Source organism: Bacillus sp. MBGLi79 (assembly GCF_002953915.1).
The window spans coordinates 2,438,059-2,494,534 of record NZ_CP026521.1; the positions used below are offsets into that span (position 1 = coordinate 2,438,059).

63 protein-coding genes and 3 pseudogenes (1 of these 66 cut by a window edge) are annotated in these 56,476 nt (G+C 42.9%); 19 read left to right on the forward strand and 47 right to left on the reverse strand.

Annotated elements, in window-relative coordinates; all coding sequences use genetic code 11:
* Positions 1-162: 162 nt before the first annotated feature.
* Positions 163-366 carry a DUF6501 family protein gene (locus C1T29_RS12045; protein WP_003231245.1) on the reverse strand — a complete coding sequence of 68 codons (204 nt, stop codon included), beginning with the start codon at positions 364-366 and terminating at the stop codon, positions 163-165.
* 229 nt (positions 367-595) lie between these two features.
* Here C1T29_RS12045 and dhaS point away from each other — a divergent pair, with 229 nt between their 5' ends.
* From dhaS to C1T29_RS12060, 3 genes are all read left to right on the forward strand, one after another.
* Positions 596-2,083, forward strand: coding sequence for an aldehyde dehydrogenase DhaS (dhaS, locus tag C1T29_RS12050; RefSeq protein WP_071582002.1), 1,488 nt, complete (start codon positions 596-598; stop codon positions 2,081-2,083).
* 100 nt (positions 2,084-2,183) lie between these two features.
* Positions 2,184-4,082, forward strand: a complete 1,899-nt coding sequence (gene sqhC, locus C1T29_RS12055) for a sporulenol synthase (protein ID WP_103749662.1) — start codon at positions 2,184-2,186, stop codon at positions 4,080-4,082.
* Positions 4,072-4,917: a superoxide dismutase gene (locus C1T29_RS12060; protein ID WP_014664269.1), complete on the forward strand. Its 846-nt coding sequence runs from the start codon at positions 4,072-4,074 to the stop codon at positions 4,915-4,917. Before sqhC ends, C1T29_RS12060 begins: the two co-directional genes overlap by 11 nt.
* A 33-nt stretch (positions 4,918-4,950) precedes the next feature.
* Here the strand turns inward: C1T29_RS12060 and C1T29_RS12065 are convergent, their stop codons facing one another.
* Positions 4,951-6,288 (reverse strand): sodium-dependent transporter, encoded by a 1,338-nt coding sequence (locus C1T29_RS12065; protein ID WP_041521362.1) that lies wholly within the window; start codon positions 6,286-6,288, stop codon positions 4,951-4,953.
* Positions 6,289-6,507: 219 nt separating this feature from the next.
* Between C1T29_RS12065 and C1T29_RS12070 the strand changes: the two genes are divergently transcribed.
* Complete coding sequence (locus C1T29_RS12070) at positions 6,508-7,473, forward strand: bile acid:sodium symporter family transporter (RefSeq protein ID WP_040082892.1); 966 nt, start codon at positions 6,508-6,510, stop codon at positions 7,471-7,473.
* Between the two features lie 48 nt (positions 7,474-7,521).
* Here C1T29_RS12070 and odhB read toward each other — a convergent pair whose 3' ends face one another.
* The 8 genes from odhB to cdaS form a co-directional block, all read right to left on the reverse strand.
* Positions 7,522-8,775 (reverse strand): 2-oxoglutarate dehydrogenase complex dihydrolipoyllysine-residue succinyltransferase, encoded by a 1,254-nt coding sequence (gene odhB / locus C1T29_RS12075; RefSeq protein ID WP_069149725.1) that lies wholly within the window; start codon positions 8,773-8,775, stop codon positions 7,522-7,524.
* Positions 8,776-8,790: 15 nt separating this feature from the next.
* On the reverse strand, positions 8,791-11,625 hold the full coding sequence (gene sucA / locus C1T29_RS12080) for a 2-oxoglutarate dehydrogenase E1 component (protein ID WP_103749661.1): 2,835 nt from the start codon (positions 11,623-11,625) through the stop codon (positions 8,791-8,793).
* Between the two features lie 228 nt (positions 11,626-11,853).
* Complete coding sequence (locus C1T29_RS12085) at positions 11,854-13,770, reverse strand: vWA domain-containing protein (protein ID WP_103749660.1); 1,917 nt, start codon at positions 13,768-13,770, stop codon at positions 11,854-11,856.
* Positions 13,771-13,780: 10 nt separating this feature from the next.
* A complete protein-coding gene (locus C1T29_RS12090; RefSeq protein ID WP_103749659.1) occupies positions 13,781-14,695 on the reverse strand; it encodes an AAA family ATPase in 915 nt (304 codons plus the stop codon).
* Positions 14,696-14,758: 63 nt separating this feature from the next.
* Positions 14,759-15,349 (reverse strand): superoxide dismutase family protein, encoded by a 591-nt coding sequence (locus C1T29_RS12095; RefSeq protein WP_095431577.1) that lies wholly within the window; start codon positions 15,347-15,349, stop codon positions 14,759-14,761.
* Between the two features lie 93 nt (positions 15,350-15,442).
* On the reverse strand, positions 15,443-16,690 hold the full coding sequence (gene cwlS / locus C1T29_RS12100) for a D-gamma-glutamyl-meso-diaminopimelic acid endopeptidase CwlS (protein WP_103749658.1): 1,248 nt from the start codon (positions 16,688-16,690) through the stop codon (positions 15,443-15,445).
* 379 nt (positions 16,691-17,069) lie between these two features.
* Positions 17,070-18,287, reverse strand: coding sequence for a macrolide family glycosyltransferase (locus C1T29_RS12105; protein WP_095431575.1), 1,218 nt, complete (start codon positions 18,285-18,287; stop codon positions 17,070-17,072).
* 235 nt (positions 18,288-18,522) lie between these two features.
* Positions 18,523-19,146 (reverse strand): cyclic di-AMP synthase CdaS, encoded by a 624-nt coding sequence (gene cdaS / locus C1T29_RS12110; protein WP_103749696.1) that lies wholly within the window; start codon positions 19,144-19,146, stop codon positions 18,523-18,525.
* A 265-nt stretch (positions 19,147-19,411) separates the two neighbouring features.
* Here cdaS and C1T29_RS12115 point away from each other — a divergent pair, with 265 nt between their 5' ends.
* Entirely contained in the window at positions 19,412-20,770 is a 1,359-nt protein-coding gene (locus tag C1T29_RS12115; protein WP_103749657.1) for an MATE family efflux transporter, read from the forward strand.
* A gap of 14 nt (positions 20,771-20,784) precedes the next feature.
* On the forward strand, positions 20,785-21,633 hold the full coding sequence (gene rsbRC / locus C1T29_RS12120; RefSeq protein ID WP_069839287.1) for an RsbT co-antagonist RsbRC: 849 nt from the start codon (positions 20,785-20,787) through the stop codon (positions 21,631-21,633).
* Between the two features lie 25 nt (positions 21,634-21,658).
* Here rsbRC and bshB2 read toward each other — a convergent pair whose 3' ends face one another.
* The 4 genes from bshB2 to rarD all read right to left on the reverse strand — a co-directional run bounded on the left by bshB2 (position 21,659) and on the right by rarD (position 23,940).
* On the reverse strand, positions 21,659-22,324 hold the full coding sequence (bshB2, locus tag C1T29_RS12125; RefSeq protein WP_040082883.1) for a bacillithiol biosynthesis deacetylase BshB2: 666 nt from the start codon (positions 22,322-22,324) through the stop codon (positions 21,659-21,661).
* A gap of 18 nt (positions 22,325-22,342) precedes the next feature.
* A complete protein-coding gene (locus C1T29_RS12130; protein WP_003231213.1) occupies positions 22,343-22,693 on the reverse strand; it encodes a YojF family protein in 351 nt (116 codons plus the stop codon).
* Positions 22,690-22,968: a hypothetical protein gene (locus tag C1T29_RS12135; protein WP_040082881.1), complete on the reverse strand. Its 279-nt coding sequence runs from the start codon at positions 22,966-22,968 to the stop codon at positions 22,690-22,692. The genes C1T29_RS12130 and C1T29_RS12135 overlap by 4 nt, the downstream gene beginning before the upstream one ends.
* A gap of 75 nt (positions 22,969-23,043) precedes the next feature.
* Entirely contained in the window at positions 23,044-23,940 is an 897-nt protein-coding gene (gene rarD / locus C1T29_RS12140) for an EamA family transporter RarD (protein ID WP_103749656.1), read from the reverse strand.
* 98 nt (positions 23,941-24,038) lie between these two features.
* Between rarD and gerT the strand changes: the two genes are divergently transcribed.
* On the forward strand, positions 24,039-24,512 hold the full coding sequence (gene gerT / locus C1T29_RS12145; RefSeq protein WP_103749655.1) for an Hsp20/alpha crystallin family protein: 474 nt from the start codon (positions 24,039-24,041) through the stop codon (positions 24,510-24,512).
* Between the two features lie 31 nt (positions 24,513-24,543).
* Here the strand turns inward: gerT and C1T29_RS12150 are convergent, their stop codons facing one another.
* Both C1T29_RS12150 and C1T29_RS12155 read right to left on the reverse strand, forming a co-directional pair.
* Entirely contained in the window at positions 24,544-24,780 is a 237-nt protein-coding gene (locus tag C1T29_RS12150; protein WP_103749654.1) for a hypothetical protein, read from the reverse strand.
* An 86-nt stretch (positions 24,781-24,866) separates the two neighbouring features.
* Positions 24,867-25,037, reverse strand: a pseudogene (locus C1T29_RS12155) (gluconate permease); the annotation flags it as partial.
* A gap of 485 nt (positions 25,038-25,522) precedes the next feature.
* Between C1T29_RS12155 and C1T29_RS12160 the strand changes: the two are divergent.
* Positions 25,523-25,912, forward strand: coding sequence for a tautomerase family protein (locus C1T29_RS12160; protein WP_040082874.1), 390 nt, complete (start codon positions 25,523-25,525; stop codon positions 25,910-25,912).
* A gap of 365 nt (positions 25,913-26,277) precedes the next feature.
* Here the strand turns inward: C1T29_RS12160 and yodB are convergent, their stop codons facing one another.
* On the reverse strand, positions 26,278-26,616 hold the full coding sequence (yodB, locus tag C1T29_RS12165) for a transcriptional regulator YodB (protein WP_014664291.1): 339 nt from the start codon (positions 26,614-26,616) through the stop codon (positions 26,278-26,280).
* A 129-nt stretch (positions 26,617-26,745) separates the two neighbouring features.
* Between yodB and C1T29_RS12170 the strand changes: the two genes are divergently transcribed.
* Positions 26,746-27,354, forward strand: coding sequence for a nitroreductase family protein (locus C1T29_RS12170; protein WP_014664292.1), 609 nt, complete (start codon positions 26,746-26,748; stop codon positions 27,352-27,354).
* A 43-nt stretch (positions 27,355-27,397) separates the two neighbouring features.
* On the opposite strand, the gene C1T29_RS12175 is transcribed toward C1T29_RS12170, so the two are convergent.
* Together C1T29_RS12175 and C1T29_RS12180 are read right to left on the reverse strand one after the other, a co-directional pair.
* Positions 27,398-28,000 (reverse strand): alpha/beta hydrolase, encoded by a 603-nt coding sequence (locus C1T29_RS12175; protein ID WP_103749653.1) that lies wholly within the window; start codon positions 27,998-28,000, stop codon positions 27,398-27,400.
* A gap of 14 nt (positions 28,001-28,014) precedes the next feature.
* Entirely contained in the window at positions 28,015-28,926 is a 912-nt protein-coding gene (locus tag C1T29_RS12180; RefSeq protein ID WP_103749652.1) for a ring-cleaving dioxygenase, read from the reverse strand.
* A 183-nt stretch (positions 28,927-29,109) separates the two neighbouring features.
* Between C1T29_RS12180 and C1T29_RS12185 the strand changes: the two genes are divergently transcribed.
* Entirely contained in the window at positions 29,110-29,310 is a 201-nt protein-coding gene (locus C1T29_RS12185; protein ID WP_014477095.1) for a DUF3311 domain-containing protein, read from the forward strand.
* Complete coding sequence (locus C1T29_RS12190) at positions 29,310-30,800, forward strand: sodium:solute symporter family protein (RefSeq protein ID WP_103749651.1); 1,491 nt, start codon at positions 29,310-29,312, stop codon at positions 30,798-30,800. Before C1T29_RS12185 ends, C1T29_RS12190 begins: the two co-directional genes overlap by 1 nt.
* Before the next feature lie 34 nt (positions 30,801-30,834).
* Here C1T29_RS12190 and ctpA read toward each other — a convergent pair whose 3' ends face one another.
* On the reverse strand, positions 30,835-32,235 hold the full coding sequence (gene ctpA / locus C1T29_RS12195; RefSeq protein WP_103749650.1) for a carboxy-terminal processing protease CtpA: 1,401 nt from the start codon (positions 32,233-32,235) through the stop codon (positions 30,835-30,837).
* Positions 32,236-32,387: 152 nt separating this feature from the next.
* Between ctpA and C1T29_RS12200 the strand changes: the two genes are divergently transcribed.
* Positions 32,388-33,089 (forward strand): class I SAM-dependent methyltransferase, encoded by a 702-nt coding sequence (locus C1T29_RS12200; protein WP_014664296.1) that lies wholly within the window; start codon positions 32,388-32,390, stop codon positions 33,087-33,089.
* 86 nt (positions 33,090-33,175) lie between these two features.
* A complete protein-coding gene (locus tag C1T29_RS12205) occupies positions 33,176-33,427 on the forward strand; it encodes a hypothetical protein (RefSeq protein ID WP_095431568.1) in 252 nt (83 codons plus the stop codon).
* 80 nt (positions 33,428-33,507) lie between these two features.
* Here C1T29_RS12205 and ldcB read toward each other — a convergent pair whose 3' ends face one another.
* Positions 33,508-34,329 (reverse strand): LD-carboxypeptidase LdcB, encoded by an 822-nt coding sequence (ldcB, locus tag C1T29_RS12210; RefSeq protein WP_103749649.1) that lies wholly within the window; start codon positions 34,327-34,329, stop codon positions 33,508-33,510.
* Between the two features lie 82 nt (positions 34,330-34,411).
* Positions 34,412-35,113 carry a purine-nucleoside phosphorylase gene (gene deoD / locus C1T29_RS12215; protein WP_003241589.1) on the reverse strand — a complete coding sequence of 234 codons (702 nt, stop codon included), beginning with the start codon at positions 35,111-35,113 and terminating at the stop codon, positions 34,412-34,414.
* A 201-nt stretch (positions 35,114-35,314) separates the two neighbouring features.
* Here deoD and C1T29_RS12220 point away from each other — a divergent pair, with 201 nt between their 5' ends.
* On the forward strand, positions 35,315-35,440 hold the full coding sequence (locus tag C1T29_RS12220) for a hypothetical protein (RefSeq protein WP_103749648.1): 126 nt from the start codon (positions 35,315-35,317) through the stop codon (positions 35,438-35,440).
* A 38-nt stretch (positions 35,441-35,478) separates the two neighbouring features.
* Here the strand turns inward: C1T29_RS12220 and yodL are convergent, their stop codons facing one another.
* The 3 genes from yodL to C1T29_RS12235 all read right to left on the reverse strand — a co-directional run bounded on the left by yodL (position 35,479) and on the right by C1T29_RS12235 (position 36,720).
* Positions 35,479-35,793, reverse strand: a complete 315-nt coding sequence (gene yodL / locus C1T29_RS12225) for a shape determination protein YodL (protein WP_103749647.1) — start codon at positions 35,791-35,793, stop codon at positions 35,479-35,481.
* A gap of 60 nt (positions 35,794-35,853) precedes the next feature.
* Positions 35,854-36,465 (reverse strand): phosphatidylglycerophosphatase PgpB, encoded by a 612-nt coding sequence (gene pgpB, locus C1T29_RS12230; protein WP_103749646.1) that lies wholly within the window; start codon positions 36,463-36,465, stop codon positions 35,854-35,856.
* Between the two features lie 78 nt (positions 36,466-36,543).
* On the reverse strand, positions 36,544-36,720 hold the full coding sequence (locus C1T29_RS12235; protein ID WP_003231166.1) for a YozD family protein: 177 nt from the start codon (positions 36,718-36,720) through the stop codon (positions 36,544-36,546).
* Between the two features lie 118 nt (positions 36,721-36,838).
* On the opposite strand from C1T29_RS12235, the gene C1T29_RS12240 reads away from it, so the two are divergent.
* A complete protein-coding gene (locus C1T29_RS12240; protein ID WP_014664301.1) occupies positions 36,839-36,982 on the forward strand; it encodes a hypothetical protein in 144 nt (47 codons plus the stop codon).
* Here C1T29_RS12240 and C1T29_RS12245 read toward each other — a convergent pair.
* The 14 genes and pseudogenes from C1T29_RS12245 to cgeC form a co-directional block, all read right to left on the reverse strand.
* Complete coding sequence (locus C1T29_RS12245) at positions 36,979-37,659, reverse strand: hypothetical protein (RefSeq protein WP_095431564.1); 681 nt, start codon at positions 37,657-37,659, stop codon at positions 36,979-36,981. The two genes, C1T29_RS12240 and C1T29_RS12245, sit on opposite strands and share 4 nt — an antisense overlap.
* Before the next feature lie 150 nt (positions 37,660-37,809).
* Positions 37,810-38,034 carry a YozE family protein gene (locus C1T29_RS12250; RefSeq protein WP_003241575.1) on the reverse strand — a complete coding sequence of 75 codons (225 nt, stop codon included), beginning with the start codon at positions 38,032-38,034 and terminating at the stop codon, positions 37,810-37,812.
* Between the two features lie 86 nt (positions 38,035-38,120).
* On the reverse strand, positions 38,121-38,399 hold the full coding sequence (locus C1T29_RS12255) for a YokU family protein (protein ID WP_040082864.1): 279 nt from the start codon (positions 38,397-38,399) through the stop codon (positions 38,121-38,123).
* Positions 38,396-39,811 (reverse strand): lysine 2,3-aminomutase, encoded by a 1,416-nt coding sequence (gene ablA, locus C1T29_RS12260; protein WP_014664304.1) that lies wholly within the window; start codon positions 39,809-39,811, stop codon positions 38,396-38,398. Before ablA ends, C1T29_RS12255 begins: the two co-directional genes overlap by 4 nt.
* A 28-nt stretch (positions 39,812-39,839) precedes the next feature.
* Entirely contained in the window at positions 39,840-40,667 is an 828-nt protein-coding gene (gene ablB / locus C1T29_RS12265) for a putative beta-lysine N-acetyltransferase (protein ID WP_103749645.1), read from the reverse strand.
* On the reverse strand, positions 40,645-41,955 hold the full coding sequence (locus C1T29_RS12270; RefSeq protein ID WP_095431563.1) for a peptidase: 1,311 nt from the start codon (positions 41,953-41,955) through the stop codon (positions 40,645-40,647). The genes ablB and C1T29_RS12270 overlap by 23 nt, the downstream gene beginning before the upstream one ends.
* 8 nt (positions 41,956-41,963) lie before the next feature.
* A complete protein-coding gene (locus C1T29_RS12275) occupies positions 41,964-42,617 on the reverse strand; it encodes a 3-oxoacid CoA-transferase subunit B (protein WP_071582195.1) in 654 nt (217 codons plus the stop codon).
* Positions 42,602-43,291, reverse strand: coding sequence for a CoA transferase subunit A (locus C1T29_RS12280; protein WP_095431561.1), 690 nt, complete (start codon positions 43,289-43,291; stop codon positions 42,602-42,604). The genes C1T29_RS12275 and C1T29_RS12280 overlap by 16 nt, the downstream gene beginning before the upstream one ends.
* Positions 43,292-43,297: 6 nt before the next feature.
* On the reverse strand, positions 43,298-44,632 hold the full coding sequence (locus C1T29_RS12285; protein WP_095431560.1) for an aspartate aminotransferase family protein: 1,335 nt from the start codon (positions 44,630-44,632) through the stop codon (positions 43,298-43,300).
* A pseudogene (locus C1T29_RS12290) lies at positions 44,613-44,752 on the reverse strand (hypothetical protein). Before C1T29_RS12290 ends, C1T29_RS12285 begins: the two are co-directional and overlap by 20 nt.
* A 7-nt stretch (positions 44,753-44,759) precedes the next feature.
* On the reverse strand, positions 44,760-44,993 hold the full coding sequence (locus C1T29_RS24985; protein ID WP_124043681.1) for a YjcZ family sporulation protein: 234 nt from the start codon (positions 44,991-44,993) through the stop codon (positions 44,760-44,762).
* Positions 44,953-45,732: a spore maturation N-acetyltransferase CgeE gene (cgeE, locus tag C1T29_RS12300; RefSeq protein ID WP_095431559.1), complete on the reverse strand. Its 780-nt coding sequence runs from the start codon at positions 45,730-45,732 to the stop codon at positions 44,953-44,955. The genes C1T29_RS24985 and cgeE overlap by 41 nt, the downstream gene beginning before the upstream one ends.
* 13 nt (positions 45,733-45,745) lie before the next feature.
* Positions 45,746-47,041, reverse strand: a complete 1,296-nt coding sequence (gene cgeD, locus C1T29_RS12305) for a spore maturation glycosyltransferase CgeD (protein ID WP_095431558.1) — start codon at positions 47,039-47,041, stop codon at positions 45,746-45,748.
* A 63-nt stretch (positions 47,042-47,104) separates the two neighbouring features.
* Positions 47,105-47,410: a spore maturation protein CgeC gene (gene cgeC / locus C1T29_RS12310; protein WP_014664314.1), complete on the reverse strand. Its 306-nt coding sequence runs from the start codon at positions 47,408-47,410 to the stop codon at positions 47,105-47,107.
* 205 nt (positions 47,411-47,615) lie between these two features.
* Between cgeC and cgeA the strand changes: the two genes are divergently transcribed.
* The gene (gene cgeA / locus C1T29_RS12315) at positions 47,616-48,017 is read left to right on the forward strand and encodes a spore crust protein CgeA (protein ID WP_040082853.1); all 402 of its coding nucleotides are present in this window, start codon (positions 47,616-47,618) and stop codon (positions 48,015-48,017) included.
* 6 nt (positions 48,018-48,023) lie between these two features.
* Complete coding sequence (locus C1T29_RS12320; RefSeq protein ID WP_103749644.1) at positions 48,024-48,977, forward strand: spore maturation protein CgeB; 954 nt, start codon at positions 48,024-48,026, stop codon at positions 48,975-48,977.
* A 69-nt stretch (positions 48,978-49,046) separates the two neighbouring features.
* On the opposite strand, the gene C1T29_RS12325 is transcribed toward C1T29_RS12320, so the two are convergent.
* On the reverse strand, positions 49,047-50,195 hold the full coding sequence (locus C1T29_RS12325) for a phytase (protein WP_095431556.1): 1,149 nt from the start codon (positions 50,193-50,195) through the stop codon (positions 49,047-49,049).
* Positions 50,196-50,562: 367 nt separating this feature from the next.
* Between C1T29_RS12325 and C1T29_RS12330 the strand changes: the two genes are divergently transcribed.
* Entirely contained in the window at positions 50,563-51,588 is a 1,026-nt protein-coding gene (locus C1T29_RS12330) for an SDR family NAD(P)-dependent oxidoreductase (RefSeq protein WP_103749643.1), read from the forward strand.
* Positions 51,589-51,631: 43 nt separating this feature from the next.
* On the opposite strand, the gene msrB is transcribed toward C1T29_RS12330, so the two are convergent.
* A complete protein-coding gene (gene msrB, locus C1T29_RS12335; protein WP_014664319.1) occupies positions 51,632-52,066 on the reverse strand; it encodes a peptide-methionine (R)-S-oxide reductase MsrB in 435 nt (144 codons plus the stop codon).
* Positions 52,067-52,600, reverse strand: coding sequence for a peptide-methionine (S)-S-oxide reductase MsrA (gene msrA, locus C1T29_RS12340; RefSeq protein WP_095431555.1), 534 nt, complete (start codon positions 52,598-52,600; stop codon positions 52,067-52,069). It abuts the gene before it with no gap.
* Positions 52,601-52,731: 131 nt separating this feature from the next.
* On the opposite strand from msrA, the gene C1T29_RS12345 reads away from it, so the two are divergent.
* A complete protein-coding gene (locus tag C1T29_RS12345) occupies positions 52,732-53,157 on the forward strand; it encodes a MarR family transcriptional regulator (RefSeq protein ID WP_004398634.1) in 426 nt (141 codons plus the stop codon).
* Positions 53,158-53,208: 51 nt separating this feature from the next.
* On the opposite strand, the pseudogene C1T29_RS12350 reads toward C1T29_RS12345, so the two are convergent.
* From C1T29_RS12350 to scuA, 5 genes and pseudogenes are all read right to left on the reverse strand, one after another.
* A pseudogene (locus C1T29_RS12350) lies at positions 53,209-54,546 on the reverse strand (MATE family efflux transporter).
* Between the two features lie 71 nt (positions 54,547-54,617).
* The gene (ypmT, locus tag C1T29_RS12355; RefSeq protein ID WP_014664322.1) at positions 54,618-54,812 is read right to left on the reverse strand and encodes a protein YpmT; all 195 of its coding nucleotides are present in this window, start codon (positions 54,810-54,812) and stop codon (positions 54,618-54,620) included.
* A gap of 12 nt (positions 54,813-54,824) precedes the next feature.
* Positions 54,825-55,388: a YpmS family protein gene (locus C1T29_RS12360; RefSeq protein WP_040082845.1), complete on the reverse strand. Its 564-nt coding sequence runs from the start codon at positions 55,386-55,388 to the stop codon at positions 54,825-54,827.
* 9 nt (positions 55,389-55,397) lie between these two features.
* Complete coding sequence (locus C1T29_RS12365) at positions 55,398-56,165, reverse strand: SGNH/GDSL hydrolase family protein (RefSeq protein ID WP_103749642.1); 768 nt, start codon at positions 56,163-56,165, stop codon at positions 55,398-55,400.
* Between the two features lie 77 nt (positions 56,166-56,242).
* Positions 56,243-56,476 carry the end of a cytochrome c oxidase assembly accessory protein ScuA gene (scuA, locus tag C1T29_RS12370; RefSeq protein ID WP_069839439.1) on the reverse strand. The gene runs 348 nt beyond the window's last position, so only the last 234 of its 582 coding nucleotides appear in the window; its start codon lies off the right edge, out of view; it ends in the stop codon at positions 56,243-56,245.

Genomic DNA, 56,476 nt, shown 5'->3' on the forward strand with positions numbered 1-56,476 from the left:
AAAAGTTTCAAAATTCAGCAATGTTTTTATAAAAAAAGATGTTTTTAATGTTTCATGCATTTTGTGTTATATTTCCTGTTTAATCACAAAAAAACCGCAGCTGAGCTGCGGTTTTATGTATCGACTGCTTTTAACAAGTTTGTCTGATGCTTTAAGGAAACATTACATCTCTTCGAAGTATTCTTTATAGTAGCCGCCCACTTTATTCGTATTGTCGACCACAAAGAGAAACTCCTCTGTTTCATTTTTCACTTCATATTCTTTTCCCGGAGTTAAGACCCTGTTTACGATATATTTTTTTGCGTTTGTCTGCACACATTTTACCTTTTTGATTGTTTCTTTTTCAAGCCAATTTTTATGAATCATGATGAAATCTCCTTTACTTATCTATAAGCTTATTGTAGCTTTTTTCTTTTGTAAATTGCAATATCGTTTATTCATTGATTTTGCCTTGTTTTCTATTATAGAATGTTTGTATACGCTTACGTTTGCAGCAAATATCACAGCTTATTTCTGCTATGCAATCAAGAAATCAATGTGCTATCACCAAGAATCTCAGGACAGACCATAAAAAATGACTGGAGGTTTGTTACGAATGAGTTCTTTAACGATGCAAGTGACGAAAAGGCTGGAGACATTTTTACAGGGAACAAAGAAGCTTTATATTGACGGAAAATTTGTTCCGAGTGCCTCAGGGGCAACCTTTGACACTCCCAACCCGGCGACCGGCGAAACCTTGATGACGCTGTATGAAGCCCAGGCTGCGGATGTGGACAAAGCGGTGAAAGCTGCCCGGAAAGCCTTTGATCAAGGCGAATGGAGAACAATGTCTCCAGCTTCTAGAAGCAGACTGATGTATAAGCTGGCAGACTTAATGGAAGAGCATAAAACTGAGCTTGCTCAGCTTGAAACACTTGATAATGGGAAACCAATTAATGAAACGACTAATGGAGATATTCCGCTGGCTATCGAGCATATGCGCTATTACGCCGGCTGGTGTACAAAAATAACAGGACAGACGATTCCGGTTTCCGGCGCTTATTTTAATTATACGCGTCATGAGCCTGTCGGTGTCGTCGGCCAGATCATTCCATGGAATTTCCCGCTCCTGATGGCGATGTGGAAAATGGGCGCGGCACTTGCAACAGGCTGTACAATCGTTCTCAAACCAGCTGAACAAACACCGCTTTCAGCCCTTTATTTGGCAGAATTAATTGACCAAGCCGGTTTCCCTGCCGGTGTAATCAACATCATCCCAGGATTCGGTGAAGATGCGGGAGAAGCGCTGACGAACCACGAAGCGGTTGATAAAATTGCCTTTACCGGTTCGACTGAAATTGGAAAGAAAATCATGTCCACCGCAGCGAAAAGCATTAAGCGTGTTACATTGGAGCTGGGCGGAAAATCGCCTAATATTCTTCTGCCGGATGCGAATTTGAAAAAAGCAATCCCGGGCGCTTTAAACGGTGTGATGTTTAACCAGGGCCAGGTCTGCTGTGCGGGCTCCCGTGTCTTCATTCATAAAGACCAATATGATGAAGTTGTTGATGAAATGGTGTCCTATGCTGAGTCACTCCGCCAAGGAGCGGGTCTTCATAAAGATACGCAAATCGGGCCTCTCGTAAGCAAGGAACAGCATGAACGCGTTCTTTCCTATATTCAAAAAGGAAAAGATGAAGGAGCAAAAGCAGTGACTGGCGGAAGCTGTCCTTTTGAAGAAGGATATTTTGTCGCACCGACTGTATTTGCTAATGTTGAAGATGAAATGACCATCGCAAAAGAAGAAATTTTCGGACCCGTGCTGACTGCCATTCCGTACGAAACAGTCGATGAAGTTATTGAACGGGCAAACCATTCAGAATATGGGCTTGCGGCCGGACTGTGGACAGAGAACGTCAAGCAGGCGCACTATATCGCGGACCGCCTTCAAGCCGGAACCATTTGGGTGAACTGCTATAATGTGTTCGACGCGGCATCTCCATTTGGCGGTTATAAACAGTCAGGACTCGGACGAGAAATGGGATCATATGCCTTGAATAATTACACAGAAGTTAAAAGTGTTTGGATAAATCTTGAAGACTAACATGTATGTTTAAAAAACTGCTGCCTGCCAGCAGTTTTTTTCTTTCTGTAATGCCCATAAAAGATGCTGAATATATATGCTTCTGAAGGAGTTGAGCGTGGTGGGCACACTTCAGGAGAAAGTGAGGCGTTTTCAAAAGAAAACCATTACGGAGTTAAGAGACAGGCAAAATGCTGATGGTTCATGGACATTTTGCTTTGAAGGACCAATCATGACAAATTCCTTTTTTATTTTGCTCCTGACCTCCCTAGATGACGGCAAAAATGAAAAAGAACTGATATCAGCACTTGCCGCTGGCATACGTGCAAAACAGCAGCCCGATGGCACATTTATCAATTATCCCGATGAAACTCCCGGAAATCTAACGGCTACCGTCCAAGGATATGTCGGGATGCTGGCTTCTGGCTGTTTTCACAGATCTGACCCGCACATGAAAAAAGCCGAACAATTTATCATCTCACAAGGAGGTTTGAGACACGTTCATTTCATGACAAAATGGATGCTTGCCGCGAACGGGCTTTATCCTTGGCCTGCTTTGTATTTACCATTATCACTTATGGCGCTCCCACCAACATTGCCGGTTCATTTCTATCAGTTCAGCTCATATGCCCGTATTCATTTTGCTCCTATGGCTGTAACACTCAATCAGCGATTTATCCTTAATAACCGCAATATTCAATCTCTTCGCCATCTCGATCCGCACATGACAAAAAACCCTTTCACTTGGCTTCGGTCTGATGCTTTTGAAGAAAGAGATCTCACGTCTATTTTGTCACATTGGAAACGCATTTTCCATGCGCCATTTGCGTTCCAGCAGCTGGGCTTACAGACAGCTAAAACGTATATGCTGGACCGGATTGAAAAAGACGGAACATTATACAGCTATGCGAGTGCAACCATATTTATGGTTTACAGCCTTCTGTCACTAGGTGTGTCGCGCTACTCCCCTGTTATCAGGAGGGCGATTAACGGCATCAAATCACTGATGACTAAATGCAACGGGATTCCTTATCTAGAAAACTCTACTTCAACTGTTTGGGATACAGCTCTAATCAGCTATGCTCTTCAAAAAAGTGGTGTGACCGAAACGGATGGCTCTGTTACAAAAGCAGCCGACTTTTTGCTAGAACGCCAGCATACCAAAATAGCAGATTGGTCTGTCAAAAATCCAAATTCAATTCCCGGCGGCTGGGGATTTTCAAACATTAATACAAATAACCCTGACTGTGACGACACTGCAGCTGTTTTAAAAGCGATTCCCCGCAATTATTCTCCTGCAGCTTGGGAACGAGGGGTGTCTTGGCTTTTATCGATGCAAAACAATGATGGCGGATTTTCTGCTTTTGAAAAAAATGTGAACCATCCACTGATTCGCCATCTGCCGCTTGAATCCGCCGAGGACGCTGCAGTTGACCCTTCAACCGCCGACCTCACCGGACGTGTACTGCATTTTTTAGGCGAGAAAGTTGGCTTCACAGAAAAACATCAGCATATTCAACGCGCAGTGAAGTGGCTTTTCCAGCATCAGGAACAAAATGGATCATGGTACGGGAGATGGGGTGTTTGCTACATTTACGGCACCTGGGCTGCTCTTACGGGTATGCATGCATGCGGGGTTGACCGAAAGCACCCCGCTATACAAAAGGCTCTGCGTTGGCTCAAATCCATACAAAATGATGATGGGAGCTGGGGAGAATCTTGCAAAAGCGCCGAAATCAAAACATACGTACCGCTTCAAAGAGGAACCATTGTACAAACGGCCTGGGCTTTAGACGCTTTGCTCACATACGAAAATCCCGAACATCCGTCTGTTGTGAAAGGCATGCACTACCTTACTGACAGCAGTTCACGCAGCGCTGATAACCTCGCATATCCAGCAGGAATCGGATTGCCAAAGCAATTTTATATTCGCTATCACAGTTATCCATATGTATTCTCTTTGCTGGCTGTCGGGAAGTATTTTGATTCTATTGAAAAGGAGACAGCAAATGAAACGTGAATCTTATCAAACGGAGATGTTCAATTGGTGTGAAGCACTGAAAGACCAGATTCAAAAGCGGGGACAGCTTGACCAGTTCGAAGATCAAATCGACAAGATGATTGAGGCTCTGGAAGATGACCAAACAACAGAAGAAGATTGGTATAAGCAGGCAGCTGCCCTTTACCGGGATATTACAGAATCAGATGATACAAATGAAAGACGCGCTTATGTCCCTATAGGGAAACATGTGCTGCCAAAGCTTCCATACAAATATTCCGCCTTAGAACCTTATATTTCACGCGATATTATGGTCCTTCATCATACAAAACATCATCAAAGCTATGTCGATGGCCTGAACAAAGCAGAATTGGAGCTTAAAAAAGCGAGGGCGACAAAGAATTTTGACTTGATCACTCATTGGGAAAGAGAGCTTGCGTTCCATGGAGCAGGCCATTATTTGCACAGTATTTTCTGGTTTTCCATGCATCCAAACGGAAAGCGGCGCCCTACAGGGGCATTGTTTCAAATGATTGACCTTTCATTTGGAAGCTATTCCGCTTTTAAAGAACATTTTACCCAAGCCGCTAAAAAAGTGGAAGGTGTCGGCTGGGCCATTCTGGTCTGGGCACCTCGATCAGGACGGCTGGAGATTTTAACAGCAGAAAAACACCAGCTCTTCAGCCAGTGGGATGTGATCCCTCTTTTACCGCTTGACGTATGGGAGCATGCCTACTATTTGCAATATAAAAATGACCGGGCCAGCTATGTCGATCACTGGTGGAATGTCGTGGATTGGCGCGAGGCAGAAAAACGTTTTGAGCAGGCAAAAGAAGTCGTTTGGAAACTCTATTAAAAAAAGCCCCCTTTCCCCGGGGGCTTCGTGTGTTTAAAAAATGCCTATCACATGCAAAAACACGATGATGATGGCAACAGGAGATAGATAACGAATAAGCAGCAGCCAAACCGCAAACCACTTCCGTTTGAGGCTGGAACCGCTTTTCAGTTCGTCAAACAAATCCTGTTTCGGTATTTTAAGCGGGACAAAAATCGAGATCAATAACGCGCCTAACGGCATTAAAATATTGCTCACAAGATAGTCGGCCGCATCAAAAATGGATAAGTGAAATATAGAAACGTCACTTAAGACACCGTATGATAGTGCAGACGGCACACCGACAATAAATATAGCGATTCCGCCTAACCAAGCGAATCGTTTTCTCTTATTGACATCACCTTTTGAAAGCACTGCGACCAAAATTTCCAGCATTGAAAAAGCGGATGTCAATGCAGCAAATAAAAATAGAATTAAAAATGCTAATAAAAAGATAATTCCGAACGGCAATTGATTAAATATAGTTGGCAGCACGTTAAATAACAGAATCGGTCCTTGGTCTGGCTTGAGACCAAATGAAAATACAGCTGGAAAAATCGCAATCCCTGCCATAACTGCAACAAGTACGTTCAATACAGTTACTGATACAGCGGACTGCACAAGATTTTCCTGTTTCCCTAAATAAGAGCTGTACGTAACCATGACAGATACACCGACACTTAATAAGAAAAAGGACTGGCCCATCGCATACAAAATCGTATTAGCGTCAATCGCTGAAAAATCAGGCATCAGGAAAAACTTGAGCCCTTCCATCGCACCGTCAAGGGTAACAGAACGCACCATTAAAATAATAAATAATATAAATAGCGCCGGCATTAATACTTGGCTAGCTTTTTCAATTCCGCTGCTAACTCCTTTTGCAACAACCAAAATGGTCACTGCCATAAAGAGCAACTGGCCTCCTACAGCCAAATAAGGATTTGAAATGGTACTTGCAAATATCGTATCAAAACCAGATGTTTGCGACAAACCGCCAGTGAAGCCTTTTATAATATAAATTAAAATCCACCCGCCGACGACACTGTAGAAGGAGAGAAGAATAAAGCACGTTACCATGCCTAAATATCCGATCCAATGCCACTTCGTTCCTGGAGCAAGTGTTTTATAGGACTGAACGGCATCTTTCTGCGTTTTTCTACCTATGATGAATTCACCTAACAATAAAGGCAGTCCGATTAAAACCGTAAATAAAATAAAAATAAGTAAAAATGCGCCTCCTCCGCTGGTTCCAGCTACATATGGGAATTTCCATATCGCGCCAAGCCCAATAGCTGATCCTGCCGCGGCTAAAATAAAGCCGATCTTCGAAGACCATTGATTCGCTTCCTTCACCCTATCACTCCTATTTTGTCTAACCATTATAAAGGTTCATTGTAAGAATATCTTCCTATATAGTCAAGAACATTTTGATTAGTTTACATAATAAATTTATCGACTATTATTCGGCGATTGATATTGAATTATTCAGAAAATTAATTATAATAAGAGAATGTTTAAAAATCTGTGAGAATTTCTGCTGAAGTTCTTGATGAATGTGTTAGGAGTGTTTTTATGGACATCATTAGAAAAATAAGCCATTTTGCGGGACAAACCTTTGGCATATGGGTCATTGTGTTTGCCGTGCTGGGATTTTCCTTCCCGTCTTTTTTTACGTGGATCAGTTCTTATATTACGATTTTTCTTGGTATTATCATGTTTGGGATGGGACTTACACTGCAAGCCGATGATTTCAAAGAGCTGCTCAGAAAACCTTGGCATGTCATTATTGGGGTGATTGCTCAGTATACCATCATGCCGCTCGTTGCTTTCGGCCTTTCAATTGGACTGCATCTTCCGGCTGAAATCGCAGTAGGTGTTATTCTTGTCGGCTGCTGTCCAGGGGGAACTGCATCTAATGTCATGACATTTTTAGCAAAAGGAAATACGGCCCTTTCTGTTGCTGTTACAACAATATCTACCTTGTTGGCACCCGTTTTAACTCCGGTTTTGATTATGCTGTTTGCCAAGGAATGGCTTCCTGTCTCGCCAGGATCTTTATTTCTTTCAATCTTACAAGCGGTTTTATTTCCAATCATTGCAGGTGTGATCGTCAAAATGTTTTTCAGAAAACAAGTGGCGAAAGCCGTACATGCCCTTCCGCTTGTTTCTGTCATTGGCATCGTGGCGATTGTCTCAGCTGTCGTCAGCGGCAACCGGGAAAATCTGCTTCAATCAGGGTTGCTGATTTTTTCAGTTGTTATCCTGCATAACGGTATCGGTTATTTGCTTGGATTTATGGGCGCAAAGCTTTTAAAAATGGATTACCCTTCTCAAAAAGCGATTGCAATCGAAGTCGGCATGCAAAACTCAGGACTTGGGGCTGCACTTGCCACGGCCCATTTCTCACCGCTATCTGCCGTACCAAGCGCAATATTCAGTGTGTGGCATAACCTTTCAGGTTCTATGCTTGCAACATATTGGTCTAAAAAAGTGAAAAAGAAACAAGCAGGATCCAAAAGCAGCAATCTATCACTTTAAATATCATCAAAAAAGGTACATCACGATAAAGTGATGTACCTTTTTTTATTATCCTTCTAATAAAAGCTGTTCAGGATCTTCCAGTAAATTTTTGATTGTCACGAGGAAGCCAACCGCTTCTTTACCGTCTACAATCCGGTGATCATAAGATAAAGCGAGATACATCATCGGACGGTTTTCGAAACGTTCTTCATCAATTGCTACTGGGCGCAGCTGAATCTTATGCATGCCCAGTATACCGACTTGAGGGCTGTTTAAGATCGGAGTTGACATCAGTGAACCGAAAGTCCCTCCGTTTGTAATCGTAAAGGAACCTCCCTGAAGCTCGCTAAGGGTTAATTTATTGTTTCTTGCTTTCTTCGCCAGCTCGCCGATCTCTTTTTCGATTCCTGCAAATGTCAGGCGGTCCGCATCACGTACTACCGGAACAACAAGGCCTTCATCAGCCGCAACAGCGATACCGATATCATAGAATTTCTTAACGATCAACTCATCGCCCTGAATTTCCGCATTCAACAGTGGATATTTTTTCAATGCAGCGACGACCGCTTTCGTGAAGAAAGACATAAAGCCGAGCTTCACTTCGTTTTGCTCAAAGAATTGATCTTTGCGGCGTTTTCTGAGATTCATGACAGCCGTCATGTCCACTTCATTAAATGTAGTCAGCATCGCCGATGTTTGCTGCACCTCTACAAGGCGTTTTGCAATCGTTTGTCTGCGGCGTGACATTTTTTGCACTTCGACAGGTTTGTCAAAGCTTTGCTGTGCTTTTTGAGCCTGAGGCTGCTGTTTTTGCTGAGGAGCAGGTTTTGATGCTGGTTTTTCATACGCTTCGACATCCTGCTTGCGCACTCTTCCAAACGGATCTCCAGTTGGAACTTGAGACAGGTCAATTCCTTTTTCTCTCGCCAGCTTACGGGCTGACGGAGAAGCGACCGTTCTTGATTTTGCTTCAGATTGCGCTTCCTCACTCACCTCTTGTGCAGCTGGTTCAGCCTGTTTCTCTTCTTTCACGCTTTCCTTGCTTTCTGCTTTCTCTGTAGGAGCAGGGGCAGAACTTTCACCCGCGCCTTCTGAAATCGTACCGATAATTTCTCCGACCTGGACGGTATCACCCGAATCTTTCAATACCTCTTGAAGTACACCCGATTCTTCTGCTGTCAATTCAACATTCACTTTATCCGTTTCTAGTTCAAGCAGATATTCACCCTGTTCTACATAGTCACCAGGCTGCTTTAACCATTGGGCTATTGTTCCTTCTGAGATTGATTCTGCTAATTCAGGTACCTTAATTTCCGCCATTTTTTCATTTCCCCCTTAGTTTTTGCGAGTCAAGCTATCAGATACAATACGTTCCTGTTCTTTTTTATGAACTGTCGGATCTCCCTCTGCAGGGCTGGATCGTCTTCTTCGTCCAATATATTGAACGCTTACTCCCTCTGGTGCAATCTCTGTCAAATACGGGCTGATATAACTCCAAGCTCCCATGTTCTGCGGCTCTTCCTGCACCCATACGATTTCTTTCAGGTTCGGAAGTTTTGCAAATAATTCTTTGACTCCTTTTGCCGGGAATGGATACAGCTGTTCAATTCTCGCAATGTGAAGCCACTCTTTACCGTCTTCTAGCTTATTAAAATGATCACTGATGTCTATTGACACTTTACCGCTGGATAACACAAGTCTGGTTACTTTTTCATAGTTATGAGAAAGTCCCGACTGTTCATAAACAGGCTGGAAGCGGCTTTCGCTTAGCTCCTGCACTTCCGACACTGTATTTGGGTTGCGAAGAAGGCTTTTCGGCGTCATAATGACGAGCGGTCTGATTTCTTCACGAAGCAGCATTTTAGCCTGTCTTCTTAAAATATGGAAATACTGTGCCGCGCTTGTCAGGTTGGCAACCGTCCAGTTGTTCTCCGCGGCAAGCTGCAGGAACCGCTCGATTCTTCCGCTTGAATGCTCAGGCCCCTGTCCCTCGTAACCGTGCGGAAGCAGCATGACTAATCCGGATTTTTGGCCCCATTTTGCGCGTCCGGCAGAAATAAATTGGTCAAAATACACTTGAGCAGCGTTGGCAAAATCTCCGTACTGCGCTTCCCATAACACAAGCGTTTCTGGTGAATGAACGTTATAGCCGTATTCAAACCCGAGAACTGATCCTTCCGACAGCGGGCTGTTATGAACGGCAAATGATGTGCTGCAGTCAGATAAGTGATGAAGCGGCACAAATTCTTCGCCCGTCTCACTGTCATGAAGCACAAGGTTTCTTTGGGCAAACGTTCCGCGCTCGGAATCCTGTCCTGTTAAACGAATCGGTGTTCCGTCTTTCAAAATTGAAGCAAACGCAAGTGATTCTGCTAAAGACCATTCCACTTTTCTGTCATCATCAAACGCCTTGGCGCGTCTTTCTAAAATGCGCTTTAGCTTGCCGAAAACATTAAATGACTCCGGCCAGTTGATCAATTCGCCATTCAGCTTGCGAAGCACATCAAAATCAATCGATGTGTCCACATCTGGGAAACCGTTTGATACAGGCTCTGGAAGTTCAATTTCACAGGCGATATGTTCCTTTTTAGACGGTACTTTCTGATAAGCGTCCTCAATGCGCTTCGTTACCGATTTTTCGATATTTTGAACGACTTCCTCGGTAAGCACACCTTCTTTTACGAGTTTTTCAGCGAAAATTTGTTTGACGGTCGGATGCTTTCTGACAGCATCATACAGCATTGGCTGAGTGGTTGACGGCTCATCCATTTCGTTGTGTCCATAGCGTCTGTACCCGATCAAGTCAATCAGGAAATCCTTGTTGAATGTTTTTCGGTATTCGACTGCAAACTTCACAGCAGAAAGACAAGCTTCTGGGTCATCCGCATTTACGTGAACAATCGGAATTTCATAGCCCTTTGCCAAGTCGCTGGCATATTTTGTCGATCTTGATTCAGCGCTTTCTGTTGTGAATCCGATCATGTTATTGGCGATAATATGAATTGCACCGCCTACTTGATACCCTTTTAAGGAGCTTAAATTCAATGTTTCAGCGACGATTCCTTCCCCAGGGAATGCAGCGTCTCCATGAATTAAAATGGCAAGCGATTTTGTTTCGTCTTGCACCGGATATCCGCTTTGTGTTCGCGTTTCCTGTGCCGCTCTTGTGCTGCCTTCAACAATTGGATTGATAAATTCCAAGTGGCTCGGGTTGTTTGCTAACGTAATTCGCGCTGATTTTGTTTCAGCGTCTTGAAGCTCCCGATTCGCCCCCAAATGGTATTTGACATCCCCTGTCCAGCCGTAGCTGATTCCAATTGATCCCTCAGACGGAACAAGATCTTTGTTCGGTGCATGCTGGAATTCGGAGAAGATGATTTCATACGGCTTGCCAAGCACATGTGCCAAGACATTCAGGCGTCCCCTATGCGCCATCCCGATGTTGACGCTTGTCGTTCCTGATTTGACAGATTGTGCAATAATGTCATCAAGCACTGGAACAAGAGCGTCCAGACCCTCAATGGAAAAGCGCTTCTGTCCGACGAATGTGCGGTGCAAAAACTGCTCGAAGCCCTCTACTTCTGTCAGTCTTTCCAACACAGCTGACAGCTTTTCATCTGAGTTCTTCTGGAACAGCTCGCCAGATTCAATCATCTTTGTCAGCCATTCGCGCTCTTTGAAGTCATGCACATGGTCAAATTCAAATGAGATGGTTCTTTTATACGTATTTCGTAAATACTGAATGGCTTCTAAACCGTTCGTAATGTTTTTAGGAGCGTCTTTACAGATGACTGACGCAGGTATTGCTTTTATTTCCTCTTCTGTTAGCCCGTAATCGGATAATGGAAAAAGTTCACTCTTTTTCCCATCCTTTCTGAGCGGATTGACGGAAGCGTTTAAATGGCCATAGGTTCGGATATCTTCTGCAAGTCTGACTGCGGATGCGATCTTTTGAATCAGATCGGCTGTAACACGTCCCTTTTCTTTTGTTCCCGAGGCCTCTTTTAACTCGCTTGGCGGAGCACCGAGCTCGTCGAACATTTCCTTCAAATCCGGACTAATGCTGTCCGGATCCTGGGTATATTGATCGTAAAGCTCCAGCGCATAGCCGAGGTTCGGACCGTAAAAATCTTCCCAATTCATTCGTTGTTTCATACTATTTTGAAACATTTGAATATTACCCCCAACTTAGATAATCAAGTGATTGATTCACTATCTTGAAATAACTTTCGAACGCTGTGTCCAAAATTATGTAATAAAAACGCTTCCAACGATATTTTACCACTGTTTGCAATTTGATTCTACCTTGATTGTTCACAAAATAGTAAAAAACCTTTATAAAAAACAAAAAATTTAATCATTCGAAAAAAGAAACGCCAAAAAGCATAGGATTAAGGGCTATCCTATGCTTTTATGAAGCAGTTTTTTCAGCAGCGGATACAGAACATCCGGTAACTGATCAACATCCGGGACAAATATACTGAATTTTCCGTACATATCCTGAATTGTCTTCATTTGCGATTCTTCTATTTCTGAGTTGGAGAGAAAAACATTTATCACTTCTATTCCTCTTTTTCGAGCTTCGATAACCGCCTCACTTGTATCGACGATTCCGTTTTGTTCGTAGCCAAATGCAGCCGGCTCTCCATCTGAGAAAACAATTAAAAACTTTTGCGCCTCGCTGCGCTGCAGCATTTTTTTTGTCATCTGGCGGATCGCGTACCCGTCACGGTTATCTTCCTCTGGCTCAAGCTGCATAATTGCCGGCCCAGATTCTTGCCTTAATGATGATTGGAAGGGAATAACCGTATTGAAATAGTTTGGATGGCTTGTTTCGGTCGCATCATTTGTGTCCTCCCAGAAGCCGACAATCTGATGCGGAACCGCTACCGATTTCAACGCTTCGTGAAAGAGCACGATTCCTCGTTTTGTTTCGTCCATTTTGTCGAACATGCTGGCTGAACAGTCCACCAGTAATGTAAAAACAGCGTCGATTTCTGAAGATGGTTCTTGCTTTTTATAAAACAGGCGCGGATTTCGCTCAGTGAAATACCGGAGAAGCTTATTGTTCAGTCTCCCGGCATGAAGGTCTGTTCTTGGCAATGTTTTTTTATGTTCCAGCGTTTTTTGAATCATTTGTTTCAAACGCTTTTGATACGACTCAATCGTTTTTGCCTGCTGTTTATAAGAAAGCTCTTCTTCGTTTGTTGCCGGCTGCGGTTCTTTATAAATTGGGAATGCGTATTTATTTTCTTTGCCGTCAGCCATACCCGCTCCATTCGGCTGGTCTTTTTGGGATTCCAGCGCTTCCAGCTTGGAATAGTCTTTCCGTTTCGTTTGTCTGGCTGATCCTTGAACAGAGCCAAGGGCCTGATCTCCATCGTCGCCTTCTCTTGCTGCATCTTTTCCTAAATCCGATTTTGCGCCGTGCTCAATATCAAATTGAAGAAAACTTTTAGACGGTGCTTCTGTTTCCCTGTGCCATGTCGGCATTTCTTCTTCATGAATATCCTCATCACCGTCTGATTGTTTTGGAAGCGTAATGTCATCACTCAGCTTCGGCGCTTTTTTCTCTTCTTCGAATAACGGCTGATCAGCAGCTTTTGCATAATCAAGCTCCGGCAAAAAAAAGTAAGTGTTGAGCATATCTTTATCGAGCACCTCTTCAAGCCCGTCCATGAGGTCCTCCACCATTTTCAGAACCTGCCGTGTCGAATCTGCTTCATACACAAGCAAGAGCTGCTGCTCAATAAATGGGCGCATCAGATCGATATCTTCACGCATGGACGGAAGGGTCTCAAGCGGTGATTCTGCAGTGAGCTTGACATAGATCGCGCAAAAGAGCGCATCCGTAAAAATGCTTCGTTCCAAATTTAAGGTGAGCTGGGTTGAGAAATGTTTTCTGTACATGTCTTTTCGTTTTGCAAATACATGTTTCGTACCCGGGCGCTCACGTTTGATGCATTCTTCGATCCTGATGTCTTCAAGCAGCATAAACAGCTGCTTGGCAAAACTTTTGAATGTAAGGCGGCGATGGATATCATTCAAAAAGTTCGCGAACTCATGCAGCGAGCTATATCTTGTTCCGACTGAACGCAGGTAGACGTCGCTTTTCAGCCCTGCTTCCATGTCCTCAGCTGCCCTGTCTTTCCAAAAGTGGCTCATATAGATTTTCTTTTCGAATGGATTGTAATAGGACTGAACGCCATACTCTACTTCTACCGCTTCACTCTTGGTGAGTGTTTTGGCCAAATCAGCCAGCATCATAAATAAAAACGAATCAATCGTGCTGTCGTTAAATTTGATAAATTTCATCGCAGCACCCTCATTCAAACAGAGTTTCTGCAATATTTCGGACGGCAGCTTTTTCCCGGTCATCATCAAGCTTTTCGACAATTCCCCGCTCAATGGCACGACGCGGCGGTATATAAGCGGCTAAATCACATGTATCGATTAAAGCTCTGATGGATGCCGCTTCTTCAGACACCTGTCCGTTATTAGCCTGAACGATCAAATCAGAGGAAAGCGTGATAAATCTGTCAATCAATTTCTCGTCTTTCAGGGCTGACTGAGACATAAGCACTTGTTTCAGCAGCTCGCCTTTAATATAAGGCACATCAATGATGACAAAACGGTTTTTTAATGCTTCATTCAGAGGAACAGTTCCGACATAGCCTTCATTGATGGCTCCAATGACTCCGAAACCGCCTTTAGCCCGTATGACCTCGCCCGTAAACGGATTTGTCATCATTTTTCTGTAATCTAAAACACCGTTTAAAATAGGCAGTGTTTCCGGCTTCGCCATATTGATTTCATCTATATAAAGAAAATGTCCTTCCTTCATTGCCTTTGTAACAGGCCCTGAAACAAACTCGATTGTCGCCTGGCCAGATTGATTTTCAATCGTTTTATAGCCGACCAATGCCTCAGCGTCCAAGTCGACTGAACAGTTGACGCTGTGCATCGGTTTATGAAAATAGCTGGACAATGTTTCAGCCAGCTTTGTTTTCCCTGAGCCTGTAGGCCCTTTCAGCAGGACATTTTTTCCCATGGCTAATGCAATAATGGCATCGAATAAAATGGCTTCATCCTCCGCCTCATAGCCTGATGTTCCGATGAGCGATTGAAACTCTGGGGAAATTGGCTGGTCTTTGTATGATAATAGCTTTTGTTGTATATCTTCCGGCAATGTTAAGTGCTGTAGTTGAGTTGTCATAGACAGATTCCCTTTCCTATTCATATTCCATTAACGAGTATACTAAAAAAGCCCCTGTATGCTCAATACAAAAGGGCTTGGATGATATTACTGCTTCTCGTTATTTCCCAAAAGGGCTCCGCAGACAATACGCGCACCAGAATTGCCGCTTGGGTTTGTCAAATAGTCGTCGGCTTGCTCATGAATAATAAACGCACTCCCGTCTTCGTCGAGAATATTTAGTTTACTTCCTTTTTTCAATGAGGTGTCAGGCGCATTCATAATGACATCTACCTTTCCATCAGCACCGACTTCAAGGTTCGGCAGATCTCCGGCATGATGCCCCATCGGATTGTTGAAGCCATGTTCTTTGTTCAGCGGATTAAAGGGACCGCCCGCTGATTCAAAATCCGGCCTGACACAAGAACCTTTCTCATAAATATGAAAACCGAGGGAAGCCCCTGGACGCAGGCTGTTTGCAGAAATGTGAATATCGAGGCCTTCATCATCTGATTCTTTGATCTCTATGAAACCGACTGCTTTCCCATCACGATTGACCAGCTGGACGTGGTGACCAAACGCTGACGTTTCAACCACCTTTTTTTCCGGCACCCGATTAGGCGGGTCTGGAGGTTTTTTTTGTCCGCATCCCGCAACTCCCAGTGCCGTCAGCATTATCAACAGCAAGAGACGGTACATACTGTCTCCCCCTTGTTTTTTTCTAACAGTGTGGTCAATCATTGTCTGATATAAACAAAAAAGCCTATAAAAGGCTTTTTGCCATGCTCATTTTTAAAAATAACTTCGTGCGCCCAAGTATCGTTGTTTCCAATACGAATTGCTGAGATTGGAAATGTCGACGCCAGATGAGCTTGCATGAATAAAGTCACCGCCGCCTAGATAAATCCCCATGTGAGACGGGCCGGATTTATATGTGGTAAAGAAGACAAAGTCTCCTACTGACGGCTGGCTGACTTTCTGCATGACATTCCAATATCCTGCCGTACTCAATCTTGATATAGATGAAACATTATTAATGAGGTAATAAATGAAGCCGCTGCAATCAAAACCGGCAGGCGTGTTTCCGCCCCATCGGTACGGCACTCCGACATATTTTTTCGCTTCCGTTATCATTCTGTCAATCTTCGAACCTATTTGAATGTTTGACCCTGAGTTATCTTTTGGCTTTGTTGGCTTTGTCGGGTTTGAAGGATTAGATTTTGATGTTCCCGAAATAGTCAGAACCTGCCCGATTTGCAGCACATCCGATGATAAATTGTTTTTATCACGGATGCTTTGGACAGTGACTCCAAGCTGATTTGCAATTTTCCACAGTGAATCGCCTGCTTTTACCTTGTACGTCGTTGTTTTTGGGGAATTGGCGTTTGGCGGCTTCTTGGAACCGCTGTTTCCGCTCTTAGGTGCGCTGCTTCCTTTTATTTTGAGCACCTGTTTAGGATAAAGCGTATCTGATGTTAAGCCATTTAATGTTTTCAATTCAGCTACAGTCATATTTAAGCTGTTTGCGATTTTCCACAGTGAGTCACCGAGCTTAACTGTATATGTACTTTTTGAAGAACCTGAAGAATTGGAACCGCTGTTTTTCTTTGATCCATTTGATCCGCTTGAACTGCTTGTCCCTTTGATCTTAAGCTTTTGCCCCGGACGAATCAGGTCACTGCTCAGGCCGTTTAAGCTTTTAAGCTCAGATACACTCATTTTATGATTTTTAGCAATCATCCATAGGGAATCACCATAGGCAACTGTGTATGTTGACGTTTTGCTTGAGTTAGACGAGGATGGCGTGCTTTTTTTGCTGCCGCTTTCAGGAACTTTAAGGCTTTGTCCGACGTAAAGCACCGTTGATTTCAATTTGTTTTCGGATTTCAGAGCTGATATTGTCGTATCATACTGGCGGGAAAGTTTCCAAAGAGAGTCACCGCTTTTTACTTTTATCGTTTTTGCTTCCGCGGGTGCTGCGGCCATCGACGACCCAACAACTGCAGAAACAGCCAAGCCGGCTACAATTTTCTTTTTCATTCATTCAACCTCCTAAACTGTTTTTTGGCAAAAACAGCTAGTATTTTGTTTCCAAAAATGGCATACAACTGTTTTATCGTCAATTTTTCAGCAAGTTAAACCCTTTTTTAAACATTTGGCAGCATTTTCAGCATCATTCGACCTTTAAACCTTCAAATAAACATCTAACATTTTACATAAACACGATATGTTTTTCGAAAGTCTAAGGAACTATTTAAGTGAGGGTAAAAATGATGGTTTTCTATTGATGAATGAAGCAGATTTTCCTCCTTTCTTGTCTGTTTTTCTTATCATTCTCTATCGATCTGCCAAATCCCTTCCTCTTCATTCTTATGAAAAGGCAAAAAGCCTGTTCTTTCGATAAGAACAGGCTTTTACACTATGCATTTGCTGATTGAGTTTTTTGTTTTACAGCTTCAAGAATGCTGTCGGCCGCTTTTTTAGAGCCGCCTGCTGCTTTCAGTGATTGTCCAATTTCTTTTGCTTTTTCAGCATACGTGCGATTGTTCATCACTTCTTGAATCGTCTCTTTCAGCAGACTTTCAGATAATTCTTCCTTTTTAATTACTTTTCCTGCGCCGACTTTTTCCACCTGATCTGCGACCACGAATTGGTCACCTCCCATCGGTATGACAACAAGTGGTGTTTCAAAATACAAACCTTCACTTGTGCTGTTCATCCCGCCGTGGGTCACAAATAAGCTGGCTCTTTTCAGGATCTCAAGCTGAGGAACATACGGGCGTACAATGAAATTTTCAGGAATTTCGTTTAACTCATTTGCTTTAATATGTTTGCCGATGGAAAGCACAACTTTACCATCAAAGTCTTTACACACTTTAAGGCATTGATTAAAAAACTGCTTTTGATTGTTAAAAATGGTTCCCATCGAAATAAACAGCACGTTTTCATTGTCAATTTGATCAAATGGGAAATCATTGTTTCCGGCTCTTTCAGTAATAGAAGGGCCGACAAAAACATACCGCTCACCGAACTGCTCAGCCATTGGCTGAAATCCCCTTGATGTAAAGACAATCGTCAAGTCACCATCAGCTAAAAAAACATCAAATGGCTTTTTGATCTCTGCTTGAAAATCAGCATTTAAAGCTTCTACAAGCTGCTGATATGATTCATAATGAGGCGAATCTTCAAGTGACCCTTTCATGTACGCTCCCATCATTTCTTTAGCAAATTCCTCATTCATCGCAAAGGTTGTACACAATGAAAATCTCGGCAGCTTCAGCAAGTTGGCAATGACTTTACCCGCAAGAAGATGGTGATCATAGATGACATAATCATACGATTCATGTTTGACTTCCTCATAAATATGAGTCGCAATATCTTTACAGCTTTTCAAAAAAGCGCAGATCATTTCAGTAAAGTCTCTTTCTTCATCACCGGTTGCATTTTTGCCGAAGTAATCCCCCCTGAAATCATGATACTCACGAAACTCAATATCAAGTGCTGTGATTTTATCTTTATATTCCTTCACTGCGTAGTACGTAATGTTTTCCCCCCGGGATTTCAGCTCCTTCATCACACCGATAGAGGGATTAATATGCCCTTCACCGGGAAAACCGATCATTAATACATTAGCCATGCGGCAGCACCCTTCCTTTGAAAATTTATGTAATATTTCATACGGTACTATAAATACATAAACAGGTAAAGTATTTCACTTAATTAATATTAACCACATGTAACTTTTCTACCACTTTATATTTTCTGTCTTCAAGACAAAAAGCATTCAGCTTGAAGCGAATGCTTTAATAAAGATGCGAATTCAGTCATTTTGTCTCATGGCAGGATTCTAAATCAGGCCCTTTTCATTATTTTTACGTTCTTGGTGAAATTAACGGATATAATACACCGTCTTTGGCAAACGACATCTTCCCTGTCTCCTCTGAAACCACAAGCACAAGCGCATCCGTATAGCCCGACATACCGAGAGCCGCCCGGTGCCGTGTTCCCAAATGGATATCCACTTCCTTCGCCGTCAGCGGGAGCACATTGGCTGCAGACACAAGCTTGTTTTCTCTCACCAATAAAGCACCGTCATGAAGAGGGTTTCCAGGGAAAAAGATGCTTTCAATTAATGATGAGCTGATCTCGGCATGAAGAGCGGTGCCTTTTTGAATATAATGTTCAACTGGATCCGCTCTTTCAATCACAATTAAGGCGCCGTGCTTATGCTCCGATAAGGCTTTAATCGCCTTGGCCAGCTCAATGAATGCCGGCGTAAACTCCTCAATGTATGATTGCAAATAAAAAGATGATGCAATCCCCTGCATATCCTGAAAAATGTGCCCTAATTCATCTAATTCACAAAGAAGGCACTGGTCTTTTTCGTGAAGCGTTTTCAAAATTAAAGATGCATCCCCTAATATTTGCTCTAAGTACACCTGTATTTTCTCTTTGAATGCATTTTCTGATATCTGTTCATAACGCATAGCCTTCATCTCCTGTTCAAATTTCCAACTTTTCACGAATGCTTATCTTATTGATGCACATTCTATAGGGAAAGGAGGGATGTAAAGAATGGAAATCGAAAGAATCATTCAGTATATTTGCACCTTTTTAGGCGTGATTTCACTTTCTTTTATTTATGCCCAAATGTTTAGAAAAACGAAACCGACAAAAAAAGAATAGGCCCGGCGTTCATTGCTTTTTATACATAAAATGTTATAATTTCTCTCGTTATGAAAAAGAAACGGAGATCAATGTATGAAAGAAACTCAAAACGCCCGGGAAAAAATCAAACAGCTCTTGCACATTTTAATCCCGATATTCATTACCCAGGCGGGGCTTTCTCTAATGACTTTTCTAGATACGGTGATGTCAGGGAAAGTCAGCCCCGCTGATTTAGCGGGTGTCGCGATTGGCTCAAGCCTTTGGACCCCTGTTTACACAGGACTGGCAGGTATATTAATGGCGGTCACCCCGATTGTCGCTCAGTTATTAGGCGCCGAGAAAAAACAGAAGATTCCTTTTACTGTTTTACAAGCTGTATACGTGGCCGCGCTTCTTAGCATCGCCGTTTTAGTGATTGGATATGCTGCAGTTGACCTTATTCTTGGCCGATTGAATCTTGATATTCACGTGCATCAGATTGCTAAACACTTTTTAGGCTTTTTATCACTGGGAATTTTCCCTTTATTTGTTTACACCGTGTTGAGATCATTCATCGACTCATTAGGAAAAACGAGAGTCACAATGATGATTACACTCAGTTCTCTTCCAATCAATTTTATATTGAATTATGTATTTATCTTCGGGAAATTCGGCATGCCGGCACTTGGCGGCGTCGGCGCAGGGCTGGCATCAGCGCTTACTTATTGGTGTATCTGCGTTTTCAGTTTTTTCATTATCCATAAAAACGCGCCGTTTTCTAAATACGGGATTTTCCTTACGATGTATAAGTTCTCTTGGGAAGCATGCAAAAAACTACTCAAAATCGGCTTGCCTATTGGGTTCGCTGTATTTTTTGAAACGAGCATTTTCGCAGCTGTTACGCTTCTGATGAGCCATTTTCATACAGTGACCATCGCGTCCCACCAGGCAGCCATGAATTTTGCGTCTCTTCTATATATGCTGCCGCTCAGCGTGTCCATGGCTTTAACAATTGTAGTCGGGTTTGAAGCGGGTGCAGCCCGTTTTAGAGATGCACGCTCATATAGCTTAATCGGCATCATGATGGCGATCGGCTTTTCTTTGTTCACAGCCGCCTGTATCCTTTTATTCAGAGAACAAATTGCGGGCATGTACACTTCTGACCCCGATGTGCTCAGGCTGACACAGCACTTTTTAATTTATGCGCTGTTTTTTCAGCTTTCCGATGCTGTGGCCGCACCGATCCAAGGAGCGCTCAGGGGGTACAAAGATGTAAACTATACGCTTGCAGCTGCTTTTGTCTCTTACTGGATCATTGGCCTTCCGGTCGGTTATATGGTCGGTACATTTACAAGCCTGGGTGCATTCGGCTATTGGATTGGATTAATCGCAGGACTCGCCGCCGGAGCAGTTGGGCTGTTTTTCAGGCTGGCAAAACTGCAAAAACGTTATTCGCAAAAACAATACATGTAAAAGAGGTGTCAATCATGGCAAAAAACAACAAATTATACGAATATCTTTCTCAGCATGCGGAGACCATCAGTTCAACATGGTATGAAACAATTGAGGAAACTGATCCAAATTCCATTTATGCATCAACAGACCCTGCTGTCATTCACAATTTAAAAAGCCAGAACCTCGCCTTCAATTATAAGATCAATCGTATTTTCATAGATGATGAGGAAGTATACCTGCCTATCCTGAAAGAATGGGCCTTTGAAGTGACACAGGATCCTGAGCATTTAAAGACTCCTATCCACTATATTATTCGTGAGTTTGTCAGAGTGAGAGATTTATATGTTTCCTATGTGAAAGAATTTGTCCATCTCAATCAGGATACTGTGAAAGGCGAAGAAGCTGAAGACCTGTATCATTCCCTTATCAAAGCGTTTGATCTTGTGATCCATATTTTTATAGAAGAAATGTACAAAAACACAAGCCTTCAGCTGCAGGCCCAAAAAGATATGATTACTGAATTGAGCGCGCCGGTCATTGTGCTGTTTCACAGCGTCGGGCTGCTGCCTTTAATCGGAGATATTGATACGGTTCGCGCCAAACTGATTATGGAAAACACTCTGCATCAATGTGCGGAGAAAAAGGTGACACAGCTGTATATTGATTTGTCAGGGGTAGCAATTATTGATACGATGGTTGCCCACCAGCTGTTCAGTTTAATTGAGGCGCTGCGTTTAATCGGTGTTTCTTCAACTTTGTCGGGAATCCGTCCGGAAATCGCGCAAACAGCGGTTCAGCTAGGTTTGTCTTTCGATGACATTTCCTTAAGATCCACCCTCGCTTCAGCAATTGCATCAGACTTAAAATTAAAAAAGGTATAAGGCTTAAGGCCTTATACCTTTTTGATTAATCATTCCATTGATACGTCCAATATATTTCTTCTTCAAACCATGTTGCCATAACAGGTTCATTATTTTTTAATTTCTCTTCAAGCTCTCTGAGCATACCTTCTGTTTGTGTGCGGTGAGCTCTTAACGCATTCATTTTAATATCAGCTACTTCTTTGATATCAAGTACCACATCAGCTTCGCCGAGAATCTCTTCTCTGTTGCGGGTAATAGCCATGCAGATTGTACGCGGACGGTCTTCTTTCTTTTTGCGGTACAATGCACGGATAACCGCTTCCCCGCATGCATCATGGTCAGGGTGCACACCGTGTCCGGGATAAAATGTGACAATTAAACTTGGTTTTACATCATCTATGATCTCTTCCATAATATCAGCTAAATACTCATCATCTTCAAATTCGAGCGTTTTGTCACGGAGTCCAAGCATACGAAGGTCATTGATATCCATTTCTTTGCAAGCGTTGATGAGCTCTTGTTTTCTTAGCAGCGGCAACGTTTCCCGATTCGCGAAAAATGGATCGCCCATATTTCTGCCCATTTCACCTAAAGTGGCACAAGCATACGTAACAGGAATGTCTTTTTTTCTGTTTAAGGCAATGAGGCCTGCCACTCCATATGATTCATCATCAGGGTGAGGCAGGATTACTAGTACATGTTCTTTCATTATTATTCACCCTTTTCTTTAAACTGTGAACGGTTTTTCACTGATTTGCAGAGAAATAGCCAGTTTACCGCCCGGCAGGTGTCCCGCCATTAATAAACGGTTTTCTTCATCTACCGTGTATTCAGTCAAGCCTTCAGCATAAATCCAGCCTTCTTCTGTTTTCAAGCCAACGCGGTAAGGTCCATTGCCTTTGATTTTTGCCTGATGATAAGTGACTTTTGCATTGCGGATATACGCAACAACCGTCATGTTCTTTTCATTTAAATGCGCTGAATAAGAACCTGTGGTGGTTTCTAAATGGATATATACAGGGCGGTCCGCATATCGTTCTAAAGATGCTTGCACATCTTCTTTTATGATTGCTTTCATGATTGCTCCCCTCTTTCTTCTTTTAAATACTCTGCACGTTTTGTATGTAATTTGACCAGCTGATATTTCACAGCCGGTTCGAGCTGTGAATTCACGATGCGCTGAATCGCGGCAAAATATTTTTCCAGCATCGGTTTTCGGAGTCTTGGATGTGTTCGTTTATCCAAAAGCTCAAGATCAATCGCCTCTGCTACCGCTTCTGCGTCATCATGTGCGAGAGATCGGTTATTCCAAAGTGAAGCATAGGCTTTCACTATCTCTTTATCATTGTCCATCGTCTTGCTCCTTTATGTCTTACATACATGAAATGATTATACATAATATATGCATCAGCTGAAAAGCCAAAGGCCTCAATGGCTTTTTGACGCCCGTTTCCACTTCACTTGTGAAAACGTAAACAAGAGCAGCGCAGCCCATATACAGCTAAATGTAAAAGCCTTCGAGCTTGAAAATGGCTCATGGTAAACAAACAGCCCGATCAGCAGAGTAATGGTTGGCGCAATATATTGTAAGATACCGACTTGGTACAGCGGCAGCCGTTTCGCTCCTTCCGCAAACAATAAAAGCGGCAATGCCGTAAACACACCGGCCAAAAAGAGAAGCAGCCATGTCCCTCCGCTTTCTGCACCCGCTGGCTGAGCATGTCCGCTGAACAGTAAATATCCCAATGCAATCGGCATAATCATGAACGTTTCCAGCGTTAAACCGATGGCGCTCGGCAGACTTGTTCTTTTTTTGCTTAACCCATACAGTCCAAAGCTGAATGCGAGCAGAAGCGCGACATAAGGAATGGAGCCGTATTGGAACGCCGAGATAATGACGCCGGCCGCCGCAATCGAAACGGCCACTAATTGCAGGCGATTCAGTTTTTCCTTTAAAAATAAAATCCCAAGGAGTACTGATACAAGCGGATTAATGTAATAACCAAGACTAGCCTCAAGCAAAAAGCCATGATTGACAGCCCATATGTAAACAAACCAGTTAATCGAAATCAGGATAGAAGCGAGAAATAAAGAAAGAATCCCTCCGTTCTTTTTCAAAGAGCGCAGCTCCTGCCATCCTATTTTCCATTGGCGCAAGAACAAAAGTACGATACACATAAAAACAAAAGACCATATAATACGATGAGCCAAAATATCAAGAGCCGGCAGCTGTTCGAGAAGCTTCCAATAGAGCGGAAACAGCCCCCACATGATAAAGGATACGGCTGTGTAAAGAACGCCTTTTTTTGTTTCTGCATGTTGCATTGATATCCCTGCCTTTCTTTAGAGCATCTTATATTATATCACGTGAAAGATCTGGCGGGCATATACTATTTTGTCCGTGAAGAAAGGATGTGAAGACAATGTTTGAGTGGAACAAGTACTTTCCTTTCCACAATCAATTTTCTAAAGAAGCATTAAAAAAAGCTGATCCGAAAGAAGTTGAAACGTATGTCAATCGTGTGATGGAAAGTGTGTTCGGCAGTGATTATGCGGCTCAATTTCCTTTCCGCGATCCTCTCCCCCAAAAAGAACAGCCCGCAAAACCTGATGCAAAACCTAATGTCAAACCTGATATTGATATATTCGAAACAGCAGACCATGTGTTTGTAAAGGTTCCAATCGGCGAAGAACAGCTGGAACAAGTGAGAATTAAACACACATCTCACGAATTATGGTTGGAAAACTTCCCAAGGTCAGATCATCCGAAAAAAGTAAACCTTCCTTGTTTAGTCAAACGCAAAGGAACAAAAGCCGTCTATAAGGATGGCCTTCTGGAAGTCATGTTTCAGAAGCAGCAAGACTACAATATGTCTGAGGTAGAAATCATCCGATAAAAAACGGCCTGCAAAATGCAGGCCGTTTTTATTAATAGAAGCCGGAATATCCCCCATATGGCACGCCGGCACCAAAACCGTACGGTCCGCCTCCGTATCCATAAGGGCCAGGCGGATAAGCATAGGGACGTGAATTGTTAAACAGGGCACTCCCAAGAAAACCGCCTAATAAACCGCCGACTAAAGGAGCGCCAAACAAAAAAGGACTACGCGCCGGGTATCCGGCTGGACCGAGATTCCCGCGATAATACGAATGATGAGGGTACAAGATTTTTCCTCCTTTATGTCTGCCTATACGTAAGGTATTCAATAAAGAAGAAAAACGATTGGGCTATAGACTGAATCTATAGATTGTTACACAACAAGCCCTGCCAATAACACACAGCCGAGCCCTGTAACGGAAAGAACTGTTGTAAGCAGCGTCCAGGTTTGAAATGTTTCTTTCAGGCTCAAACCGAAAAATTCCTTTACCATCCAAAATCCTGCATCAATTACATGACACGCAATGACACTGCCCGCTCCGGTTAGGGCAATGCCAATGATAAAAGAGGCAATCACAACCGCCGTCTGTATACTTTTATTCCTGAATTTGTAAATCACCGTAATAGCAATCCGGTAGCACTCCGGCAGCTACAATTAGAATCGGCATGGTACCCTCCAAAAGTGTTTGATATGAATCTCGTGATGTTTCTGCGCTTTTCATTCCTGGATAAACAGAAATCGTTTTCATTAATATCTAAAAAACGTCTTGGTTATATGATTGTCACCTTTTGGTTAACTAATATTTTCATACTAATCTCCTAATCAATGACTGTCAATCGTTTTTACGAGTTTGTCTCGATTACCTATCGCCTATCAAATGATTCATTAGTTATATGTTGATTAACTATTGGTTATGTGTTATGTTTTTTTAAAGTTGATTGCCAATCAATAATTCTATCCATTGTCTGAAAGCAACTGAACCCATATGAAAACAGACGGATAACAACTTCACAAGAGGAGGCGTTCACATGCCATTATTGCGTTTTGATGTAATTGAAGGACGTGACGAAAAATCGCTGCAATTGTTATTAGATACTGCTCACCAAGCAATGGTTGAAGCATTTGGTGTTCCCGAAAGAGACCGTTACCAAATAGTCCACCAGCATCCTGCAAACGAGCTTATGATCCAGGATACAGGATTAGGATTGCAAAGAAGCAAGGATCTGGTCATTATCAGTATGACAAGCAAAGCAAGAACAGAGAGCCAAAAGGAAAAATTGTATGCTTTACTTGCTGAAAAGCTAGAAGAAAAATGCGGAATCTCCCCTGAAGACCTCATGGTATCTATTACTGAGAATGGTGACGCAGACTGGAGTTTCGGTCTCGGTGAAGCTCAATTTTTGAATGGAAAACTATAAGATTTCGCTTCTTCATAAAAAAAGAGAGAGCTCAAAAGAGCTCTCTCTTCTTACGGAACCAGAATGAAATCATCCTGCAAAACGAGGTGCCTGGATCTTTTTTAAAATCCAGTCTCTATGCCAATTGGAAACTGCTGGCGGTTAGCATTCCGCATTATAATTTGCACAACAGGGTAAACCACAACAGGTTGCACGCTGTAACTTATGGGTTATTTCTTATTTTAAGCATACTCCCTTCTACATGACACGTTTGCAAATCCCGAAATGCCATTCTGACAAATATAAAAAGTCATGTAAACGGGTGTGAACCGACACTTACATGACTCATCATTGAAACAAAAGCTCTTTTTTCGACGCTAATTTCCTTATTTCTCTTCTTCGCACACTGTGTCACCAGGCTCGCAAAATTGATCTGCCCATGCCTGCATCTCTTGGAATACAGCTTGAAGCGCTGTCCCTTTTTCAGTCAGCGTGTAGATGACTTTGACCGGCGTTTCAGGGAGAACCTGCCGTTCGACAATCTCGTTTTGTTCAAGCTCTTTCAGGCGCTCCGCCAACATTTTTTGGCTGATCATCGGTATTGTCTCCGTTATCTCTTTAAACCGTTTCGGTCCATCCATAAGCACATGGATGATCAGACCGTTCCATCGTTTTCCCAGCAATGAGAAAGCGGTTTCCATTTTAGGGCACATTGTATTTCCCACAAGTCCTCATCCCTTCATCTATTGATTGACATGTATTCAATGATCCATTACAATAATCTTTCAAGTTACATTTAGTAAGCTTCTAACTTTTCTATTATCATACCACGTTTATCCGAAGGAGGAAACACTATGACGAATACTCTGGATGTTTTAAAAGCACGAGCATCTGTAAAGGAATATGATACAAATGCCCCGATCTCTAAGGAAGAGCTGACTGAGCTATTGGATCTTGCCGCTAAAGCGCCTTCAGCTTGGAACCTTCAGCATTGGCATTTTACAGTATTCCACAGCGATGAATCAAAAGCGGCACTTCTTCCTGTAGCGTATAATCAAAAACAAATCGTTGAGTCTTCTGCTGTTGTTGCCATTTTAGGCGATTTAAAGGCAAATGAAAACGGTGAAGAAGTTTACGCTGAATTAGCAAGCCAAGGCTATATTACAGATGAAATCAAACAGACTTTGCTCGGCCAAATCAACGGTGCCTACCAAAGCGAGCAATTCGCACGTGATTCCGCTTTCTTAAATGCTTCTTTAGCTGCTATGCAACTTATGATTGCCGCAAAAGCAAAAGGCTATGATACTTGCGCAATCGGCGGATTTAACAAAGAGCAGTTTCAAAAGCAGTTTGATATCAGTGAACGCTATGTTCCTGTTATGCTTATTTCAATCGGCAAAGCAGTAAAACCTGCCCATCAAAGCAACCGCCTGCCGCTTTCAAAAGTGTCAACTTGGCTGTAAGGATATGAAAAACCTTAGTCCGACATACGGACTAAGGTTTTTTTTATACAATCGCTTCTTTGTACCATTCACGGGCCTGTTCAGCTTCATGCTGAGTCAGTTGATGGCCCCCGTCCTGCCAGAAAACGGAGGCTGATGCTCCGCTGTCACGTAAATAGCGGTAAAGCTCTTCTGATTCTTCCTTCGTGCAGAGAGGGTCGTATTTCCCGGCACCGATAAAAACGGGAAGCCCCGCCATATCAGGCAGCTCGATACCGCGAATCGGAACCATTGGATGATGCAGAATAGCTCCTTTTAACACATCTTTATAATGAAAAAGCAGGCTTGCCGCAATATTTGCACCGTTTGAATAACCGACTGCAATCACTCGGCTGCGATCAAATTGATGCGTGTCTGCAGCCTCGTCGATAAAATCTTTCAATTCTCTTGTCCGCACCACAAGATCCTTTTCATCAAAAACCCCTTCACTCAGACGTTTGAAAAATCGCGGCATTCCATTTTCAAGCACCGATCCTCTGACACCGAGCAAATGGGCATGAGGGTCTATAAACCTCCCCAATGAAAGCAGATCGTGTTCATTTCCGCCCGTGCCATGCAACAGCAAAAGTACATTTTCAGATGTCCCTTTTTCATAAATATACTTCATCATAAATTCCCCCTTTAAAGTTCAGGCAAAATGTCTGTAATTTGTTGTCTATGTTTCTCCAGCCAATCAGGCAGTTTTAAGGAAGTCCCTAGCTTATCAAATGATTCATCTGTCATAAAGCCCGGTTCATCTGTGGCGATTTCAAATAAGATACCGCCTTTCTCTCTGAAATAAACGGATGTAAAGTATTCCCTGTCAAGGATTTCTGACGCAGGCAGATGGTGTTCAGCAATAATCGGCAGCCATTTCGCCTGTTCCTCTTTCCTTGTCCGAAACGCTACATGGTGTACCGTCCCATAACCTCCCACCCCTCTTTTTTCAGGATGTAAATGAACGTCAATGACGCCGCCGACAGCTGCTGAGGATGTCAGCCTGACAATCTGATCTTCTTCGGCCACTTTGGTATATCCAAAGCTTTCCGTTAACAATTGTATGGTTGCCTGCGGGTCGTAGGAATACAGCAGCACGCCTTTCATTCCCGTAATTGCTTCATTTGTTGTGATCCCATCTGGCGTCCACTCGCTTTTGCTGCTTTTCGCATCCTCCATGATCGCCAGCGGAAGGTCTTCTGTATCATCAAAAATAAGGCCCTTTTCACCGAATAACGTCTTCTCCTCTAGGTTCAGCCCGTTTTTCTCAAGACGCTCCTTCCAAAAAGACAGGGAGCCTGCAGGAACTGAAAAGTACACCCGGCCCGCTTGGCCTTTGCCGACCGTTCCCTGTCCGCTTCCTTGGAACGGAAAAAAGGTCATTATTGTGCCGGGATCTCCATTTTGATTCCCAAAGTAAAAATGATACGTTCCGGGATCATCAAAGTTTACTGTTTTTTTAACAAGCCTGAGCCCAAGCACTTCTGTATAAAATCGCAAGTTTTCTTGCGGATCTCTCGCAAATGCTGTGACATGGTGCAATCCTTCTGTTTTCATTTTCTCACTCCCATTTATCTCGATTTCAAGATATTTATTATTTTAAACCTTTATTGAAAAGGATGCAAACCATGTGTTTTGATTAAATAATTGAAAAAATCATTTTTTTCTAATAATTATCTTGTGATCTTATCTTACAACTGCTATTATAGTGAGCATTATCATGTTTCAGGAGGAAAGTAAATGGTTAAAAAAGCACTTATTGTTATTCTTATTCTTTTGCCATTCGTTCAGCTCGCGCTTTTGCCGCTTGTGAATCGAATAGAACCGATTATGTTCGGCCTGCCGTTTTTCCACTTTTGGCTGCTGTTGTGGATTATCATTACGCCGTTATGCTCGTTTGGCATTTATCAGATGCAAAAAAAAGATGGAGGACTTGAATAATGCAAGGGAATCTGACTGCACTTCTTATTACAGCTATTATCGTCTTAACCGTTGTCTGTATCGGGTTTCTTGCCGGAAGAGACAAATCCTCGCGCACTTCTGTGGAAGAATGGTCTGTCGGCGGCAGACGCTTCGGCGGTCTTCTCGTCTGGTTTTTAGTAGGCGCTGACCTCTATACGGCCTATACGTTCTTGGGGTTAACCAGTACGGCTTTTACAGGGGGAAGCGTTGCATTTTTCGCCATTCCCTACTCTGTGTTGGCCTACTTTATTGCCTACTTCTTCCTGCCCAAACTTTGGAAAGTTGCGAAAATTCATAAATTAACAACACTCGCGGATTACGCTCGGGAACGTTTTAACAGTAAGCTTTTGGCAAGCCTTGTTGCCATCGTCGGGGTACTCATGCTTATTCCGTACATATGCCTTCAGCTGAGCGGCATTCAAGACACACTTCAGGTTGCCGGCACCGGATATATTAATGTGAAATTCGTTGTAATCATTTCATTTATTCTCGTTGCTCTTTATACATTCTTCAGCGGGATTAAAGGGCCTACATTTACAGCTATCATTAAAGACATTTTAGTATGGGTCATTATGCTGTTTATGGTGGTGTCTCTCCCTCTCATTCATTTTAACGGCTGGTCGCCAATGATTGACACGTTAGTGAAGGAAGCGCCGCAAATGCTGACGATACCGGCAGAAGGGCCAAAAGGCATTCCTTGGTTTATCACAGCATCTATTGTTTCCGCCTTGGCACTTTTTATGTGGGCACACGCCGCTACAGGCGTTTTTACAGCGAAAAGCGCCGATGCAGTAAGAAAAAACAGCATGTTTTTGCCACTTTACAATATTGTGTTAATTTTGGTCATTTTTCTTGGCTTTATCGCCTTTCTTGTTCTGCCGGAAGATACAAATCCAAGACTGGCGCTGCTGCATTTGATTCAAACATCTTACGGCGGCGTGGCGCAAGGTTTTGCATATGCCACGATTGCTCTTGCTTCACTGATCCCTTGTTCCATCATGGCAATCGGAGCATCAAATTTGTTCGCCAATAACTTGTACCGCGACTTGATTCATCCGACTGTGTCTCAAAGCAAGCTGACCCTTGTCACACGTTCAATGGTGTTTGTTGTCATCGGTCTTGCGCTTCTGTTTGGAATGCTGTTTCCGACTGCCTTAGTGACACTTCAGCTATTAGGCGTATCCGGTATGGTGCAAATCTTCCCTGCGATTGCTGTCAGCCTGTTCTGGAAAAACCAAACGAAAGAAGCGACGGTTTTCGGATTATTAGCCGGCCTTGCGGTAACGTTTATTGTGTATACCACTCAGTCCGCACATGGCATTTATGAAGGATTCTGGGGACTGGCCGCCAACATGATCGCTGTGGTTATTCTGAATCCGCTGTTCGTTAAAAAAGCGGGATCCAATCCTGTCATTGAAGGTTTATTTGGCAAAAAACAAGACGCTAACCCGAATCAAAAAGGTGCATAAAAAAACCATACGCGGCTGCCGCGTATGGTTTTTTTCACATTTCTTTTTTTAGTGTTTCAATTGCCTTTTCCATTTGCGTATCATTATTTGACAGCTTCTTTTGAAGTTCTGTCATTAATTTCGTTGTTGTATCGCCAGTCAATACGCCTGTTTCTTTCAGTTTCTCTTTTTTCTGGAACTGTTTGACGACAGATACAAAATCCTGGTCATACGTACCGGTAACCTTTACCTTGTAATCAAGTGCTTTGAGCATTTTCTGAGCCACTTTGACGTTTGTGCCTGAATCACCTGATTTGTACGTTTTATCTGCGTCCAAATACGGCAGCTTCGCGTAATCAGGCAGCTCTGCTTTCACTTGAGGTTTGATGCCTTTTTTGTGAATCCATTCACCGTCAGCAGTCAGCCATTTGGCGACTGTCAGTTTGACGGTAGAGCCATCATCATATTCTTTTGCCGTTTGCACTGTGCCTTTGCCGAATGTCGTTTCACCGATTAACGGTATGTTTGACGATTCATGAAGGGCAGCGGACATAATTTCGGCGGCGCTTGCTGTACCGTCATTTACCAAAACGACGGTCGGTTTGGTCACTTTACGTTCTTTTTCAGCCTTCATGACTTCTTTTGAACCGTTTTTGTATTCAACCTGCATGATGTTTTTCCCTTTATCAATGAACAGGTTGCTCATCGTAATCGCTTGTTCCATTAAGCCGCCCGGGTTGCCTCTCAGGTCTAAAATATAGCCTTTGACGCCTTTTTTCTCTAAACTGTCAATCGCATCTGTCAGCTCTTTAGCTGTTGTTTCAGAGAAAGAAGTGATTTGAATTTCTCCGATGTTGTTGTCTTTCATCTCTGAATAGACAGTCTCTACAGGAATGGTATCGCGTTTAATGGAAAGATCGATATGACCCACTCCCGCTCTGTTCAGCTCAAGCTTCACCTTTGTGCCCTTTTTGCCTCGGATTAAAGCAACGGCCTCATTTACATTCATGCCTTTAACGCTTTTTCCATTCACTTTTAGGATTTGGTCCCTTGGTTTAATACCGGCTTTTTCAGCAGGTGAACCTTTAATTGGTGATACAATAAGGATTTCTCCGTCTTTCTCCTCCACTTGGGCTCCGATTCCTTCAAAAGATGCAGAAATCGTTTCGTCAAATGATTTCGCTTGCTCTTGATCCATATATGTGGAATACGGATCATCCAGCGATTGAATCATTCCTTTAATTGCTCCGTCTACTAATTTGTCATCATCTGTTTTTTGGTAATAATCACTCTTGATTTGCTCATACGCTTTATTTAATTTGTCGAACTTGCTGTCTCCTGTGCTTGCTGATTTTTGGCCCAGGATACTGGAATTGCCCGTAATAAATAAAGTAAGCGCTGAAGCGACAACCGCAGTGATCAGCACAATAAAAAACAGTTTTAATTGCCGTTTCAATTAAACACCACCTTTTTCTTCTTACATTATTATCATGGACGAATTCTTATTCGTCAACTCGGAGCAGAAATGAGAGAGAAACGCCCTTCTTTTGCTTTTCATAAACCTATGTCTTTATACGACATATGATAAAGAAAAAGGAGGATTCGATATTGAGCCGATATTTAGAAATGCTGTCCTTATTCGGTGTCGCAGGAGCGCACCCAGGCGGGCTGGCTTTTTCAAAAGCAGTCTTGCAAAAGGCTGCGCCCTCCCCGGACCAGCCGATACTTGATGCTGGATGCGGAACAGGGCAAACAGCGGCTTATTTAGGACATTTGCTGTATCCTGTGACAGTCGTTGATAAAGATCCTATCATGCTTGAAAAAGCGAAAAAAAGATTTGCGAATGAAGGGCTTGCCATCCCTGCATATCAGGCGGAGCTGGAACATCTCCCGTTTTCTTCTGAGTCCTTTTCCTGCGTCCTGTCAGAGTCGGTCCTCAGTTTTTCACGCCTGACTTCCTCTCTTCAAGAAATTTCAAGAGTTTTAAAACCTGGCGGGATGCTGATTGGTATTGAAGCAGCTTTAAAAAAACCGATGCCCCCTGCAGAAAAGAATCAAATGATGGATTTTTACGGATTTACTTGCTTGCATGAAGAAAGCGAATGGCATAAACTCTTAAGATCTTATGGCTTTCAAAAAACGGAAGCGATGACACTGCTTCCAGAAGACATGGAATTTGAACCAACCACAGAAATGGATTTATCGCAAACGATCGCCCCCATCTATTACGATACGCTTCAAACACACTATCAGCTCATGCAAATATATAGTGAGTACATGGGTCATTGTATTTTTATCGCGTATAAGTAAAACGGCGTATCGCCCCCTATTTTCGTCCAACCTTTTTTTCCTATCTATCATATGCTGATAGAAAGTCAGTATAGGAGGGAACAATATTGGAGAGATATTACCATCTTTGCCGTAACCATCAAGGTAAAGTCGTCAGAATTACAGAGAGATGCGGAAGAGTTCACGTCGGCAGAATTACCCGTGTAACAAGAGACAGAGTTTTTATTGCTCCGGTCGGCGCAGGGCCAAGAGGTTTCGGTTACGGATATTGGGGCGGTTATTGGGGATATGGAGCGGCTTACGGGATTTCCCTCGGTTTAATTGCAGGAGTGGCTCTGGCTGGTTTATTCTTCTGGTAAATAGAGAATCATAGTCAGATCAATGCTAGATTACCGAATACAAGTAAGCCCGCTTATCAATGGTAAGCGGGCTATCTCTTTTAGATTTTTTTCACTTTTTCAAAGTACTCTTCCAGCGTTAAATCATTATCATGCATGACTTTCGCGGCCTTTTTGCCTACATAGCGCAGGTGCCATGGCTCATATTCATATTTCGTAATATCTTCTTTATTTTTCGGATAGCGAATGACAAAGCCATACTTATAAGCATTGTCCTGCACCCATTTCCCATCGGCCGTGCTACCGAAGGCTTCATTTAGCTCAAAGCCATTGCTTCGGCTGGAAATGTCCATCGCAAGGCCTGTTTGGTGCTCACTTTCACCTGGATAAGCAACCGCTTCTCTTGCCTTCTTTTCTCCTTTAAGGCTTACTTCATTGTCGAAAATGACTTTCTGTCTGTCATACGCACGGTATCCTGAGACAGCCGCCAGTTCATAGCCTTCCTTTTTCGCAGCATCGAACATCGTTTTTAACGCATCTGCCGCTTCCTTTCTGATGTAACGTTTTTGAATCTTTTCTTCAAAAGAAAACTCCACATCAGGTATGACAAGATCGCTAGGTTCATAGTTTCCGGGCAGCGCGTATTGTTTATTGACAAGCGCGAGTATATTTTCTGGATTTTGAATGGTTTCCAGACCGTCCACTTTTTTAATATCATTGAAATACTTGCTTTCCAATGAAAACTCACTGTCCTGGGTGTTTGTTTTTTTGTTGTCAGCTGTTTTTTGTTCTGCTTGCTTTGTTTCTGCTGTGGTTTTCGTATCCTTTTGAGCATCTCCATTTGACATGCTGCAGCCGGCTCCGACTATTGCCGTTACACTCAGAGCGGCAGCCAGTGAGAACCATTTACCGGACTTTTTCATATTACATTACCTTCCTTTTATCAATCGTTTCCGCATTCATAAAGAAGAGGCTGCCGGCACCCAGCACGCCTCTTGATTTATTTTATTGTGATACGGAATGTAAAGCCACTTCTATCATATCATGAAATGTGGTTTGACGCTCTTCCGCTGTCGTTTCTTCTCCTGTTAATACGTGATCACTCACGGTGAGAATTGACAGCGCTTTTCTTCCGTGCTTCGCTGCTAATGTATACAATGCAGTGGTTTCCATTTCAACACCCAGCACACCGTATTTTGCAAGCTTTTCAATTTGTGAATCGTCATTGTAGAACTGGTCAGCAGTAAATACGCTTCCTACAGTCACCGGCACGCCTTTATCCTTTGCGGCATCATAGGCATTTTTTAAAAGCTCGAAATCTGCACAAGGCGCAAAATCAATGCTTCCGAAAGCGACTCTGTTCATTTGTGAATCAGTTGAGGAGGTCATCGCTAAAATGACATCTCGCACTTTGACATCTTTACGGATAGCGCCGCAAGAACCTACTCTTATTAGATTCTGCACATCGTAGCTTTGAATTAATTCATTCACATAAATTGAAATAGACGGAACGCCCATTCCCGTGCCTTGCACTGAGATTTTTTTGCCTTTATATGTACCGGTAAACCCATACATGCCTCTGACTTCATTGTAGCATTCTACATTTTCAAGATACGTTTCTGCAATGAATTTTGCTCTGAGAGGATCACCCGGCAAAAGCACAGTATCCGCAATTTGTCCCTTTTCAGCACCTATATGTACGCTCATCTCATATCCTCCTGTAAATCTAAATTATCATCCAGCCCGTCCATTTTACAACGAATGTCATGATGAAACAAACTTCAGCATTGATTATAAAGGAATATGCAGAAAAAAGAAATGTTCGGGGATCTGTTAGGCGCTTTCTGAGAAAAGCGGATAATCGGGGTGTTAATTTGAAAACCTAACCGCAGGAAGGAGGGATGGGACATGGGTAAAAAACATCGTAACCGGATCACCGGCCAAAAAAAGAACAATCATATACCTGAAAAAGATATCATTGCAGCTGAAGAAGCACACGAGAAAGAATATTCCGCTGCCAAACGCAAGCCTTAAATTGCAGAAAACTGCGGATTTCCGCAGTTTTCTTTTCGTTATGTTGTTTGTACAATCAGACGGTTGATTTTCCTCCAGCCGGCGGGAAGCAGTTGATAATATGTTTTCCCTTTTCTGCCTTCATCAATCAGGATCACGTCCCCTGTAGCAATAAATCTCGCATCATAATCACTCGGAACAGTGTCGAATACATTAAACAAAGAGAACGCTCTTTTCAGTACATCTTGATGATCGCTCCCGTTCAGTTCAGTTCGATAGACGGCTTTGTAGCCCTTTTTTTCGCCAAACCGGGGTGTTTGAAATATTGTCACGTCATAGGAACAAGACTTCTTTTTAAACACGGATAACATCATCAAGATCCCCTCCCTTTTATTTCTTTAACATATTGGCGTTTTTGCTGTGTTTTCCTCTCTCTATTTTTGTCGAAACCGCTTAATCTTTTCGTCAAAATCTTTTACCAGGAAAAACAGAAGCAAGCCGAGACTGAAGCCTCCTAACACGTCTGTCAAAAAATGAACCCCCAGATAGATTCTGCTTAAGCCGACCAAAACAGTGATTACGCCGGCAATGGTATATACCATTTTTTTATGCTTGGACAAAAACGGGAGGTGTTTCACTAAAACATAAGCAATGACAGGATAGACACAAGCAGCATTCATAGAGTGGCCGCTCGGAAAACTAAAGGATGATTCATGAACCAGCGGTGCAAAATCAGGCCTCACTCTTTCGAGCCATTCTTTTAAGACTTTGTTTAACAGCCGATCTGCGCCGAATACCAGGAGCATCAACAGGCCATCCCATGTTTTTCTGTAAAAAAACAGGCCCGCTCCGATGATTACAATTAGAGGGAGCAGAAAAGAAGAAGCACCAAGATGCGTGATTCCTGTCATGACATCATTAAGCCATGGCTGGCGGATCAAAACAGCCGCTTTGCTTATGGCTTCATCTGCAGACTGAACAGCATTTGTATGAATGGCCGCAGCTAGAATGAGGAAGAAAAGAAACAAACTAACGGGCTTGTACAACAATGTAACCACCTCAATTTCACAGAAGTCATAGAACATGAATAATAAAACCGGAGCTGACCGCTCCGGTTTTAAGCCTCACTCATCTTCATCCAGCTCTTCATCTATCATACATTTTTCTATCAAATAATCAAAGGTAATATCAGCGATTTCAAACAGCTCATCCTCACTCGGTATGTAGCCCCGTCTTGCAAGCTCTCTGTAAAAAAATTCAGCGATTTCTTCCGTATCAATCACAAGATCTATCTCTTTCATCTCCGTACCGCCTCCTTTTTTATGTTTTATGAAAAAACAGGCTGAATTATACCCGGTGTTCTAAACAATTCTTTCAGTCATATATTGAATAAAAAACGAGCCATGGGAGGCTGACGCTATGATCGCTAAAATGATGGAAGCACTGGACGGAGAAAGATTTGATATCATAATGGAAAAAACGCTCAAAGGGATGACGCGTGTCATGATTTGGGGCTGTCTGCCTTATTTTATATATATCTTGATCCGTATGTTCACAAACTAACTGAAATGCTCTTTTAAACTTTCCAGAACAAACTTCATCATATCTTTATATTCTTCATCATGGAACATTTTGTACAGAATTTTGTAATCATTATAAATATCCAGAAGCTCATCAACAATTGATACAGCAAGGATGTGAAGGGTATCTTGATCTTCATCATCGCCTTCAAACTGAAGAAGAGCAGACGATGCGATATCTTCGCCGATCTCATGGCCAGTTTCTCCGACATAGTGGACAAACAACAGCTGGTGTACAAACTGGTCCATTTCATATTTTCTAAGCACCAGCGTGAGATCCTCTTCCTCCGTTTCAAGCCACTCTCCATCCTTTAAACGGGTGAGCTCATAAATGATATCTTCCCAGCCATCTTCTAAATATCTCCAAATTTCTGTTCTGTGGCCGATAATGCGAAAGAGTTCTTTTCCATAATCTTTTACATAAACAACGTCTCCAATAAGGAATTCATACTCAATATCAAGCTTTTCCATGTCGACAATGACACCCTCATAATCTTTATAAAGCTGAATGGACGATTCGAAGTATAAAACTTCGTTATGATTGACCTCATAAAGATAGTGTTTATCAATTTGGTGCACTTTTGTGATGGTGCCAACTGTTCCATACATAATGACGACTACGATATCCCCTACTTGGAATTTCGGTTTATTTTGCTTCATGGTGTCTCCCCCTCGCCGCAACATTTCTCATACGCTATCGTATGCCGGGGGAAGCCAATTCGCATGGGCATGAAAACCAAAGGAAATATCCAATTATGGTATGGATATGGACATAAAAAAATCCGCAGTGATCTGCGGATGAAACAGCTATTATCTGCCGTGCACTTCAGCCTCGTATTGATCCCAAGCTTCATCAAACGTTGCCATCGTGTGAAGATAATCAGCATTCAGCTCCAAATACGAACTGATTTCATGATAATCGGTTGATGTTTTCGGAAAGCTGTGATCCTCATACGCCTGATTGGCAAATTCACTGATGCTGTCCTTCGGCTTCGGGTGTCTGTATTTTAATAAATAGTGATAAAAGGATTTCATGGGTTTCCCCTCCTGGTGTCTGTCTTTTGTTGTTCTATTATACAGTTCAAGTGTAAAATTACAACAAAAGAATACTGAAACATGACTCAGGAGAAGTCAAAATAGTTGCGTTTCAAAATCCTTTCTGTCTCCATGAGCTGCTGATACGTTAGGCTTTCAGGCAGTTTTTTTGTTTGAATCAAAAGCAACTGATCCTCAATCTCCTTAACCGTATTTTCCTCTTGATAGCTCATACCGCAGGCAGCACATACCATGGCGGGGGTGTCTGTCAATTCTATAGCCCTCGTTCCATCAGGGAGCTCCCAGTACACGGTGTTCCTTCCGGGCACCGCTTCAAGTTCGCCGCACCATTCGCATGTTTTCATGAAGAATCTCCTCCGCTTTCAATCTCTTCCTGTTTTTTCTGCTGCGCCAAAAATTTCTTTTCTTTAAGCTGATCCCTTTTCTCACGGCGGTCTTTTAATGTTTCATGCTCCGGATTTGCGATGTATGCCTCTCTCCTTTTGATTCTGTCTATATTTTCAGGTGTAAATGAAACTTCTTTGTCAGCAAAAATAGCACTCAGCCCGACCGGATCCTTTTTGTCAGCGGTTTCAGGGAAAACGGACTCAAAATAAGCGTCTGCCTGGTTGGGGATATAATTCTCCGGTTCCGGATATGACGTAATCACACCTTCAAAATTTCTTAAGATGACTTTGTCAGGACTTTGTGACAGGACATAGTTTGGCTGCAGGGCGATTTTACCTCCGCCGCCTGGTGCGTCAACGACAAAGGTAGGAACCGCATAGCCTGAGGTATGCCCTCTCAGCCCTTCAATGATCTCCAAACCTTTGGAAACAGGCGCCCTGAAATGCCCGATACCCTCTGACAGATCACATTGGTAGATATAATACGGACGGACTCTGATTTTTACCAAATCGTGCATAAGCTTTTTCATAATTGGAACCGAATCATTAATACCCGCTAATACGACAGCCTGATTTCCGACCGGCACACCTGCGTTCACAAGCTTTTCACAGGCTTCAACAGATTCCTCTGTCATTTCGATGCTTGTGTTGAAATGGGTGTTCAGCCAGACCGGATGATATTTTTTCAATATCTCGCACAATTGATCGGTAATGCGCTGCGGAAAGACGACAGGCGCCCTTGTTCCGATTCTGATGACTTCCAAATGCGGAATGCTCCGCAGCTCTTTTAAAATGTATTCTAAAATTTGATCATTAATAAGCAGCCCGTCACCGCCTGAAATTAAACAATCACGGATTTCAGGTGTTTCCCTGATATAAGCAATTGCAGCATCCAGCTGTTTTTTAGGGACTCCCATTCCGATTTGTCCGGAAAAACGCCTTCTTGTGCAGTAGCGGCAGTACATGGAACATTGATTCGTGACAAGAAACAGCACACGGTCGGGATAGCGGTGTGTCAGACCCGGTACCGGTGAATCTTCATCCTCATGTAGCGGGTCTTCCAGATCGTATTTTGTTTTGTGCATTTCTTCAGAAAGCGGCACAGACTGCATGCGGATCGGGCATCTCGGATTGTCGGGGTCCATTAAAGAAGCATAGTAAGGCGTAATATTTAAGGGGATCGTTTTTGTAGAAATTCTGACACCTTCCTCTTCTTCCTTGGTCAGATTGATAACCTTCTTTAAATCCTCTAACGTTCTAACAGTATGTGTCAGCTGCCAAAGCCAATCGTTCCATTTCTCTTCCGGAACGTCCTTCCATAACTCGATCTCCTTCCAATGCCGTTTCGGTTTATACCATTTGTTTTCCAAACGAACTCCTCCTCGCACATGTTTTGACTTACAGTTGTTTGCACCAAATATTCATGTTTTCAAGACCTTCGGCTATAAAGCAATTATTGATCAGCCTTCCGCCATACTGATAACCTGAATGATACAACACAGCATTCATCCCAAAAGACGAAGCACGGGCGAGAGAAAACACATGGAAGATATCCCTTCCAGCCATTTCTTTTTCTAACGCCTTGATTAAAAAGCTTGTCAGCGAATGGCCGCGATATTCCGGCAGCACAGCGCAATCGGTTATTTCTGCATGCCCCAGCTCTGGATTGATTTCTGCGCTTGCTGCGCTGATCAGGCGGTCATGATCAAGCATGATATAATACACCGTATTTGCCTTCATCGTCTTTTCAATATAAGCGGGGTCAAATACGGGGGTCGGATACGTACGGAATACTTTTTTATACAGCATTGACAGCTGATACATGTCGTTTGTTTCTGCTTTTCTCATCGTAAATACGGGTATGTTGTCGTTGCGGAGACGGGGCACTGTGCGATATAAGGATTCGATGATCTCCTGTTCCTCAGTATATGAATCTGTTTGTCTCCGGCTTTCTGAAAGGTAACGAACCATGACACAAGCCGAATGGCCGAGGTAATAGCCCTTTAGATAACCCTCCGGCGCAAATAATTGTTTGGCAAGCATTGGTTCATCATGCTGCTTCGTATAGACGATGATTTTTTCCGCATTCTCTTCTTTCGCCGCTGCCACGATATCTGGCAGGGCCTTCTCAATGGCTCCGTCATAACAGACCACTCTGATTCGTTTATTAAAGCTGTCATGGTCCAAAACTGCTGTGACACCGCTACTCTTTATCGACTTGAGCATCCGCATCCTCCCCGTCTGTATGAAGCCCGCACCAATCCATGACAAAAAGTGCAATAATTTTAGCAGATTCTATCATGGCCTCAACCTCAATGTATTCATTGGCCTGATGAGCCGCTTTTGTTTCCCCTGGCCCGAAGACGATCACTGGCGTATCTCCTGCATGATATAAAAGCCCTCCATCCGTTCCCCACGGGGAAGCTTCGAGAATCGGCTCTGTCTGTTTCATTTTTTGATAGGCTGATTGCAGCACAGAAATTAAAGGGTGGTCATCAGGTAAATCATTCGGCAGCCACTGAGCGCCAAACCATTCTACTTCTACGGGATGGCGTTTAAACCATTCGTCACGGTATTCTAAATCCTTCAGCCAGTTTTCCAATTCAAGTTTGACAGCTTCTGGTTTCTCATGGGGGGCAATTCCGCATCTCCCTTCTATGACGACACGGTCTGCAACTGAAGATGGCCAGGCACCGCCTGAGATGGTGCCGATATTCACCGGTACCGGTATTGGGATATTGTCATACAGCGGATCTGAGATTCTCGCATTGCGGACCTTCTCCAGCTCTTGTATCGCTGTAATAACATGCATGCTTTTTTCAATCGCGCTTACCCCTTCATAGCGTGTGCCCCCATGTGCCGCTAATCCCTTCACTGTGATCCGAAACCACATTGAGCCCTGCTGCTTTATAAATAGTTTCATATTCGTCGGTTCAGGTATCAGCGCCCCGTCAGCACGATAGCCTCTCATGATGGCAGACAGTGTTCCGGCGCCGCCGCACTCTTCATCTACAACACTCTGAAACAATACATCTCCCTTCAATTTGACATCGCAGGCGTGCAAGGCTTCTAAAGCAAAAAGAAGGGCTGTATTGCCTCCCTTCATATCCGTTGAGCCGCGGCCGTATATTTTACCGTTTTCTTCGAAAGCTTGATACGGTTCATACTTCCAATCCTTTACGTTTCCTTCAGGCACAACATCGATATGGCCGTTCAAAATCAGGGACCTGCCTCCGCCTGCTCCTGTTTTTTTCGCCACGATGTTCGGGCTCTCATGAAAATCAGAACGATTTGATTTAAAGTAGGGATGCTGTTTTAATTGCTTTAGGCTTGGCTCCCATACATCAATGTCCATATGAAATTGCCGGAGTTTTTCAAGCACAACAGCTTGGGCGTTAAACTCTGACCCCAAAGTGCTTTTTTCCCCAATCAGCCTTTTGAGAAGACGAATGGCTTTGGCCGAATGCTGATCAAGCCACCCGATAACTTTTCTTTCAATGTCTTGCATCCTCATTCCCCCTCTTAAGAAAAAGGCATATCTATTTTGATTTCAGCCTCTGTCAGCCTCGTCACCTCTTCGATTGTCGAGCCATTCATCAGCTCTTTTAAAATAAAGTGATGGCCATCGACCTCAAGAACCGCTTTTTCGGTAATAATCAAATCCACACAGCCTGCGGCAGTTAACGGCAGCGTACATCTTTCTGTTAATTTAGGCCTTCCCTTTTGATCTGTATGACTCATGACAACAACCACTTTTTTCGCTTTTTGGGCAAGCTCCATCGCCCCGCCCATACCCGGCACCTTTTTTCCCGGAACAAGCCAATTTGCCAAATCGCCTGATTGGCTCACCTGCAGGGCGCCTAAGATGGTAATGTCAATTTTGCCTCTTCTGATCATTGCAAAAGACATCGTAGTATCAAAATAGGAAGCCCCTTTTACAGCCCGGACAGGATATCCCGCAGCGTTGCATAAATGCGCATCCTCTTCTCCCTTTTCAGGACTTTCTCCAATGCCAAGGACACCGTTTTCGGCTTGAAACATGACCTGCATGTCAGTTGGCAAAAAGTTAGGGACCAAGGATGGGATGCCGATGCCGAGATTCACAATCATGCCCTGCTTAATTTCAGCAGCAGCCCGTTTTGCGATTTGTTCTCTTTCTGCTACTCCCAAGCCCATTTCCACTTCACTCCTTCACTTCGTACAACCCCCTCGACAAAAATCCCCGGTGTGACAATCATTTCTTCAGAAATCTCTCCCATCGGGACGATACGCTCAGCTTCGGCAAAGGTTCTCCTGGCGGCCATTGCCATTAACGGATTCATATTGCGCGCGGTTTTGTCATACGTTAGATTGCCGAATTCATCGGCAATGCACGCATTGATGAAAGCAAAATCAGCCGTCAGCGCTTCTTCTATCAAATATCGTTTTCCCGCCACAGTTACGATGTCCTTTTCCTCGCAAACCATTTGATTATCAATGCCGATATCGCTTAAAATACCGCCAAGTCCTGCTCCGCCGGCGCGAATCCGCTCCGCAAGCGTTCCCTGAGGTGAAAATTGAATTTCTAATGTCCCGTCTGTCATCTGTTTCCCCGCTACAGGATTGGAACCGATATGCGAGGCGATCAGGGTTTTGACCCGTTGATTAACAATAAGCGGGCCGATCCCTATCTCCGGGAAACCCGCGTCATTGCAAATAACAGTTAAATCCGTTACACCGCTGTCCAAAATAGCCTCAATCAATGAAGGAGGCGACCCGACTCCTCCAAAACCGCCAAACATCAGAACCGATCCGTCCTGAACATCTGCAATTGCTGTTTCAATGCTGATTGCTTTTTGAAATGGCGCCATTTGATGTCAATCCTTTTTTAAGTTTTTTTCGACCGCTGCAACTGTTTCTGAAAAAATAGAGATAAGCTCTTCAACTTCACCGTCGGAAATGGTAAAAGGAGGAGCAATAATGACAGCATCTCCTTCTCCGCTGTCTATCCCAGCTTTGGAAGGATAAACAATCAGCCCGCGTTTTTTCGCCTCGCTGACAATAAGCTGGGTTACCGCCTGTTCTGGCGGAAACACTTTCTTCGTTTTCTTGTCTGCCACAAATTCAACGCCTAATAGCAGACCCTTTCCGCGCACATCACCTATGATGCCGCTTTGAGATGCCGCCTCTTCAAGCTTCTTCTTCAGCACAGCTCCTTTTACTTCTGATTGTTTGATCAAGCCGTGCTTTAACACATACCGCAAAACTTCAAGAGCAGCTTTGGCTGAATAGGGATGTGCACTATATGTGTGGCCGCTCATAATCACACCTGATCCTTGTTTAATCGTTTCAACAATAGAATCAGATACAACGGCAGCAGCAATGGGGGCATACCCCGCACCGAGACCCTTGCCCAGTACAGCAATATCAGGAATGGTGTGCCAATGCTCTGTCGCAAGCATCCTTCCTGTTCTCCCAAGCCCTGTCATGACTTCGTCTGCAATAAAAAGCACGTCGTGTGTGCGGCATACCTCGCTTAATTTCTCATAATATCCCGGAGGCGGAGTAATCGCTGCTCCTGCAGCACCAATAATTGGCTCAGCCACAAAGCCGGCAATGAATTGGCTTCCAATTCTTTTGATTGCAGTGTCTAGTTCATCAGCTGCAGACTGAACAAAGTCTTCTGCCGTCTCATGATTCAGCCGATAAAGGTGTGGAGCTGAGATAGCAGGATATCGTTCAACGAGATGGGTGAACCGGTATCTCCTTTCATAAAAACCAGATAATGAAAGCGCTCCCAAAGTTATTCCGTGGTAACTGCTCCACCGAGACAAAAAGATGGATTTTTGTGTTTGCTTTTTTTCCTGCCAATACTGAATGGCGATTTTCATCGCTGTTTCTATCGCTTCTGATCCGCTGTTGACAAAAAAAGACCAATTCACATCTCCCGGCAGCTCCCGTGCCAAGAGAGCGGCTAATTGCTCGGCGGGCTCGCTCGTAAACTGTGAGCGGTAAGCAAAAGACACCTGATCAAGCTGTTCTTTCAGCTTCTCAGTCACATCACGAACTCCGTGGCCGATATTACATGTCACCGCACCTGACGAGCCGTCAAGATATTTTTTTCCGGTCTGATCATAAACATATGAACCCTTCGCATAACCGACAACCGGATAGACCGAGCTAAGCTCCGGCTTAATCAAATAACTGCTCATGCTCCCACCTCAAAACCCTTTTAACATATTGTATGAGTGTCCAAATGGCGGCATGACGTTCCCAGCAAAAACTTTTTCACATAAAAAGAGCCTCCCAGAAGGGGAAGGCTCTTTTTGAATTCAGCATCTAGCAAATAAAAGCGGCTCCGACAATAATTAATAAAATGAACAAGACGACAATCAATACAAATGTATTTGTCCCGCAGCCAAATCCGTAACCGTATCCAGGGTATCCATACATGCTGTTTTCATCCTTTCTTATCACGATATACGGCATTTTATGCGGGCCAAGTCCCAAATGGTTTGTGCAAACGCCTATTTCATGTAAGGAAATAATGAAAAACAGTATGCACCCGCTCATATTTTTTAAATGTCAGCTTTTCGTAAAAATGGGTTGCACCGTCTGTGCTTGTAGCGACTAAGTAGACTGCTTCCATTCCTAGTGATTTGGCGATGGACAGCATTTCTTGCACTAAGATACTGCCGTAGCCCCTCCTTTGAAACTGATCTAAAATTGCTACTTCTTCGATTTTAGCTGTTTTCTCTTGCTGATCGATAAACAGCTCTCCGCACCCAATGGGAATTTTCTGTGCCTGGTCGCTATAACAAACAACAAGAATGATTGTACCCGCTTCGTAGAAAGGATATTTTCTATTTAATTTTTGTTCGGCGATCGCTTCTCCAATATAAATGGAATCGTAAATTTTCATAATAGAAGATCCGTCGCTAAGGCTCTTTGCCGTCCCCCATGCGGTTAAAGGATGTCCCATCTGTCCATTCCAGTCATTAAGCTTCATGTCATATAGTAGCTCATCCTCGACGACAAAACCGCTTTTTACAAGCGACTGCTTCAAACCGAGCGGAAAAACATGCTGCGGCGATGCTTTTAAATGGAGATAATTCGCCCCAAGCAACTTTGGTACGGAGGGCAAAAAATTCAATAACCGCTCCAATGGAAACGTATCATGGAGCTGAACAAAATTATGAGAAAAAATTTGCGGAAGCTGAGGATCTCTGTATACGCTGTAATGATCAAACGATGTCGATTCAGACGTTAACAATATATATTGATGTTCCGTTTTTGCATAATGTCCTGTCATGAACGTCTCCTTTTTATGACCTATCCCTATACTCTGTTGCAATGTTCAATTTCTTTATAATCTCATCGTACACCGGATAAAACGGCTTTCCAATTGGAAATTGCTGAATATTTCGGAAAGAAGCGGAGATTGGCTTCTGATGTAAAAAAAACTTCCTTGCTACTTGTTCACTAATTGGGTGAAAGAAGCCGTTTAGAAACAAAAACGGCTCGCGTTCGATGAAAAACAGCCTTCGGCCAGGCGGATTTTTGATCAATTCAGATCGCTTCCACATAATCGGCGGTCCTTCCAAAAGCGCCTCCAGCTCCTCTTTTCCAACTGTCAATATGTCTTTTTTTTGAAATTGATAAAATTGAAACGCATACTGGTCCACAATGCGCCTTTTTTTTCCGGCTTCAATATAAAATATGGCAGGATGGTCAGCTTCCTTTACTAAAATATAATTCGGAATGTTTAAAATTTTACCAATCCTATATTGGAATAAATATGGGTCTGGAACAGCGACAGTCCGATTTAGATACCAAAAACTCCACTTTTCCCCGACAGGGTGCCGTACACCCTGATCAAGAAAATACACAGTTTGATCTGAACCTTTCACAAAAGAGCCGTCAATCAAATCGGCGGGCAGAAACCGATATGCATTTTGAAATGAATCTGGGGTTTTATAAGTTGTATCTAATACTTCATTTATCGGCAGAAATGGGGTAAAGTTGTTGAGTCTCGCCCAAAAAATTGCGTCGCCATGATTCCAATGCTTCATATCATCATCCCAATAGCCTCCATATTTATAGTGAATGAGATTAAGTAACGAACGGCGATGCATTACTGAACAATGATCAACATGAAAAGCCGCCTGCTCTAGCACTGCATTGGCATTTCTGTAGAAATGTGAGATTTCCTCTCCCCTTTCGTTTACATGTACAACTTTTTGTTTTGAATAGACAACCTGCGCTTCAGGCTGATGTGAAAATTCTTGCACCATACGGCTCAGCCGCTCGGGATGATAAACAGTGTCATCAGTAAGATAGGAAATGAAATCGCCGTCTGCAAATGGGAGCGCACTGTTAATTAATGTGGCATAACGGGCTGTTTTTAATCGATCTGCAGGTTGCACGAAACTGTTATGATATTGAATGCGCCGGTCATGGAGATACTTGTGAATCACCGCAGTTGTTTCTTCATTCGAATGATCATCCATAATAAAAAGCTCCCAAAGATCATGCGTTTGCTGAATCACGCTTTCGATCGCTTTTTGCAAATATTTAGGTTTGTTGTAACTTGTTAAAATAATAGACACTTTCTCTCCCATCTATACCGCCCCCGCCGTCAAACATAAAAACGGCTCCGCAGCAAGCAGAGCCTCTGTCATCATTTAAAAAGCACCCCAGCTTACAACACTTGAGAGTGACACATGAGATCTCGTGTTATTTAACGGGTTTTGAAAAATAACCAAATCAGTCAGTACTTCTTTTACGATGACATTCTGAAGCGTATCTCCGTTGATCAAATGAACTTTTGAAACCGGTACGCCCAGCTCCTTTGCAAAAACGAGCTGGCGTCTGAGATCAGATGGATTTCCTTCAGTAGATGATTGACGAATAAGCAGAATCAGTAAAAGCAAAATAAAATGCAGTTCATCTTGGTTTTCTTCTCGATCCACTTGTTTCTCTAAATCCAAATAATCCCTCTCCCTTATCCCTTTACTCTGTTTCACAATATGAGCGACTTTGATGTATGGTATAGGGCTATGTCCACTCCATTAAAAAATCAGCATTTTCCTTAAATACATGAAAAATAGGTCTGGTACGGCGTTCGACTCATACCAAACAACAGCCTGAAGAATAGATTAACGTGAGTTCACTATCGAATAGGAGGTGTGTGTAATGAGCTCTGAAAATGCACAGTTAAAAAAGGATTTAATTAAAACCGTTTTAAGTCCTTTATTTCCAACTGCAACAGAAGGAGGAGAAAACATGGAAAGTAATCTTAAAGCCTTGCTTGAAGCTGCCATCGATCAAAAAGTAGATGAAAGTGAAACGGTTACGGCAGAATCTATTTTAGACCCTTCCCTTCCGGCAAGATGGATTTTTGCCAGAATTACGCCAGGCACGACAATCAGCATTGTGACTGATTCAGGTGACATGATTGGGCCGGTTGTTTTCGTTGCTTTCGATCAAGTTCACGGTATCGTCTTTGTAACACAGGAAAGCTCCGTCACTCCGGCAGGTCAAGCTACAACATTAATTGATGTAGACAAAGTAGAAAGCGTTACGTTCTTTTCATAACATCCGATGAAAGTCTTGTATATCCAGTCGGGATACGGAGGCATATACAGTTATTTTGATCGCTGGGCTGAAGATTGTTTTCAAAACACTCATACAGAGTATATGATTGCAGATAAACCGGAAGCAGAATATTTGGTGAAGATCGAAGCGTTTCAGCCGGACTTCGCACTTATAATGGTTGGAGACCGCGTTCCTCACGACTGGCTGACCTGGTTAAAGGGTAAGGATATCCCCGTGTATGTTTGGCTGACCGAAGACCCATTTTATATTGATATCAGCCTACAGGTAATTAAGCTTGCTGACGCCATATTAACGATTGAACAAAATGCCGCTTTCTATTATCAAGAGCTCGGCTACCAGCACGCCTATTATGTTCCGATTCCAGTTAATCATCGGCTGTTTAAAAAAATGGGCACCGAACATTCCTTTCATTCAAATCTGCTTATCATCGGCTATCCTTACCCTAATCGGGTTCAGCTTATGAAAGAAGCGGTACATCTGCCTTTCACGGTTCGAGTCATCGGAAAGGAATGGAGAAAATATCTGCCTAAAAATGTGCTCAAACAGCCGCATATCGATGTCGTCAGCACATGGATTCCACCCGAACAGGCCGTTCATTATTATAACGGGGCAGACATTGTCATCAATGCGCATCGGCCTTATCATTTTGCTTTTAACAAAAATAATATTCGCATCAAAAATGCCAGTTATAATAACCGAACGTTTGATATCGCTGCATGCGAAGCATTTCAATTAACAGATTTACCCGCGGCTCATCCTTTTTCATCCTTTATTTCTTATCACAGCATTAACGACTTTAAGGAAAAAGCCGCTTTCTATATCAAAAACCCTGAAGAACGGCATAAAGCTGCAGCAGCCAATTATAATGAGACCGTACCCGCATTTACGTTTGATGAGCTTCCTGCAACACTAAAGGCGATTCATCTGGCGCTTTCTTGAAAAATCGTTCATTGCTATGAACGATTTTTTCATTCACAGAAAAAAGCAGCTTGTTCAGCTGCTTTTTTTCTAGCCGTCAGAACGGTCTTTCAGCTTCCTCGGGTTCACCTGTTTATGAAGATCAGGCATTCCGTCGAGATGCTGTGCAATTTGTTCCCACGATACAATTTTGAAGTTTTGATTGACTGCTTGTCCATTATCGATATTTTCGCCGTCCTGCGCCACAAAAATCCCATACGGATATTTTGGACCAAGCCCGAAACCAAGAACATCAATGCCATCCGTGTCACTAGTACCGTCTATCTTCTCTCCATCTGTAATTTCAAAATTGGCCACATAGCGATTTTTCCCCTGCCGTTCATACATTGCATAGCTGTTATTTCCTTGACTTGAGGCCATGAGATATCCTTTGCCATTTGGTGCATAATAGATTGTCAGTCCTTCAATATCAGCTGTCAAATGTTCTCCTGTCGCACGGTCAACAACCTGTCCCTTTGATCCTCCGCCTGGCTCAGCGTTAAATTTCCAGATGGCCTCATCTTCCTCTGCTATGTATAGATTTCCGTACTCATCATCCGCAACAAGGCCTTCAGTCTGAGTATTCAACTTAAATTCACGCACTTTTTTTCCTGTTACAAAACCTTTTCCACCATCAACAATTTCATATTGCTCAAATTCCCCTTGTTTGCCTGTCACTAATGCGTAAAATGCTCCTGTTTTCTGGCTGTGATACAGGCTGAATCCGTAAACCTCAGAAATACCAGTGGAAATAGGATGTTTCGGATCTGTAATGCTTTTCAATTTTCCTTTATCCCCGTCTATTGCATATACTTCAATTGTATTTTTTCCTTCAGACCTGTTGGATGCTGCAGCAATATCAATTTTTTCGCCTTTCAATGGAAAATCATAGCGCAGATCGACATTATTGAGCTTGCCAAATTCATAAGAATGAAGCTGCTTTCCATCTAAATCATACACGACGAGCCCTGATTTCTTATTTGTCGTAATTAATTTGCTTTTTTCCGGATGCTTCTCATGTACCCAAATAGCCGGATCATCAGCTGCGTCATCGCCAGAAGCGACCGGATCTGTCTCCGTTTGCGCAGTCACTTTAAAATGATGTTCCTCATTCACATCATGAGCCGACACCGAGTTTGCTGTCAGGCTAAGCAATAAACCCGCGGCGGTGCTTAGCAGCATTGTTTTTGAAACCTTCATTTGGTACCCTCCTCTTTTATCACTATCATCTCTATTGTAAAATATATACATGTATTTACCGTGAGGAAAATGAACCTTTTTTTATAGGGTTTCTGGCTCATAAACAACTTTCTCCAAATAGGTACGTGAGATGACTTTGTCAGCTTTGTTTTTGAGGTGCGAAATGAAAACATAATGAATATTTAGTACATTGTTTATTTAGTTTTATCGTTTGCTAGTCGCTCTCGTTTTCCATTTTCTGTTAAAAAAGAACACGTTGTGACATGATCATTCCCCTATATTTTGTTTTATTGGTTGCTTTCATTAATTCGATTATAAAGTTGAACATATGATGCATGGTAGAGAAACGAGAGTTGGAGGATAAGCCATGCCTAAACAGCAAACAGCAGAACTAAAACCATTTTTTCATAACAAAACAGTTTTAGTCACTGGCGGAACGGGTTCAATCGGGAGTCAAATTGTCAAACGCCTTTTGCTACTTACACCTAAACAGGTGATTGTATTCAGCAAAGACGACAGTAAACAGTATGTCATGAGCCAAAAGTATGCGGAGGATAAGCGGCTATTATTTGTACTCGGAGATGTGCGCGATCACAGGAGGGTGAATCAGGTGATGAAAGACGTCGATATCGTCTTTCACGCGGCTGCGCTGAAACAGGTTCCGACATGTGAGGATCATCCATTTGAAGCGATCCAGACCAATCTCATCGGCGGACAAAATGTGGTGGAAGCTGCCCTTTTACACCGAGTGCAGCATGTCATTAATATCAGTACAGATAAAGCTGTATCTCCTGTGAACACAATGGGTGCCACCAAGCTGTTATCTGAAAAGCTGTTTCATCAAGCAAACCGCCACGTTCAAAACAAAGGAACCGTGTTTTGTTCGGTCCGCTTCGGAAATGTTCTGGGCTCCAGAGGTTCGGTCATCCCTATATTATTTGAACAGATGATGGAGGGTCAGCCTCTGACTATCACAGACAAGAACATGACCAGATTTTTCATGTCAATAGACGATGCAGCTACATTGACTTTGCAATCAGCTGCGATTACAAAAGGCGGAGAAACCTTTATTTTCAAAATGGAATCACTGAAACTTGAAGAACTGATTCATGGATTTGAAGAATATGCATCGCAGCACGGGCTCCCGCGGCCGGCTGCAGTAGAAGTCGGCAAGCGTCCAGGTGAAAAGCTTCACGAAGAATTAACATCCCCGCATGAAATTGAATCACTGTATGAATGGGGCAACCTCTATGCGATCCTTCCAGAGCCTGAAAAACATCCTGACTTTCGCAAAGTCAATCTGCCTGGGTATCAATCTGATCAGGCCCCGCTCATTACGAAAGAAAGAATTGCCCAGATTATTGAAGACTTGCATCAAGAGAAAAAGGCATAAAAACAAGCCTGTCTATCCATTAGGCAGGCCTGTTTTTAATATTTTATTTATCAAAGAGATGCAGGTAACTTTCGTATCCTTCCTCTTTCAGCTTATGCTTTGGAACAAACCGCAGCGCTGCTGAATTTATGCAGTAACGAAGCCCGTTTGGCCCCGGTCCGTCATTAAATACATGACCAAGATGAGAGTCAGCAGTTCGGCTTCTTACTTCTGTGCGAATCATGCCATGGCTCGTGTCCAGTTTTTCTTCCACTTCTTCTTCTTCAACCGGCTTTGTAAAGCTTGGCCAGCCGCAGTGGGAATCAAATTTATCCTTGGATGTAAACAATGGCTTGCCTGACACAATGTCTACATAGAGCCCTTCTTCCTTATGATCCCAATATTCATTTTGAAACGGCGGCTCCGTGCCGTTATTTTGCGTTACCTCATATTGTATGCGATTTAATGACTTCATTTTTTCTTCTTTATTGTACGCCATTTATTTATCCCCCCAATGCTCATTAATAAATCCGGCACGTCCGGAACCTGTCCGGTAGCGCTGATAATGTGCTGGATTCTTTTTATAAAAATGCTGATGGTAGCCTTCCGCTTCATAGAAAGGTTCAGCTTTTAAAATGTCCGTTACAATCGGATCTTTAAAGATGCCGCTTTCAGCCAGACGTTGCTTGGAAGCTTCCGCAAGCTCCTTTTGTTTATCATTATGATAAAAAATGGCTGCGCGATAGGAACTGCCGCGATCAGCAAACTGCCCGCCGGCATCTGTCGGATCGATTTGCTGCCAAAATAATTCAAGCAGTTTTTCATAAGGGAATACATCAGGATTAAACGTGATTTGAACGGCTTCACGATGTCCCGTCGTTTCACTGCACACCTCTTCATACGTAGGGTTTTCAGTATGGCCGCCTGTATACCCGGACACCACTTTTTCAATTCCCGGCTGTTCGTCAAAAGGTTTAACCATACACCAAAAACAGCCTCCTGCAAATGTGGCGATTTCTTTTTTTTCAGACATACTGGTGCCTCCTTTGTTAATACGTGGTATTATTATATTATAGCATGTAAAAATAGAATGAAAATGATTCTGCTTTTCAATAAAATCTATAGGTTTTAAGCAATATGCTTATGTAATGGAGGTTCACAAATTTGAAAGTAAGAACACAGATGATGTACGATATGGAAACTTTACTCCGTAAAGTCTTTAAACAAATACGAAACGAAATCAATGAAATTTTAGATAAAGAGCTGTCGCGGAATGAATTCACCATTCTTCGGATCCTCAGTGAACAAGGGCCTAAAAAAGTCACTGAATTTGCGCCTATTTTAGAGGTATCGGCAAGCCACATTACGGCTGTGACTGATGCACTGGTAGAAAAGGAATGGATTACGAGAATCAGATCGAAGGAAGACAGACGTATCATCCGCATTCATATCACTGAAGCTGGCGAAAAAGTCCTTCAGCACTTTAACGAGAAAAAAACGGAATATTTCTTTAAACGCTTTGACTGTTACACTGATGCTGAACTCGCCACGTTAATCGAGCTCTTTAGCAAACTTGATAAAAAACGGTAAAAAAAAGCACATACCGCTATATATAGGTATGTGCTTTTCGCAGTGCTTCACTTATTTTTCAGTAAACAGCTTCATTGTTTTCCAGCGGCCATACCTGTAATACAAAAATGCCGCGCAGCTGCTAAATAAAAAACTCATTCCGATTCCAAGCCCGATTCCTTTTTGTCCAAGCCAAGCTGAAAAGAGAACCGTGAAAGGATATCGCAGCACCCAAAACGAGATTAAATTTAAAACCAGCACCTGCAGCATCGCTCCCGCGGCTCTGACAATTCCGTTCAGCACGAAATTAATCCCAATAAAAGGGTAGAAAAACGCGATCCACCGCAAATATTGTTCACCAAATGCGACCGCATCAGGCTCGCTGATAAATAACCTTATAAGGTATTTACCAAACACCCAAATCATAACCGCAATCACCAGCATGCAGGAAATAACAGCCAGCACACCAAGCCTTGCAATCGTTCCTACTCTTTTATTGTTTCCGATTCCGATATTTTGCCCTGCCATACTGTTGACGGCCGTACCGGCAGCCATTGCTGGAAGCGTGATGATGCTGTCGAGCCGCTGGACCGCGCCAAAACCTGATACCACGTGCTCCCCGTATGAGTTGACAACACTCATAATCGCCATCATACCGCCTGTAATCACCATCATCTGCAGACCGGCCGGAATTCCGAGTTTTAAAATCAGCGCAGACTCTCCCCACTTGGGCACTCTCGGAATTGAGAATGGCACAAGCTTGTGTTTGATGACATAAAGCAACCCATACAGAAACGCAATGCCTTGCGACAAAATCGTTGAATAAGCCGCACCCGCTATTCCCATGTGAAACACAGAAATAAAGAGCGGCGCCAGCACTGTATTCAGTACAACAGCAAACGCAATAAACCGGAGCGGTGTCTTGCTGTCGCCCAGCGCCCGAAGCACAGTACTGATAAAGTTATAACCAAATAAAAATAAAATGCCAATAAATTGAATCTGCAAATAAGTCTCAGCAAGCGGCAGCATTGACTCCGGCGTTTTTAGAAGACGCAGCAAAAGCTCTGACAGAAAAAAACCGGCCGCGCCGAATCCGATGCTTAGGCCTGTTAATAAAACAACAAAAGCGTTAATATACGACGTCATTCCCTTTTCATCATCTTTTCCTTTTTGCTGAGATCAAATGGTTAACGTCGCATTGTTAAGGCCCAAAATAAAAGACAGCACGGTTAGAACAATCGTGCTTGATACCTCGGCTGCCCCAAGAGCCTGTGCCCCCAGTAAATTGCCGATCCACAAGCTGTCTATAAACTGAAAGGAAACCTGCAATGCGTTTCCGAGCATAATAGGCGTTGAAAACAGTACAAGCTGTTTCAGCACGTTCCCCTGTGTAAAATCGTATGCTTTCATCTTTTCTCCTTGTATTCTCAAATTTTCTTCGGACCGCACGAAAAAAGAGACGTTGTTTCATGTCTCTTTTTTCATGATTTATCGGTTTTTTTTCGGTCTCGCATACCGAATGTAAACACCATCACACTTAGGAACAAGGCACAATAGGAAACATTCAAATACATTTGATCCATGTCTTCAGCGGCCAGATGATGATAAGCCAGCCAGCCGAAGTACAGGGAAAATGTAAAGGATAATAAACTGAAATACTGGTAAACCTGTTTCATTTTCAATCACCTCTATTGTTTAGGATGGTAATAGGAAAATTCAATTTCATCATTTTCTAAATTTATTTTATCCGCTTTGACATACATACCATTCGTTAAAGGCATTTCTGACAAACGCACTTCAATGCTTTTATCTCCGGGGTGAACGTGGACAAATGACGGCAATTCATAAAAGCTGTCCATATAATTTAACACAAAGCTAATCGGTATACTCAATTTCCCTAACGAAAATTTCGTAACATTCAACTCTACATCACCGTTTTTTTTCACGGTCGGTTCAAAAGCGATAAAAGCATCAATAGAGGTAGAAAATGCCTTGATTTTCCCTGCGACATGAACATCATCATCAATCTCTACTTTATAATCAAGCTTATTTGATGCCTTGTCGTTTAAATATGAGTTAACAAACGCAGCTAATGATTCTTTTGTGCTTGTCACTTGAAATCCATACTCGCTCTCAGACGAATCCTTTACCTGAGCTTGTTCTCCCGGGAGCAAAACAAGTGTAACAAACCCGGCAGCGAGGATAAAATTGATTGCAAGCAATATAAAAAACAGTCGTTTCCACTTATTCATGCTGTCACCCTACTCTTTCGGTAATCCTTCTTTTTTTATGGATTGATAGACGCGCTTTGCGATTAAAGAATAACCCGTACCATTAGGATGAAAATCATCTTCCTCAGAAATTCGGCTGCTGTCACTTTTTTGGTCGAACAAATCTTCGATATAAATGATTTTCGCATGCTTATCCTTTTTCAGCTCTTTTTCAGCAATATGGTTCCAATCCGTGACGACACCGTTTATTTCATTTAGTTCAGATAATGTAAACGTAAACGGATTGTACATGCTGACATAAATCAGCTCAGCGTGATCATTCAGCTTGCGAATTTCAGAAATGATTTTTTCAAAGCGCTTTTCGTACGGTTTTTCCGCTTCCTGAAACGGTTCAACGGTTAATTGCAGGAAGTTTTGGCGAAGGACTTTCATCAAATCATTACCGCCAATTGTAAAAAAGACATAATCTGCGTCCTTTATGCCTTTTTGAACCTTTTTATCTTTTAGTTTTTCTAATAAATCATCCGAACGGTTCCCTTTTACGGCATAATTTTTCACGTCAACCGTTTTGACTTGTCTATCTGACCGGATAGAATCCGCCACCTTGCCGACATATCCCTTTCCATCGGGATCTCCGACTCCTTCTGTCAGCGAATCTCCGACAGCCGCTATGACAATGTGATCTTTCGTTTTCGTTTCATGATCTTTTTGTTTTCCCTCAGATGCTGTACGTATGCTCGTACAAGCAGTAAGAAGCAAAATCAAACTGGCCATGATTGAAAAAATGCGCAGCTTCAATCTTGTTGCTCCTTCCCATTCTACTAGTGGAAAGTGTATCATGTTTTAGGAGATTTGAAAATGCCTAGTCTCCTAGCTTACTTGAGTGTGCCTGCTGATTTTACATCGGCGATAATTTCATCGTACGGTGTATTTTCCACTCCATTATAATCTTTCAGCACCTTGCCGTTCGGGCCTACTAACCAAAAAGAGGATTGATGAATGACTTGGTCCTGTCCCTCAGGTTTCTTTACGATCGCTTTAAAGCTCTTAAGTGCGAACTCCTCAATCTCACTCTGGCTGTATCCGGTGAGAAAATCCCAGTTATCAAA

What these genes read in the sequence shown, in the direction of transcription:
- C1T29_RS12330 (WP_103749643.1), top strand. Translation starts at nt 50,563, where the DNA reads ATGCCTAAACAGCAAACAGCAGAACTAAAACCATTTTTTCATAACAAA.
- C1T29_RS12285 (WP_095431560.1), bottom strand. Translation starts at nt 44,632, where the DNA reads ATGAGCAGTTATTTGATTAAGCCGGAGCTTAGCTCGGTCTATCCGGTT.
- sucA (WP_103749661.1), bottom strand. Translation starts at nt 11,625, where the DNA reads ATGTTTCAAAATAGTATGAAACAACGAATGAATTGGGAAGATTTTTAC.
- rsbRC (WP_069839287.1), top strand. Translation starts at nt 20,785, where the DNA reads ATGGCAAAAAACAACAAATTATACGAATATCTTTCTCAGCATGCGGAG.
- C1T29_RS12180 (WP_103749652.1), bottom strand. Translation starts at nt 28,926, where the DNA reads ATGAAAACAGAAGGATTGCACCATGTCACAGCATTTGCGAGAGATCCG.
- deoD (WP_003241589.1), bottom strand. Translation starts at nt 35,113, where the DNA reads ATGAGCGTACATATAGGTGCTGAAAAGGGACAAATTGCGGATACTGTG.
- C1T29_RS12255 (WP_040082864.1), bottom strand. Translation starts at nt 38,399, where the DNA reads ATGAAAACATGCGAATGGTGCGGCGAACTTGAAGCGGTGCCCGGAAGG.
- dhaS (WP_071582002.1), top strand. Translation starts at nt 596, where the DNA reads ATGAGTTCTTTAACGATGCAAGTGACGAAAAGGCTGGAGACATTTTTA.
- rarD (WP_103749656.1), bottom strand. Translation starts at nt 23,940, where the DNA reads ATGCAACATGCAGAAACAAAAAAAGGCGTTCTTTACACAGCCGTATCC.
- C1T29_RS12170 (WP_014664292.1), top strand. Translation starts at nt 26,746, where the DNA reads ATGACGAATACTCTGGATGTTTTAAAAGCACGAGCATCTGTAAAGGAA.
- cgeA (WP_040082853.1), top strand. Translation starts at nt 47,616, where the DNA reads ATGAGCTCTGAAAATGCACAGTTAAAAAAGGATTTAATTAAAACCGTT.
- C1T29_RS12325 (WP_095431556.1), bottom strand. Translation starts at nt 50,195, where the DNA reads ATGAAGGTTTCAAAAACAATGCTGCTAAGCACCGCCGCGGGTTTATTG.
- C1T29_RS12360 (WP_040082845.1), bottom strand. Translation starts at nt 55,388, where the DNA reads ATGAATAAGTGGAAACGACTGTTTTTTATATTGCTTGCAATCAATTTT.
- C1T29_RS12135 (WP_040082881.1), bottom strand. Translation starts at nt 22,968, where the DNA reads ATGGACAATGATAAAGAGATAGTGAAAGCCTATGCTTCACTTTGGAAT.
- cdaS (WP_103749696.1), bottom strand. Translation starts at nt 19,146, where the DNA reads ATGAAGGCTATGCGTTATGAACAGATATCAGAAAATGCATTCAAAGAG.
- C1T29_RS12280 (WP_095431561.1), bottom strand. Translation starts at nt 43,291, where the DNA reads ATGGCGCCATTTCAAAAAGCAATCAGCATTGAAACAGCAATTGCAGAT.
- ldcB (WP_103749649.1), bottom strand. Translation starts at nt 34,329, where the DNA reads ATGAAAAAGTCCGGTAAATGGTTCTCACTGGCTGCCGCTCTGAGTGTA.
- C1T29_RS12105 (WP_095431575.1), bottom strand. Translation starts at nt 18,287, where the DNA reads ATGGCTAATGTATTAATGATCGGTTTTCCCGGTGAAGGGCATATTAAT.
- msrB (WP_014664319.1), bottom strand. Translation starts at nt 52,066, where the DNA reads ATGGCGTACAATAAAGAAGAAAAAATGAAGTCATTAAATCGCATACAA.
- msrA (WP_095431555.1), bottom strand. Translation starts at nt 52,600, where the DNA reads ATGTCTGAAAAAAAAGAAATCGCCACATTTGCAGGAGGCTGTTTTTGG.
- C1T29_RS12220 (WP_103749648.1), top strand. Translation starts at nt 35,315, where the DNA reads ATGGGTAAAAAACATCGTAACCGGATCACCGGCCAAAAAAAGAACAAT.
- gerT (WP_103749655.1), top strand. Translation starts at nt 24,039, where the DNA reads ATGTTTGAGTGGAACAAGTACTTTCCTTTCCACAATCAATTTTCTAAA.
- cwlS (WP_103749658.1), bottom strand. Translation starts at nt 16,690, where the DNA reads ATGAAAAAGAAAATTGTAGCCGGCTTGGCTGTTTCTGCAGTTGTTGGG.
- C1T29_RS12045 (WP_003231245.1), bottom strand. Translation starts at nt 366, where the DNA reads ATGATTCATAAAAATTGGCTTGAAAAAGAAACAATCAAAAAGGTAAAA.
- C1T29_RS12060 (WP_014664269.1), top strand. Translation starts at nt 4,072, where the DNA reads ATGAAACGTGAATCTTATCAAACGGAGATGTTCAATTGGTGTGAAGCA.
- C1T29_RS12275 (WP_071582195.1), bottom strand. Translation starts at nt 42,617, where the DNA reads ATGGGCTTGGGAGTAGCAGAAAGAGAACAAATCGCAAAACGGGCTGCT.
- cgeD (WP_095431558.1), bottom strand. Translation starts at nt 47,041, where the DNA reads ATGGGAGAGAAAGTGTCTATTATTTTAACAAGTTACAACAAACCTAAA.
- odhB (WP_069149725.1), bottom strand. Translation starts at nt 8,775, where the DNA reads ATGGCGGAAATTAAGGTACCTGAATTAGCAGAATCAATCTCAGAAGGA.
- C1T29_RS12270 (WP_095431563.1), bottom strand. Translation starts at nt 41,955, where the DNA reads ATGAGGATGCAAGACATTGAAAGAAAAGTTATCGGGTGGCTTGATCAG.
- cgeE (WP_095431559.1), bottom strand. Translation starts at nt 45,732, where the DNA reads ATGACAGGACATTATGCAAAAACGGAACATCAATATATATTGTTAACG.
- C1T29_RS12085 (WP_103749660.1), bottom strand. Translation starts at nt 13,770, where the DNA reads ATGAAATTTATCAAATTTAACGACAGCACGATTGATTCGTTTTTATTT.
- C1T29_RS12175 (WP_103749653.1), bottom strand. Translation starts at nt 28,000, where the DNA reads ATGAAGTATATTTATGAAAAAGGGACATCTGAAAATGTACTTTTGCTG.
- C1T29_RS12245 (WP_095431564.1), bottom strand. Translation starts at nt 37,659, where the DNA reads ATGAAGCAAAATAAACCGAAATTCCAAGTAGGGGATATCGTAGTCGTC.
- C1T29_RS12235 (WP_003231166.1), bottom strand. Translation starts at nt 36,720, where the DNA reads ATGAAAGAGATAGATCTTGTGATTGATACGGAAGAAATCGCTGAATTT.
- C1T29_RS12190 (WP_103749651.1), top strand. Translation starts at nt 29,310, where the DNA reads ATGCAAGGGAATCTGACTGCACTTCTTATTACAGCTATTATCGTCTTA.
- C1T29_RS12090 (WP_103749659.1), bottom strand. Translation starts at nt 14,695, where the DNA reads ATGAATAGGAAAGGGAATCTGTCTATGACAACTCAACTACAGCACTTA.
- C1T29_RS24985 (WP_124043681.1), bottom strand. Translation starts at nt 44,993, where the DNA reads ATGAGCGGGTGCATACTGTTTTTCATTATTTCCTTACATGAAATAGGC.
- ypmT (WP_014664322.1), bottom strand. Translation starts at nt 54,812, where the DNA reads ATGAAACAGGTTTACCAGTATTTCAGTTTATTATCCTTTACATTTTCC.
- C1T29_RS12095 (WP_095431577.1), bottom strand. Translation starts at nt 15,349, where the DNA reads ATGTACCGTCTCTTGCTGTTGATAATGCTGACGGCACTGGGAGTTGCG.
- C1T29_RS12160 (WP_040082874.1), top strand. Translation starts at nt 25,523, where the DNA reads ATGCCATTATTGCGTTTTGATGTAATTGAAGGACGTGACGAAAAATCG.
- C1T29_RS12185 (WP_014477095.1), top strand. Translation starts at nt 29,110, where the DNA reads ATGGTTAAAAAAGCACTTATTGTTATTCTTATTCTTTTGCCATTCGTT.
- C1T29_RS12320 (WP_103749644.1), top strand. Translation starts at nt 48,024, where the DNA reads ATGAAAGTCTTGTATATCCAGTCGGGATACGGAGGCATATACAGTTAT.
- C1T29_RS12070 (WP_040082892.1), top strand. Translation starts at nt 6,508, where the DNA reads ATGGACATCATTAGAAAAATAAGCCATTTTGCGGGACAAACCTTTGGC.
- C1T29_RS12130 (WP_003231213.1), bottom strand. Translation starts at nt 22,693, where the DNA reads ATGAAAGCAATCATAAAAGAAGATGTGCAAGCATCTTTAGAACGATAT.
- C1T29_RS12115 (WP_103749657.1), top strand. Translation starts at nt 19,412, where the DNA reads ATGAAAGAAACTCAAAACGCCCGGGAAAAAATCAAACAGCTCTTGCAC.
- ablB (WP_103749645.1), bottom strand. Translation starts at nt 40,667, where the DNA reads ATGCTCAAGTCGATAAAGAGTAGCGGTGTCACAGCAGTTTTGGACCAT.
- yodL (WP_103749647.1), bottom strand. Translation starts at nt 35,793, where the DNA reads ATGATGTTATCCGTGTTTAAAAAGAAGTCTTGTTCCTATGACGTGACA.
- bshB2 (WP_040082883.1), bottom strand. Translation starts at nt 22,324, where the DNA reads ATGAAAGAACATGTACTAGTAATCCTGCCTCACCCTGATGATGAATCA.
- C1T29_RS12240 (WP_014664301.1), top strand. Translation starts at nt 36,839, where the DNA reads ATGATCGCTAAAATGATGGAAGCACTGGACGGAGAAAGATTTGATATC.
- C1T29_RS12250 (WP_003241575.1), bottom strand. Translation starts at nt 38,034, where the DNA reads ATGAAATCCTTTTATCACTATTTATTAAAATACAGACACCCGAAGCCG.